Origin of the sequence: Streptomyces sp. NPDC060035, assembly GCF_042736635.1 — a bacterium.
Taxonomy (GTDB): domain Bacteria; phylum Actinomycetota; class Actinomycetes; order Streptomycetales; family Streptomycetaceae; genus Streptomyces.
The window spans coordinates 109533-165354 of sequence record NZ_JBHWVO010000006.1 but is presented as its reverse complement, the minus strand read 5'-3'; the positions used below and the strand labels follow the sequence as shown (position 1 = coordinate 165354).

General features: G+C 68.9%; 50 protein-coding genes and 7 pseudogenes (1 of these 57 running past the window's edge). 32 read left to right on the top strand and 25 right to left on the bottom strand.

Annotated elements, in window-relative coordinates; genetic code table 11:
• From ACFWBQ_RS12065 to bla, 3 genes are all read left to right on the top strand, one after another.
• Positions 1-2338 carry the 3' portion of a hypothetical protein gene (locus tag ACFWBQ_RS12065; protein WP_385486790.1) on the top strand. It extends 467 nt beyond the left edge of the window, so the window shows 2338 of its 2805 coding nt (coding positions 468-2805); its start codon lies off the left edge, out of view; the stop codon is at positions 2336-2338.
• A 74-nt stretch (positions 2339-2412) separates the two neighbouring features.
• Positions 2413-3603: an MFS transporter gene (locus tag ACFWBQ_RS12060; RefSeq protein WP_385486788.1), complete on the top strand. Its 1191-nt coding sequence runs from the start codon at positions 2413-2415 to the stop codon at positions 3601-3603.
• Positions 3604-3714: 111 nt separating this feature from the next.
• Entirely contained in the window at positions 3715-4656 is a 942-nt protein-coding gene (gene bla, locus ACFWBQ_RS12055; RefSeq protein WP_385486786.1) for a class A beta-lactamase, read from the top strand.
• Positions 4657-4709: 53 nt separating this feature from the next.
• On the opposite strand, the gene ACFWBQ_RS12050 is transcribed toward bla, so the two are convergent.
• The gene (locus tag ACFWBQ_RS12050; RefSeq protein ID WP_385486784.1) at positions 4710-7271 is read right to left on the bottom strand and encodes a polysaccharide lyase family 8 super-sandwich domain-containing protein; all 2562 of its coding nucleotides are present in this window, start codon (positions 7269-7271) and stop codon (positions 4710-4712) included.
• 140 nt (positions 7272-7411) lie between these two features.
• Between ACFWBQ_RS12050 and ACFWBQ_RS12045 the strand changes: the two genes are divergently transcribed.
• A complete protein-coding gene (locus tag ACFWBQ_RS12045) occupies positions 7412-7639 on the top strand; it encodes a hypothetical protein (protein WP_385486782.1) in 228 nt (75 codons plus the stop codon).
• A gap of 380 nt (positions 7640-8019) precedes the next feature.
• On the top strand, positions 8020-8847 hold the full coding sequence (locus ACFWBQ_RS12040) for an inositol monophosphatase family protein (RefSeq protein ID WP_385486780.1): 828 nt from the start codon (positions 8020-8022) through the stop codon (positions 8845-8847).
• 333 nt (positions 8848-9180) lie between these two features.
• Here ACFWBQ_RS12040 and ACFWBQ_RS12035 read toward each other — a convergent pair whose 3' ends face one another.
• Together ACFWBQ_RS12035 and ACFWBQ_RS12030 are read right to left on the bottom strand one after the other, a co-directional pair.
• The gene (locus tag ACFWBQ_RS12035; RefSeq protein WP_385486778.1) at positions 9181-10866 is read right to left on the bottom strand and encodes an alpha/beta fold hydrolase; all 1686 of its coding nucleotides are present in this window, start codon (positions 10864-10866) and stop codon (positions 9181-9183) included.
• Between the two features lie 71 nt (positions 10867-10937).
• Positions 10938-11495, bottom strand: a complete 558-nt coding sequence (locus tag ACFWBQ_RS12030) for a TetR/AcrR family transcriptional regulator (RefSeq protein ID WP_385486776.1) — start codon at positions 11493-11495, stop codon at positions 10938-10940.
• Positions 11496-11622: 127 nt separating this feature from the next.
• Here ACFWBQ_RS12030 and ACFWBQ_RS12025 point away from each other — a divergent pair, with 127 nt between their 5' ends.
• The 4 genes from ACFWBQ_RS12025 to ACFWBQ_RS12010 all read left to right on the top strand — a co-directional run bounded on the left by ACFWBQ_RS12025 (position 11623) and on the right by ACFWBQ_RS12010 (position 15618).
• Positions 11623-12216, top strand: a complete 594-nt coding sequence (locus ACFWBQ_RS12025; protein ID WP_385486774.1) for a DinB family protein — start codon at positions 11623-11625, stop codon at positions 12214-12216.
• 55 nt (positions 12217-12271) lie between these two features.
• On the top strand, positions 12272-12403 hold the full coding sequence (locus ACFWBQ_RS12020; RefSeq protein ID WP_385486772.1) for a hypothetical protein: 132 nt from the start codon (positions 12272-12274) through the stop codon (positions 12401-12403).
• A gap of 429 nt (positions 12404-12832) precedes the next feature.
• Positions 12833-13600: an NPP1 family protein gene (locus ACFWBQ_RS12015; RefSeq protein ID WP_385486770.1), complete on the top strand. Its 768-nt coding sequence runs from the start codon at positions 12833-12835 to the stop codon at positions 13598-13600.
• A gap of 335 nt (positions 13601-13935) precedes the next feature.
• Positions 13936-15618: a cellulase family glycosylhydrolase gene (locus ACFWBQ_RS12010; protein WP_385486768.1), complete on the top strand. Its 1683-nt coding sequence runs from the start codon at positions 13936-13938 to the stop codon at positions 15616-15618.
• Between the two features lie 141 nt (positions 15619-15759).
• On the opposite strand, the gene ACFWBQ_RS12005 is transcribed toward ACFWBQ_RS12010, so the two are convergent.
• Positions 15760-16692, bottom strand: coding sequence for an aminoglycoside phosphotransferase family protein (locus ACFWBQ_RS12005; protein ID WP_385486766.1), 933 nt, complete (start codon positions 16690-16692; stop codon positions 15760-15762).
• Positions 16693-17135: 443 nt separating this feature from the next.
• Here ACFWBQ_RS12005 and ACFWBQ_RS12000 point away from each other — a divergent pair, with 443 nt between their 5' ends.
• Complete coding sequence (locus ACFWBQ_RS12000; protein ID WP_385486764.1) at positions 17136-17765, top strand: alpha-ketoglutarate-dependent dioxygenase AlkB; 630 nt, start codon at positions 17136-17138, stop codon at positions 17763-17765.
• Between the two features lie 609 nt (positions 17766-18374).
• On the opposite strand, the gene ACFWBQ_RS11995 is transcribed toward ACFWBQ_RS12000, so the two are convergent.
• The 3 genes and pseudogenes from ACFWBQ_RS11995 to ACFWBQ_RS11985 form a co-directional block, all read right to left on the bottom strand.
• Positions 18375-22574: a glycosyl hydrolase family 18 protein gene (locus ACFWBQ_RS11995; protein ID WP_385486762.1), complete on the bottom strand. Its 4200-nt coding sequence runs from the start codon at positions 22572-22574 to the stop codon at positions 18375-18377.
• 353 nt (positions 22575-22927) lie between these two features.
• A pseudogene (locus ACFWBQ_RS11990) lies at positions 22928-23897 on the bottom strand (IS5 family transposase).
• Positions 23898-23986: 89 nt separating this feature from the next.
• A complete protein-coding gene (locus ACFWBQ_RS11985) occupies positions 23987-24499 on the bottom strand; it encodes an NUDIX hydrolase (RefSeq protein ID WP_385486761.1) in 513 nt (170 codons plus the stop codon).
• Here ACFWBQ_RS11985 and ACFWBQ_RS11980 point away from each other — a divergent pair.
• Positions 24493-24714, top strand: a pseudogene (locus ACFWBQ_RS11980) (hypothetical protein); the annotation flags it as partial. The gene ACFWBQ_RS11985 and the pseudogene ACFWBQ_RS11980 sit on opposite strands and share 7 nt — an antisense overlap.
• A gap of 50 nt (positions 24715-24764) precedes the next feature.
• Complete coding sequence (locus ACFWBQ_RS11975; protein ID WP_385487209.1) at positions 24765-24998, top strand: hypothetical protein; 234 nt, start codon at positions 24765-24767, stop codon at positions 24996-24998.
• Positions 24999-25138: 140 nt separating this feature from the next.
• On the opposite strand, the gene ACFWBQ_RS11970 is transcribed toward ACFWBQ_RS11975, so the two are convergent.
• Positions 25139-26011 carry an oxygenase MpaB family protein gene (locus ACFWBQ_RS11970; protein ID WP_385486760.1) on the bottom strand — a complete coding sequence of 291 codons (873 nt, stop codon included), beginning with the start codon at positions 26009-26011 and terminating at the stop codon, positions 25139-25141.
• Between the two features lie 260 nt (positions 26012-26271).
• Here ACFWBQ_RS11970 and ACFWBQ_RS11965 point away from each other — a divergent pair, with 260 nt between their 5' ends.
• Positions 26272-27021: an esterase/lipase family protein gene (locus ACFWBQ_RS11965; RefSeq protein WP_385486758.1), complete on the top strand. Its 750-nt coding sequence runs from the start codon at positions 26272-26274 to the stop codon at positions 27019-27021.
• 143 nt (positions 27022-27164) lie between these two features.
• On the opposite strand, the gene ACFWBQ_RS11960 is transcribed toward ACFWBQ_RS11965, so the two are convergent.
• The 3 genes and pseudogenes from ACFWBQ_RS11960 to ACFWBQ_RS11950 form a co-directional block, all read right to left on the bottom strand.
• A complete protein-coding gene (locus ACFWBQ_RS11960; RefSeq protein ID WP_385486756.1) occupies positions 27165-27467 on the bottom strand; it encodes a hypothetical protein in 303 nt (100 codons plus the stop codon).
• Between the two features lie 82 nt (positions 27468-27549).
• The gene (locus tag ACFWBQ_RS11955) at positions 27550-28425 is read right to left on the bottom strand and encodes a fructosamine kinase family protein (protein ID WP_385486754.1); all 876 of its coding nucleotides are present in this window, start codon (positions 28423-28425) and stop codon (positions 27550-27552) included.
• A gap of 99 nt (positions 28426-28524) precedes the next feature.
• Positions 28525-28697: pseudogene (locus ACFWBQ_RS11950) on the bottom strand (IS5/IS1182 family transposase); the annotation flags it as partial.
• A 314-nt stretch (positions 28698-29011) separates the two neighbouring features.
• On the opposite strand from ACFWBQ_RS11950, the gene ACFWBQ_RS11945 reads away from it, so the two are divergent.
• Positions 29012-29167, top strand: coding sequence for a hypothetical protein (locus ACFWBQ_RS11945; protein ID WP_385486752.1), 156 nt, complete (start codon positions 29012-29014; stop codon positions 29165-29167).
• A 27-nt stretch (positions 29168-29194) separates the two neighbouring features.
• On the opposite strand, the pseudogene ACFWBQ_RS11940 reads toward ACFWBQ_RS11945, so the two are convergent.
• The 3 genes and pseudogenes from ACFWBQ_RS11940 to ACFWBQ_RS11930 form a co-directional block, all read right to left on the bottom strand.
• Positions 29195-29464 (bottom strand): annotated as a pseudogene (locus ACFWBQ_RS11940) (alpha/beta hydrolase); the annotation flags it as partial.
• A gap of 15 nt (positions 29465-29479) precedes the next feature.
• Entirely contained in the window at positions 29480-30748 is a 1269-nt protein-coding gene (locus tag ACFWBQ_RS11935; RefSeq protein ID WP_385486750.1) for an alpha/beta fold hydrolase, read from the bottom strand.
• Positions 30749-30993: 245 nt separating this feature from the next.
• A complete protein-coding gene (locus ACFWBQ_RS11930; protein WP_385486748.1) occupies positions 30994-31185 on the bottom strand; it encodes a hypothetical protein in 192 nt (63 codons plus the stop codon).
• A gap of 465 nt (positions 31186-31650) precedes the next feature.
• Between ACFWBQ_RS11930 and ACFWBQ_RS11925 the strand changes: the two genes are divergently transcribed.
• The 4 genes from ACFWBQ_RS11925 to ACFWBQ_RS11910 all read left to right on the top strand — a co-directional run bounded on the left by ACFWBQ_RS11925 (position 31651) and on the right by ACFWBQ_RS11910 (position 34246).
• Positions 31651-31833, top strand: a complete 183-nt coding sequence (locus ACFWBQ_RS11925) for a hypothetical protein (protein ID WP_385486746.1) — start codon at positions 31651-31653, stop codon at positions 31831-31833.
• Between the two features lie 67 nt (positions 31834-31900).
• On the top strand, positions 31901-32359 hold the full coding sequence (locus tag ACFWBQ_RS11920; protein ID WP_229876805.1) for a MarR family winged helix-turn-helix transcriptional regulator: 459 nt from the start codon (positions 31901-31903) through the stop codon (positions 32357-32359).
• 26 nt (positions 32360-32385) lie between these two features.
• Entirely contained in the window at positions 32386-33840 is a 1455-nt protein-coding gene (locus tag ACFWBQ_RS11915) for an MFS transporter (RefSeq protein WP_385486744.1), read from the top strand.
• A 112-nt stretch (positions 33841-33952) separates the two neighbouring features.
• A complete protein-coding gene (locus ACFWBQ_RS11910) occupies positions 33953-34246 on the top strand; it encodes a DUF1330 domain-containing protein (RefSeq protein ID WP_030978521.1) in 294 nt (97 codons plus the stop codon).
• Here ACFWBQ_RS11910 and ACFWBQ_RS11905 read toward each other — a convergent pair.
• The 4 genes from ACFWBQ_RS11905 to ACFWBQ_RS11890 all read right to left on the bottom strand — a co-directional run bounded on the left by ACFWBQ_RS11905 (position 34174) and on the right by ACFWBQ_RS11890 (position 36961).
• On the bottom strand, positions 34174-34800 hold the full coding sequence (locus tag ACFWBQ_RS11905) for a hypothetical protein (RefSeq protein ID WP_385486741.1): 627 nt from the start codon (positions 34798-34800) through the stop codon (positions 34174-34176). The two genes, ACFWBQ_RS11910 and ACFWBQ_RS11905, sit on opposite strands and share 73 nt — an antisense overlap.
• Positions 34785-35207 carry a hypothetical protein gene (locus tag ACFWBQ_RS11900; RefSeq protein ID WP_385486739.1) on the bottom strand — a complete coding sequence of 141 codons (423 nt, stop codon included), beginning with the start codon at positions 35205-35207 and terminating at the stop codon, positions 34785-34787. The genes ACFWBQ_RS11905 and ACFWBQ_RS11900 overlap by 16 nt, the downstream gene beginning before the upstream one ends.
• Before the next feature lie 165 nt (positions 35208-35372).
• Positions 35373-35855, bottom strand: coding sequence for a site-specific integrase (locus ACFWBQ_RS11895; protein ID WP_385487181.1), 483 nt, complete (start codon positions 35853-35855; stop codon positions 35373-35375).
• Between the two features lie 374 nt (positions 35856-36229).
• The gene (locus ACFWBQ_RS11890) at positions 36230-36961 is read right to left on the bottom strand and encodes an alpha/beta fold hydrolase (protein WP_385486737.1); all 732 of its coding nucleotides are present in this window, start codon (positions 36959-36961) and stop codon (positions 36230-36232) included.
• Positions 36962-37119: 158 nt separating this feature from the next.
• Here ACFWBQ_RS11890 and ACFWBQ_RS11885 point away from each other — a divergent pair, with 158 nt between their 5' ends.
• Positions 37120-37515: a winged helix-turn-helix transcriptional regulator gene (locus tag ACFWBQ_RS11885; protein ID WP_385486735.1), complete on the top strand. Its 396-nt coding sequence runs from the start codon at positions 37120-37122 to the stop codon at positions 37513-37515.
• A gap of 202 nt (positions 37516-37717) precedes the next feature.
• Here the strand turns inward: ACFWBQ_RS11885 and mihF are convergent, their stop codons facing one another.
• Positions 37718-38653 (bottom strand): integration host factor, actinobacterial type, encoded by a 936-nt coding sequence (gene mihF / locus ACFWBQ_RS11880; protein ID WP_385486733.1) that lies wholly within the window; start codon positions 38651-38653, stop codon positions 37718-37720.
• Positions 38654-38815: 162 nt separating this feature from the next.
• Between mihF and ACFWBQ_RS11875 the strand changes: the two genes are divergently transcribed.
• Complete coding sequence (locus tag ACFWBQ_RS11875; RefSeq protein ID WP_385486731.1) at positions 38816-39778, top strand: zinc-binding dehydrogenase; 963 nt, start codon at positions 38816-38818, stop codon at positions 39776-39778.
• 171 nt (positions 39779-39949) lie between these two features.
• On the opposite strand, the gene ACFWBQ_RS11870 is transcribed toward ACFWBQ_RS11875, so the two are convergent.
• Positions 39950-40510, bottom strand: a complete 561-nt coding sequence (locus ACFWBQ_RS11870) for a TetR/AcrR family transcriptional regulator (RefSeq protein ID WP_385486729.1) — start codon at positions 40508-40510, stop codon at positions 39950-39952.
• A gap of 99 nt (positions 40511-40609) precedes the next feature.
• Between ACFWBQ_RS11870 and ACFWBQ_RS11865 the strand changes: the two genes are divergently transcribed.
• The 5 genes and pseudogenes from ACFWBQ_RS11865 to ACFWBQ_RS11845 all read left to right on the top strand — a co-directional run.
• Complete coding sequence (locus tag ACFWBQ_RS11865; RefSeq protein ID WP_385486727.1) at positions 40610-41527, top strand: NmrA family NAD(P)-binding protein; 918 nt, start codon at positions 40610-40612, stop codon at positions 41525-41527.
• 163 nt (positions 41528-41690) lie between these two features.
• On the top strand, positions 41691-42083 hold the full coding sequence (locus ACFWBQ_RS11860; RefSeq protein WP_385487179.1) for an ankyrin repeat domain-containing protein: 393 nt from the start codon (positions 41691-41693) through the stop codon (positions 42081-42083).
• Between the two features lie 150 nt (positions 42084-42233).
• Entirely contained in the window at positions 42234-42725 is a 492-nt protein-coding gene (locus ACFWBQ_RS11855) for a GNAT family N-acetyltransferase (protein ID WP_385486725.1), read from the top strand.
• 47 nt (positions 42726-42772) lie between these two features.
• Positions 42773-43316 (top strand): annotated as a pseudogene (locus ACFWBQ_RS11850) (transposase family protein); the annotation flags it as partial.
• A 184-nt stretch (positions 43317-43500) separates the two neighbouring features.
• Positions 43501-44140: pseudogene (locus tag ACFWBQ_RS11845) on the top strand (alpha/beta fold hydrolase); the annotation flags it as partial.
• A gap of 366 nt (positions 44141-44506) precedes the next feature.
• Here ACFWBQ_RS11845 and ACFWBQ_RS11840 read toward each other — a convergent pair.
• Positions 44507-44863: a MerR family transcriptional regulator gene (locus ACFWBQ_RS11840; RefSeq protein ID WP_097289521.1), complete on the bottom strand. Its 357-nt coding sequence runs from the start codon at positions 44861-44863 to the stop codon at positions 44507-44509.
• A gap of 426 nt (positions 44864-45289) precedes the next feature.
• Between ACFWBQ_RS11840 and ACFWBQ_RS11835 the strand changes: the two genes are divergently transcribed.
• Positions 45290-46195 (top strand): NADP-dependent oxidoreductase, encoded by a 906-nt coding sequence (locus ACFWBQ_RS11835; RefSeq protein WP_385486723.1) that lies wholly within the window; start codon positions 45290-45292, stop codon positions 46193-46195.
• A gap of 189 nt (positions 46196-46384) precedes the next feature.
• The gene (locus ACFWBQ_RS11830; protein WP_385486721.1) at positions 46385-46720 is read left to right on the top strand and encodes an alpha/beta fold hydrolase; all 336 of its coding nucleotides are present in this window, start codon (positions 46385-46387) and stop codon (positions 46718-46720) included.
• Here the strand turns inward: ACFWBQ_RS11830 and ACFWBQ_RS11825 are convergent.
• Positions 46663-47517 (bottom strand): class I SAM-dependent methyltransferase, encoded by an 855-nt coding sequence (locus tag ACFWBQ_RS11825; protein ID WP_385486719.1) that lies wholly within the window; start codon positions 47515-47517, stop codon positions 46663-46665. The genes ACFWBQ_RS11830 and ACFWBQ_RS11825 overlap by 58 nt on opposite strands.
• Positions 47518-47884: 367 nt before the next feature.
• A pseudogene (locus tag ACFWBQ_RS11820) lies at positions 47885-48773 on the bottom strand (hypothetical protein).
• A 265-nt stretch (positions 48774-49038) separates the two neighbouring features.
• Here ACFWBQ_RS11820 and ACFWBQ_RS11815 point away from each other — a divergent pair.
• The gene (locus tag ACFWBQ_RS11815) at positions 49039-49692 is read left to right on the top strand and encodes a hypothetical protein (RefSeq protein WP_385486717.1); all 654 of its coding nucleotides are present in this window, start codon (positions 49039-49041) and stop codon (positions 49690-49692) included.
• Between the two features lie 494 nt (positions 49693-50186).
• Positions 50187-50819 (top strand): LysE family transporter, encoded by a 633-nt coding sequence (locus ACFWBQ_RS11810; RefSeq protein WP_385486716.1) that lies wholly within the window; start codon positions 50187-50189, stop codon positions 50817-50819.
• A gap of 237 nt (positions 50820-51056) precedes the next feature.
• On the opposite strand, the gene ACFWBQ_RS11805 is transcribed toward ACFWBQ_RS11810, so the two are convergent.
• The gene (locus ACFWBQ_RS11805) at positions 51057-51416 is read right to left on the bottom strand and encodes a hypothetical protein (protein ID WP_385486714.1); all 360 of its coding nucleotides are present in this window, start codon (positions 51414-51416) and stop codon (positions 51057-51059) included.
• Positions 51417-51715: 299 nt separating this feature from the next.
• On the opposite strand from ACFWBQ_RS11805, the gene ACFWBQ_RS11800 reads away from it, so the two are divergent.
• The 3 genes from ACFWBQ_RS11800 (at position 51716) to ACFWBQ_RS11790 (ending at position 54225) form a co-directional block, all read left to right on the top strand.
• Complete coding sequence (locus tag ACFWBQ_RS11800) at positions 51716-52255, top strand: GNAT family N-acetyltransferase (protein ID WP_385486712.1); 540 nt, start codon at positions 51716-51718, stop codon at positions 52253-52255.
• Between the two features lie 296 nt (positions 52256-52551).
• Complete coding sequence (locus ACFWBQ_RS11795) at positions 52552-53439, top strand: GNAT family N-acetyltransferase (RefSeq protein ID WP_385486710.1); 888 nt, start codon at positions 52552-52554, stop codon at positions 53437-53439.
• A 123-nt stretch (positions 53440-53562) separates the two neighbouring features.
• A complete protein-coding gene (locus tag ACFWBQ_RS11790) occupies positions 53563-54225 on the top strand; it encodes an HAD family hydrolase (RefSeq protein WP_385486708.1) in 663 nt (220 codons plus the stop codon).
• An 804-nt stretch (positions 54226-55029) separates the two neighbouring features.
• Here the strand turns inward: ACFWBQ_RS11790 and ACFWBQ_RS11785 are convergent.
• Positions 55030-55662, bottom strand: coding sequence for a suppressor of fused domain protein (locus ACFWBQ_RS11785; RefSeq protein ID WP_385486706.1), 633 nt, complete (start codon positions 55660-55662; stop codon positions 55030-55032).
• Positions 55663-55822 lie beyond the last annotated feature (160 nt).

Genomic DNA, 55822 nt, shown 5'->3' with positions numbered 1-55822 from the left:
CCAATGGGATTCCCGTGGGGCGCAGTCCGCCGACCCGGCAGGTCCGGACGCGTCACCGGCCGAGGAGGAGGCCGCGCTGCACGGCGACGCGGTCGGTGTGGAGATCGGCGACCTGCGTCCGCGCTTCGCCGAACTGGAGGAGCACCTGCTGCGCCACGGCAGAGTGCGGCACTGGTCGGAATGGTGGCACCAGTACGTCGAACTGCCGCTCGGAGACAGCGACCACGACACCTATCGCCAGGTGATGCTCCTGATAGGCGGCCTCTTTCGGCGCCTGGCACCCGGCGACCCCCACCGGGTGCGCGTGGACGAGGACCGCGAGCGCCACATGTGGACCAGGATGCGTGAGCACCTGGCCGCGACGGGCACCGATCCCGCGGACTGCCTCTACGTCTGCGGCGCCTTCCACGCGGCCAGCCGCGTCCCGGAATTCGGCGTCCACGGCACGGACACCTTCGAGATCGGCCCGCGCAGTGCCACCAAGTGGCAGCACGGCCTGATTCCGTCCAGCCACGCGGCGATCGAGGCGCAGTTCGGCCTCGCCGGCGGCTCGGTGTCGATCGCCGCGACGGTCTGGGCGAAGAACGTCAAGCGCACGCGCGTGGAGCCGTACCGCCTGGCGGGACAGGCGGGCGCGAAGAAGTCGAGGGCCAGGAAGGCGACAGCAGCGGCGGCTGCTCCCGTACCGGCGGATCCGCCCGCGGACCAGTTGTCCGGCTTCCTCCGGCGGCCACCGGTCCTGGACCGGCTGGACGAGGCCGAACTCCTCGGCTGGTCCGTGGAGATCGTGCGTGCAGCACGCCGCAACGGCTATCTCGCCTCCACCGCGGATGCCATCGCCGTTTTCGAGACATCGATCCTGCTGGCAGGGATGCGCGACCGGGCGAGGCCCACGCCCTACGACTTCCAGGACGCGGCCGTCACCTGCATCGAGAAGGACGCGGTGCCCGGCCGGCGCGACGTGCGCCGCCTCGTGGAGATCATGATGGGCGGCGACCGGGTCGGTCAGGTCGGCTACGACGCGCTGCCGCCCCTGGCCCGCGATGTGCACGACCGGCTGCTGCCCCTGGCACTCAAGCTCGAGCAGCGCGGCGTGCAACGGGCGCTGCTGGACATGGCCTCCCAGCCGGAGCTGGATCGATGCTCCGACGTGCTGTGGATGCTGCGCTACCTGATGCCGCCGGGCGCTGCGCGGCCGATCATGGGCGAGCGGAGACTGGGGGAGAAGCCGATCCAGGAGTCGTGGGACCTGGCGCTGGGCACGCATCAGCGTGCGCTCATCGAGCTCGGCTACGAGGGCGTCAGCATCGAGCAGGTCCTGGAACAGCGCCTGCGCCGTACCGCCTACGGCCCGCACGCCACCACGGCGACCGTCCTGGAGACCGTCGAGGACGCGACGCTGTTTCTGCGAAGCCGCCGCCTCGCGGACGAGCTGGGTACACGTGCCCTGGAAGTGCTGTCGGCCGAACGCAGCGTCGACGGCGCGCCGGAGGTACTGCGCCGGGTGCGGCGGCTCCTGGCGTACTACCGCACCGGCGAGCCGGTGCTGCCGCCCTGGATCGAATCCTTCGTCAGGACCGGATACGCGCACTACTGCACCCTGCTGCCGACGGCGTTCACCGACGACGACGCCACCGTCCGCCAGGTGGCGGCGATGCTGGGCTTCCTGTTCAGCATGGAGAGCCTGGCACTGTCCCTGGGCTGTGACCGGTCCCAGCTGGAGCTGGCGGTCGCCCAGTCGCATCCGCAGGACCCGTCGAGGACCGCGCTGCTGTGGGCGGCTCAGGTACAGCTCGGGCACCTCTCCCGCGCGGACCTGCGGGAGAGGTGCGACGCACTGCTGGGCAACCCCTTGGTGGTGCCCGCTTACCCGCGCTACCTCAGCGGCTTCGTGCACGCCTTGGAGCCCGTCCCAGGTCTTACCGACTTCGTCGTGGAGGCGGTGTCGAACGCGTTCGGACGGCTGCCGGACCCGGTGCTCCTGCCATGGCTGCCGACCCTGATCACCACCCTGCGTGCCGGTGGCGCAGACCTGGCGCCGCTGCTGATCCGCGAGGCCGGCCGGATCTTCCCCGGCCGGCTCACAGCGCTGGACGCGTGGGTACCGCCGTGGCGGGCGCAGCCGGAGCCGGAAGCCGTGCATCCGGCGCTCGGTGCGGACACCGGCCGCGGTTGCGGGCTGCTCGCTGCCCACCCGGCGGCGTGCGACGCGGTGGCGGAACTGCTGGGCTGCGACGGGACATGGGAGACGGCCGCCCCCGGTCTTCCGGGGGCGGCCCTGACCGGTCGCTATCCGGATACGGGTGTGGCGCTGGAGGTGTTGCTGGCCGACGTATGAGGTCGCGGACCGGTGGTGGCGCGCCGGGCACGCCTGGCCGGTCCGGGGCGGCGTGTGGGGTTACGGTCGGCGGCATGGACGGTGATCGCCGAGGGTGGCGCCAGTGTTTCCTCAGCGGAGCGGTGTTCGCCGTGTGCATGGCGGGCACCACGCTGCCGACCCCCCTCTACGGCCTCTACCAGGACAAGTTCGGGTTCTCCGAGCTGACGGTGACCGTCGTGTACGCCGTGTACGCCTTCGGGGTCATCGGCGTGCTGCTGCTGACGGGTAACGTCTCGGACGTCGTGGGCAGGCGGCCCGTGCTCCTGGCGGGCTTGGGATTCGCGGCGGCGAGCGCCGTCTGCTTCCTGTGCGCCACCGGGCTGGGCTGGCTGTATGCGGGTCGCTTGCTGTCGGGCCTGTCCGCCGGCCTGTTCACCGGGGCCGCCACGGCGTACGTGATGGAGTTGGCACCGTACGGCGGCACCTCCCGGGCCACGTTTGTTGCGACGGCCGCCAACATGGGCGGGCTGGGCTGCGGTCCGTTGCTTGCCGGGGTGCTCGCCCAGTACGCCGCCTGGCCGCTGTACCTGCCGTTCGCCGTGCACCTCGCCCTGCTGGCAGCCTGTGCCGCGACCCTGGTGGGGCTCCGGGAGACCGTGAGGGAGCGGCGGCCGCTGAGTACCGTACGGCCGCAGCGACCCGGCCTGCCTCCGCAGGTGCGCTCGGTGTTCGGGCCGGCCGCGATCGCCTCGTTCGTCGGGTTCGCTCTCTTCGGGGTGTTCACGTCGGTCAGTCCGGCGTTCCTCTCGCAGTCCCTGGACGTGACCAACCACGCGGTCAGCGGACTGGTCGTCGCGCTGGCCTTCTTCGCCTCGACAGCCGGGCAGCTGGCAGTCGGCCGGGTCGGGGTGGCGCGATCGCTGCCGCTGGGCTGCGCGGGGCTCCTCGCCGGACTGGCGCTGCTCGCGGGAGCGCTCCGATGGGACCTGCTGTCGCTGGTGGTGCTGAGCGCGCTGGTCGGTGGGGTCGGGCAGGGGCTGGCGTTTCGCGGGGCGCTGTCCGCGGTGGCCGAGGCGTCTCCCGAGGACCGGCGCGCGGCGGTGATCTCGACTCTGTTCGTGGTGGCGTACGCGGGTATCTCGGTGCCGGTGATCGGGGTGGGAGTGCTGTCGGGTCCGATCGGTCTGGAGGGTGCGGGGCTGGTGTTCATCGCGTGTATGGCCCTCCTGGTGTCGACCGCAGCTGTCTACCTGCTCCGGCGGCCGGTGCGGGCGGGGATGTGAGGATGTCCGCAGGCGAGGGTGGTCTCGATGCTCGTGCCTGCGAACCGGGATGGACGGTGCCGCTCCATCCCCTACGCGCCCCGGGCACGGGGCGCCCGGGAGGTTTGGATCATGTGGGGCTCCGGTTCCCGACGCGCCGTCAGCGGTGTGCTTGCCGTACTCGTGGCCGTCCCTGTCGCGGCTTGCGGGCAAGACGCCCCCCAGGCTGCTTCGGTCACGCCCCCGGCCCCGTCAGCTGCGACAGGGCCGGGTCCGAGCGCGGCCGCGAAAGGGCCGGTCGGTGAATTCAGGGAGCTCGAGCGCAGGTTCGATGCCCGACTGGGTGTCTACGCCGTCGACACAGAAACCGGGCGGGAGGTGGCCTACAACGCCGGTGAGCGGTTTGCCTACGTCTCCACGTTCAAGGTGCTGGCCGCCGGTGCCGTGCTGCGGAAGTACTCCCTGGGCGGGATGGGGCAGACGGTCACGTACTCCCGGAACGATCTGGTTGCCCCCTCTCCCGTGACGGCACAGCATGTCGGGAACGGGATGACCCTGGGCACCCTGTGCGACGCCGCCGTGCGCTTCGGCGACAACACCGCGGCCAACCTGCTCTTCGACCAGGTGGGTGGACCGCAGGGCCTGGGTGCCGTACTCGAAGAGATCGGCGACGGCGTCACGCGGATGGAGCGCCGTGAGCCGCAGCTGAACGACTGGGAGCCAGGCGCCACGCGGGACACGAGCACGCCGCGGGCTCTGGCGTCCGACCTGCGCGCGTTCGTCCTCGGCGATGTCCTGGGCAAGGGCGAACGAGCACAGCTCACGGAGTGGCTGCGCACCAGCACCACCGGAGCCGGGCTCATCGAGGCCGGAGTGCCCGACGGGTGGGAGGTCGGCGACAAGTCGGGAGCCGGCAGCACGTACGGCACCCGCAATGACATTGCCGTGGTGTGGCCGCCGGACGCCGCCCCCATCGTCATGGCGATCATGTCGAACCGCACCAAGGACGGGGCGGACTACGACGACGGACTGATCGCACAGGCGGCATCCGTGGTCGCCGGCTCGCTGCCGTAGCGGGACGGACGCGCTGCAGGTGAGCCCGGCCGGTAAGGGTCCCGATGACGCCGTCAGCGTCGGCGCAGTGTGGCCGTGAAGCTGCGGCCATGGGCGTGGTGGGTCGTGACGTCGAGACGGGTGCCACCGAGGACGCGGCGGATACGGACGCCGGCATCGGCCGACAGAGGCCACAAGGCCGGGCCGAGGATCGTGACCGAGACGGTGCTCCGCCTCGTGGTGGGGTCGGACACCGCGATCGAGCATGTGCCGTCGGGAGCCCGGCGGAGCATCACCGATGCCGGGCCGTCGATGGAGAGGCGCTCCGCACGGTGCCTGCCGGGGGTGAAGGAGTTGGCGGCGACCAGGCCCAGGTGTGTGTGGGTGACGGCCTGCAGGCGGACGGTGTTGGCCAGCACGGAGAGCGGACCGTGCGCGTAGGCGGCCAACTGCCGGTCCGAGGCGTTCGGGACGAGGGCATGGGCCATGGAGGCCGGCCGCCCATCGGCGGCTTGCTCGTACGAGAGCGTGAAGACCTGCTTGGCGACCGGTGTGTCGGGGTTGGCCAGCCGGACGAGGCGCCTGCTGCGGGTGACCGTGTCGAGTGCGACAGCCGGCCGTGGGCCGGACAGGAAGACGTACCCGACCGCTGTCTTCTGTTCGGCGTCGGCGTAACGCAGCCATGCCAGTGGGGCGGTCCCGGTGCCATGCCAGTGCGTCCCGTCACGGAGGCTTCCGGTGAGGGTGACGGGGGCGGAGGGAGCGGCGATACGGCTGTCGACCGTGGTGGTCACCGCGCGTTCCGAAAGACCGGCCACTCCCGCCGCGAGGACAACTATCTCTTCGTCGAGCATGAACCACGACTTGGTGGCCCGGGCCCCCCGATAGGCGACGAAGCCGTCGGGGAGTTCGCCCGCCTGCCGGGCGGTGTACGCGGCATCGTCGGACTGTACGAGACCGGCCACGCCGTAGGGGCCGAGGCGGGCGCCGCCGGAGAAGGTGTTGCTGCCGCGGGGGAAGTAGACGTAGGTGTTCTGAGACTCGGACGACGCGGTGAAGCCGCGCTCGGGGTTGTCGTACCAGAGGGTGCCGTAGAGCTCGGGGACGGTGCGGCGTGTCTCCACGGGAGCGGTGACGCCCGCCAGTCGGTACGGCGAGACGGCCGTGAAGTAGTCGATGCCGAACGACTGCCGCTGATCCTGGCCGGAGAGATAGAGGTAGTGGGCGCCGTCACCCTGGAACCACGGCATCAGGTTCTCGCCGCTCATGTACTCGTACTTGCTGATGCGCGCGGAGCTGCGGGCCAGGGCGAACGCGTAGCCGGGCCGCCGGTGGACGGTTCTGTCCATCGCGTTGAACGCGGTGTGGGAGGCGGCGGGACCGAGATCCCTCTCGGGCGACGGGGAGTTCAGGATGTCGGTGTAGCGGGCGATGCTGACGGGGGAGACGAAGGAGGCCGCATCGAGGCCGGCCTTGGAGGTCTGCCGGACATACTTGACGTAGCCCCGGAGTGCCTCGGTGTCACTGCCGGTGGTGTACGCGGCGAGGTCGACGACGGCCTCGACGACGGCGGCGACGTCCGCGTACCCCGTGCCGGTCCGCGCGACCGCGCGGCCCTTGACGATCTCCATCATCCAGCCTTCGAAGATCAGCGGGGCGAAGGCGTCGGCCACCCAGCCCTGCACGACACCGACAAGGCTCTCGCCGGGCACGTAGCCGGTGCCGTCGAGTATTTTGATCGTCTGGACGATGCGGGTGAGCAGGCCCTTGCCGTAGGAGCCCGTGTACGCGACGGAGGCGTGCTGGACGAAGGAACCGTCGGCATGGAAGCCGTCGGTGACGCCGTGCTGCAGGTCGTACGGGTCGATCGTCGCGAAGACGGTCAGCTGGTCGGCGATGGCCTTCCCGATACGGACCTCGTCGCCGAGAACGGCACCTTGGAGGATCCGGTTCGACGTGATGTCGGCGAGATTGGCACCGGTGTGGAACCGCGAGTCGAGATCGACGTCGCCGTTCTTGCCGTTGCGGAGGTAGGCGTCCATGGAAGCCACGTAGGACGCGGCGAGTCCGGGCCGGTACGCCGCGAGCTCGTCCCCCAGCAGGACGAGGGTCTTGCTCACGTACGCGGAGATTCCGATCTCCCAGTGGAACCAGTTGCCGTAGTAGCCCTTCGACTGGTCGCCGTAGTACGCGTCGTGGAGCTGGACCAGGCCGTCGACGACCCGTCGCCGGACCGCGCTGTTGTCGCGGAGCCCGGAGGCGCCGGTGCCGGGAAGAGCGGTGGCGAGGGCGATCTCGTACAGGTACTGGAAGGACAGGCTCAGGTTGGTGTCGCTGGTGCCGAGCGGGACGCCTGCGAACAGCTCACCCGGTCCGGTGCCGTCCATCGCGGCAAGCCGGGCACGCGCCGTCGCCTGCATGGCAGCGAGTTTCGATGCGACCTCCGGGCGGGCGTTGGTCTCGGCGGTGCCGGCGAAGATCGCGACAGTGTTGCGGAGCAGCCCGTCTTGGTCGGCCACCCGGCCGGAGGCGCCCGGATCGCGCCGGACCGCCGCTCGGGCTTGTAGCGTCTGCGCCACGGCCAGCAGCGATATCGCCGGGATCATGGACAGTACGGAACGACGCGAGAACTCCACTGCACGCTCCAAAGTCCGACCGGAAAGCGCTTGTCCCCAGCCAAGCAACGGGTTCTCACCGATGTCAACGGGCCGGATGAAGGTTCGCCCGAAGAGTCGTGCGGGTAGCCATGGGCGCACACACGGCGCACGCTGGAGGTATGGCCGGAAACCCGCCGATCGTCGTCCACCGGATCTCCGCCTCCGGCGGTCGGCGTGTCACGGTGAGCGGGCGGATTCTGGGTCTCGCACACTCCGACGACGCCACCCTCGAGCTCCTCCACGGCGCCGGGATCACCGGCACCGCGGACCTCCTCGCGGATCCGACCATGGTGGACTGGGTCGGAGGGCGGCCGCACCAGTACCAGCTGCTCGAGCTGATGCCGTGAAGGCGGCTGTGTTCTCTGCCGGTCGTCCCGATCCGAGGCGAGGAGAAACCGGGCCCACTGCCGATGCCGGCGGCTGATCCTGGGGAGACGGGACCACCGGCGCGGGTCGCCGGCGCGATGTGGCTCGGCTCGACGCCCCTCAGGGACACGTGATGAGGCCGGGGCGGAAGCGGCCGGCGCCAAAGGTGCCAGCAAAAGCCGCGGGCCGCCCGCCGGTGACGGTTCGAACTCGTCCTCGTAGACCTCGATGACGGCGCCGTCGGTGCCGGGCGTCGGTCGGGCCGGGGGGTGATGCGTCAGAAGGCGATCCAGGCCGGGGCGGATTGCCGTATCCCCGGCACACTCGATCGTGCCGACAGGGTCGCGGATATCCTGCGCACATGCTGATCACGAACACGGAAAACGATGCGCAACTGGCCGTGGCGGCAGCACAGTCGGGAGCGGCAGTGGTCCGCGAATTGTACGGGGGATCCCCGGAGCGGTTCGAGAAGAATGCTGGCGACTTCGCGACAGCCGCAGACTTCGCGGCAGAGAAGGCCATCCTCCGGATCCTGAGAACCGCCCGGCCCCATGACGCTGTGACGGGAGAGGAGAGCGGACACAGCGGCCCGGACCGCGCGGAGCGCAGGTGGCTGGTCGATCCGTTGTGCGGCACGCTGAACTACGCCGTACACACCATGCTCGTCTCGGTGAACGTGGCTCTGCGGGTGGGATCCGACATCACCGCGGCCGCGGCGGCCGATCCGTTCAGCGGAGAGGTGTTCTGGACCGACGGCGCGTGTGCCCATGTCCGAAAAGACGGCGTCGACACAGACCTTGCGCCCTCGGCCGGATCCCGACTGGTGGACGTCAACCTCGACCCACCCTTCCCCAACGCACCGGATTTCCGGGCAGCACGCCTGCTTGCCGCCCCGGAGTTCACCGATCACTTCCGGCCACGCGTCGTTTCCACAACCCTTGCGGTGGCCTGGGTCGCCGCCGGCCGAAGAGCCGCTTACGTCACCGACGGCCATCTGCGCGACTGCGTGCACTTCGCCGCCGGGATCGCCTTGTGCAAAGCCGCCGGCTGCGTGGTGACCGGCATCCATGGCCAACCACTGCACACCGGTGCAGGTGGACTGGTTGCCGCGGCCGACCAGCGGACGCACACCACGTTGCTGGAGATGGTCCGGAACCAGGTCCCGGCTTCCCCGACCGCGACGGGCTGACGCTGCAGCAGCTGCCACCCGGAGCTCGGTGGCGCCGCTGCGACCGGCTGCCCAACAGTCCGCACCTCGGTCCGCGCCGTGCCCCGCCGAGGCGCGGCGCGGACCGAGGTGCTGACAGGTAGCAGATGAGCGAACCGATACGAGTGTTGCGGTTCCCTGCTGGTGGCAGCCGCTCGGGTATCGACGGGTGGACCCCCGCTGATGCGGCGGACCGGCTGTTGGGCCTGGCCGTGGCGGGGGGCCGGCCCAGGCGCGGCCCGGCTCCCCGCACGGGACCGATGACGGCGGAGGACGCTGTGCTCACCGGCAACGACGCAGTTGCCCGGCCCGGTGTCAGCCACCGACCGCGGCGGAGGCAGCGTCGAGATGGCCGGCGAGCTGCGCGGGATGGGTCAGCTGGGGGTAGTGACCTGCCCCGTCGATCTCGGCCACCGAGCAGTCGACGGCCGAGACCAGCGGGTCGGCCGAGCCCGCGATGATCTGGACCGGGACGCTCACCCGGTCCAGCAGAGCCCGCGACTGCCGGCGGTCGGCGATGTCCGTGCGCATGGCCACGGAGACCCGGCGGGCCACCCCGGGACGGCGCAGGTCCGCTGCGGCGCTCTCCACCTCTGCCCCCTCGGGTACGCCGAGCACCCGAGCGAGCCGGGCGGCGGACATACGGCGCATCGTCCGGACGGCCGGGCCCGAGCGTGTGAACCGCGGGGCTGGTGCCTGCAGGAAGGCCGGGGAGACGAGGACGAGCCTGCTGATGCGGTCCGGATGGTCGACGGCGAAGCGAAGCGCGGGTCCGCAGGCCAGTGAGTGCGCCACCAGGACCGGGCGGGTCCGCACCGGGCTCAGAAGGTCGGCCAGCCACGTATCCACCGGCTGGGATGTGGCCGCCGAGCGCCCCAGTCCTGGCAGGTCGGGAGCCAGGACCGGGCCGCGGAGGCGGGCGGCGAGAGGTGCCCAGAGGTCGGCGTTCATCGGCAGTCCGTGCAGCAGGACGTGGGCGGGGCGGTGCCGGTCTCCGATCACCCAGGTACGGCTGCCCGCCACGGAGCGGAAGCCGTACGGGCTTTGCCAGGGCGTCGCGGAACCGAAGCGGGCGGCCACCAGCTCGTCGGCCCACGTGCGCAACGCGTCGGCGGCCGGAGGCATTTCCAAGCCGGCGGACTCGGCGAAGGCTCGGGCCGAGGCCGTCGGGTAGCGGTCGGTCGACAGGAACGACAGCGTCTCGGGATCGGCACCGGTCAGCTTGCGCGGCAGACGCCGCAGCAGCCCGACGGGAACGGTCCTGCGAGGTGCCCGCACGCCCGTGTGGTCGGCGATCGCACCGATCAGCTCGGGGAGTGGGGGCGTGGTGTCGTCGAGCACCCAGTAGTGCTCACCCTGAGGCGATGTGGGGACCTCCGCCAGAAACCGTACGAGATGGTCGACCGTGGTGATCGGCACGAAGCAGTCGGGCCCGCCGGGCGACGCAGGGAGGCGCCCGTTCCACAGGTTTTCGACGAGGGTGGCGAGGCCGATGTACTGACCAGGCCCGATCACCGTGGCGGGATTGGCGATGGTCAGCGGAACCCCCAGTTCACCGGCCCGGGCGCGCACCGCGAGATCACCCTCGACCTTCGACGCCTCGTACGCTCCCAGCGCGGAGTAGTCGGGCGGACCGTCGGCAGCGCTCACCCGGTATCCGCTGATGTGCACCAGCCGCCGCAGCCGGGGCAGCGTGGCGGCCCACTCGAGCACGTTGAGCGCCCCGGTGACGTTGGTCGCCCGCGCCTCCGGCACACCGAGGCCGAAGGCGAAGCGACCTGCGGCGTTGTAGACGTCGTGTACCTCGGGCAGTCCCGAAAGCGGTCGCGTGATGTCGGCAGCGACGATTTCCAGCCCGCGGGTGTCGACGCCCTGTGTGGCCAGCCAGGACGTCAGGCTGTCGTTACGGACGGCTGCTGCCACCCGCTGCCCCCGGGTGAGCAGCTCGGCGACGAGGGAGCGGCCGATGAAGCCGGTTGCGCCGAAGACAATCGCATCCATGAATCCTCCTGAACAGATCGGTCTACATATTTTTTTGCCGCAAGAGAGCCCGCCGACCACGGCGGGCCTTGTCAGCTCAGCAGGACGCCGACCTGACGGGCAACGCGGTCCAGCGGCTCCCTGCTGCGGTGCGCCCGGGCGAGCAGGAGCGCCCCCTCCACAAGGGCGAGGATCGTGACCGCGAGGTCGTCGGCGTCCGGACGGCCCGTCAGTTGTGCGCGCAGGGCGGCCTCCCATGAGGTGTAGACCTCGGAGCATGCCTCCTGCAGTGGATCGTTGACGGCGGACGTCTCCAGCGCCACGGTGGCCACGGGGCATCCCCTGTGCCAGCCGGACTCCTCCAGTCGGCCACCCAAGTGCCGCAGCACCCCGTCGACGAGCTCGACCATCGACGTGCAGGAGTCGGCCAGGTCACCCAGGGCAACCTCGATCGACTGTCCGGCTCGCCGGACGGACTCGCCGACCAACTGGTCCTTGCCGCCTGGGAAGTGGAAGTAGAGCGAGCCGCGGGGCGCGCCACTGACGGCGATCACCTGGTTGAGCCCGGCGCCGTAGTAACCCCCGGTCTCGATCAGCTCCTGCGTCGCATCCAGCAGTCTGTCCCGTGTTTCGGCGCCCTTCTGTCCCATGACCATCAAACTAGACCGATCTACATATTAGTTCAACCGGTTGGCGCCTGAGCAGGCCGAGCGAGCCGGTCGCCGGCCGGGATCGCGCCCGGCGTGATTGTCAGTGGCGGATGGGAGACTCCCCGGCATGATCGAATCGGAGTCGAAAGCGGACCTGCTCCACTACTTGCAAGCAGCCCGTGAAGCCCTGCTGTGGAAGCTCGACGGCCTCGCCGAGTACGACATCCGTCGCCCGCTGACACCGACCGGCACGAATCTGCTGGGGCTTGTCAAACACGTCACCGGCGTGGAACTGGGGTATTTCGGGGACACGTTCGGGCGACCGTTCTTCGATGAGCCGCCATCCTGGTACGCGGAGGGCGCCGAACCGGGCGCGGATATGTGGGCCACCGCGGACGAGTCCCGCGAACTGATCGTCGGGCTGTACCGCCAGGCCTGGGGGCACGCGGACACCACGATCGCCACGCTCGATCTCGATGCGATCGGTCACGTCCCGTGGTGGCCGGAAGAGCGAAGCAGCGTGACGCTGCACCACGTCCTGGTACGCGTGATCGCGGATACCCACCGCCACGCCGGCCACGCCGATATCGTCCGGGAACTCATCGACGGGGCCGTTGGGATGGCGAAGGGGAACGACAGCATGCCGCCAGGCGATCAGTCGTGGTGGGAGAGCTACCGAAGTCGACTGGAGCGCGTCGCGCAGGACGTCGGTCGCGGCTGATCCCTCAGAGGATGCCGAAATGGAGGCGCCCGCTCGGTAAGGAGCGGGTCGAGAGGTGATGCTGACCTCGCTCGGCCTGATGCACGAGGGACGCCTGGACACGGTAAAAAAAGTTGTCGGTCCGTCAGTTCTCCAGGCTCACACCGGCATTGCTGACGACCCGATCACCGGAACGGCTGCTCCGTGAGGAGCCCGCGAACCACCCGTCCCGCTGCTGCGCGATGAACTGGAAGCGGCATGTGGGGAACGTGCCCAGGAGCGATCGTCCTGGCCGGCCACGACCTGGCTGGGGAGCGTCGGCAGGGCCGTGGGATCCGGTTGCCCCCGTCCGGGAATTCCGGGACGACGCCGGGTCGGAGGCTGACCCGCGCAGGTGGCCCCGGTCTGTTCGAAGGGGTCCTGAATGCGTTCCGGCGAAGCCCTGACTCCGATCCGACCGCGCACGATCGGAGCGAGCCGTGCCTCCGGGCCGGCTCGCTCCTTGTGTGTTGGCTGAGCCTTCATCACCTCGACATCAGGTGGTGCTCGGCGCGTGTGCCGCGGGATTCAACATGGTTGCGATGGGCATGTCAATCGTAGCCGCGTGCCCCCGCCACGCGTCGACCAGGAGGCAGCAGTGAAGAGCAGAGCACGAGTCCGCAGGGTGTCGCTCGTAGTCGGCAGCGCCCTGGCGGTGGTCATCGCGTCTTCGGGTAGCGCGTACGCTGCCCCGCCCGGTGCTTTGCCCCTGAATGCGGACGGGATGGAGCAGTCGTTCCAGCCCGCCTACGACTACGACACGGACGGCTGCTACCCCACTCCGGCCATCGGGCCGGACGGGGCCATCGCGCCCGGCCTCAACACCACCGGGGCCGTCAACGGCAGTTGCCGTGATGCCTGGGACCTGGACAACACCAACGGATACGCCCGCTACAAATGCAACAACGGCTGGTGCGCGATCATCTACGGGCTCTATTTCGAAAAGGACCAGGCCGTGGCCGGTAGTGGGCTCGGCGGGCACAGGCATGACTGGGAGCACGTCGTGGTGTGGGTGCAGAACAACGAGGCCCGCTACGTATCCACGTCCGCTCACGGCAACTTCAACGTCTACGGTCGCGATCAGATCCGGTGGGACGGGACGCACCCAAAGATCGTTTACCACAAGGACGGCGTGAGCACCCACTGCTTCCGCCCCGCGAGTTCCAACGACGAGCCGCCTGAGAACCACTACCACGGATGGCAGTTCCCCAAGCTGGTCGGCTGGAACGGCTACCCCGCGGGTCTGCGGGACAAGCTGACTCAGGCCGATTTCGGAAGCGCCGTCTTCGGTCTCAAGGACGGCAATTTCAACCGTCACCTCGAAAAGGCCAAGCCGGCCGACATCCCGTTCGACCCCAACGCCTGACGGTCCGGTTGGTGCCGGGAGGCGGGCGGGCGGCAGCGCGTCCGGGCGCCCGCCTCGCCGGCCCTCTGGCGCCGGCCCGCGCCGGTGGTTCCGACCCCGGCCCGCGCGCTTCGCGTACGCATCCGTGCTCAGGACTTCACTTGCCTGCCGGGCGGCAGGTTTGCCAGGTGATGTCCCTGTCATCCGTTTCGCGTACGCCGGGTTCGCCCCTGCGCGCAGGTCGTTCATGTGCCGGAGCGTGCGCGACGTCTTGACGTGCCCCTGGCATGATGGCTTTATGGGAGCGCTCCCACATTACTGCTGATGTTTCCTGGCGCTCATCCTCTGGAGTCGTAGTGAGATCAACAGGAAGTACGACATGTAAGAGCTCCGTCACCGTTCTACTGACCGCTCTGGCCGCTTTCCTCGGGCTCGTCGTTCTCGGGGTTCCGGGCCCGGCTGCCGCCCAGGCGCGGGCACAGACCCACGAAGCCGGCACTCTTGGCACCGGCCTCCATATCAGCGACGGCCGCCTGCTCGAGGCCAACGGCAACGACTTCGTCATGCGCGGCGTCAATCACGCCCACACCTGGTACCCGGGCGAGACGCAGTCGCTGGCCGACATCAAGGCCACGGGCGCCAACACGGTCCGCGTCGTTCTCTCCGACGGTCACCGCTGGAGCAAGAACAGTCCCGCGGACGTTGCGAGCATCGTCGACCAGTGCAAGGCGAACCGGCTCATCTGCGTACTGGAGGTGCACGACACCACCGGTTACGGCGAGGACGCCGCGGCCGGAACGCTCGATCACGCCGCCGACTACTGGCTCGGCCTGCAGGGCGTACTCACCGGTGAAGAGAACTACATCATCATCAACATCGGCAACGAGCCCTGGGGCAACACCAACCCCGAGGGCTGGACCGAGCCCACGACCGCCGCCGTCAAGAAGCTGCGCACCGCCGGGTTCGAGCACACGATCATGGTGGATGCACCGAACTGGGGCCAGGACTGGCAAGGCGTCATGCGCGCCAAAGCCCAGTCCGTCTACGACGCCGACCCCACAGGTAACCTGATCTTCTCGATCCACATGTACAGCGTCTACAACACCGCAGCGAAGGTCACCGACTACCTGAACGCGTTCGTGGACGCCGGCCTGCCGATCCTGATCGGTGAGTTCGGGGGCCCCGCCGACCAGTACGGCGACCCGGACGAGGACACCATGATGGCCACCGCCGAGCAGCTCAAGCTCGGCTACCTGGCCTGGTCCTGGAGCGGCAACACCGACCCGATCCTCGACCTGACGATCGGCTTCGACCCCACCCGGCTCAGCCCCTGGGGCGAGCGCATCTTCAACGGCGTCAACGGCATCGCCCAGACGTCCCGCGAGGCCACCGTCTTCGGCGGCGGCGAACCCGGCGACACCGAGGCCCCGGCAGCCCCCGGCACCCCGACCGCTTCGGCCGTGACGGCCACCTCGGCTACCCTCAACTGGACCGCCGCCACCGACAACGTCGGTGTCGCCGGCTACGACGTCGTCCGCGTCAGCGGCGGTTCCGAGACCACGGTCGCCGCCTCCGCCACCAACAGCGTCACGGTGAGCGGCCTCACCGCCGAGACGGCGTACACGTTTGCGGTCTACGCCCGCGATGCGGCCGGGAACCGCTCGGCCCGCTCGGCGACGGTGGCTGTCGTCACCGCCAAGGGCACCGGCACTCCCGGAACGGGCTGCTCCGTCGGCTACCGTGTCGTCGGCGACTGGCCCGGCGGCTTCCAGGGCGAGATCATCATCCGTAACACCGCCACCTCCGCGATCAGTGGCTGGACGCTGGCCTTCAACTTTGCCGACGGCCAGACCGTGAGTCACGCGTGGGGTGGGTCCTTCACGCAGAACGGTGGAAAGGTGAGCGTGGTCCCCGCTTCCTACACGTCCGCCATACCCGCCGGCGGTTCGGTCACCGTCGGCTTCAACGGCGCCCGGGGCGCGACCAACACGGCCGCGACCGGGTTCACTCTCAACGGGACCGCCTGCGCCACTGCTTGATCCGGCGTCCTGGCCATCGGCGACCGGCGTGGGCACCCTGCTCGCGCCGGTCGGTACGCCGTGGCAGAGAAGGTTGCGGACACATCCCGTTGCGGGGGCGTGCTTCCGCCGGGCGCCCTGACCTCAGCAGGACGGCAGGCTTCAGCCGCGCTCCGTGAGCAACGTCGCCAGGTGGTCCGCGAATTGGGTGAGCCAGTCCGGTCGCGGTCCATTGCGGGCCATGCGGAACCCGTGGCGTCGGGCCCAGAACGCGGCCTGGACGGCGAGGAGTTGGGCCCAACGCTGGGTGCGCTCGCGATCGAGCTCCGCGGCCTCGGTGAAGACGTCCAGAGCGCGGTGGGCAGCCTGGCGCAGGTCGTCCGCTTCGAGCAGTGTCAGCGCGCGGGATTTGAGCAGTGTGCCGCCGTCGTATGCGGGGTCTCCTGCGTACCCTTTGGGATCGACGGCCAGCCACGGCTCACGGTCGGCACGCAGGATGTTTCCGGCGTGCAGGTCGCCGTGGATGAGGGTGTCGGGCTGGACCCGGCCCAGCTCCCGGACGGTCGCTACCGCGGAGTCCACCACGTAAGGCGACAGCGGGTGCGTCAGCTCCTCGGCATCCTTGCGTAGCTGCTCCTCCCAGGATTCGGCCTGATCCCGTAGCCGGGGCAGGCCGGGGGGTGCGGGGACGGCCAGCCGGCGACTGATCCTTCCGGCGACCGTCACCACCTCATCGCTGTCCTCGACCTCCGCCAGGGGCGACGCCCGGACCCGCTCCAGCAGCATGGCGAAGGACTCGTCGTCCCGCTCGTGCAGCAGGACGGCTCCGCGTCCGCCCCACGCCGCGAATGCGTCCGGCTCGTGGACGTTGCCGGGGTGAGGGAAGGACACCTTCAACACGGCGGTCCCGTCGGTTCGCCGCAGCACGGGGACGATGATCCCGACGCCCCCGTGCATGACATCGCCGTCCGGCACGCAGTCCCAGCGTGTCAGCAACTGGTCGACGATGATGGGCAGGTCGGCCAGCCAAGCCGCTCCGGGCTCTCCCTCGCGCTCGATGGTGCTGCGCGAGAACGCCTCTGGTATCCCGATCATCCAGACACTTTACGCGTACGGTCGCCGCTCGGATCATCATCGAGACCGGCACCGACTCCTCCCGTCTCGTCCAGACCGAAGCCCAGGCCGAACGATCCATCGGATGACCATGCCCACCTGAACGATCGGAGTGATCCGCGCTCATCGAGGAACACGGTGGGCGCGGACAAGAACGGCCTCGGGTCCAGACGTGTCATCAGGACCGAAGGAATCGCGGGCACCACCAAGGAGGAGTGGCGGACGACAGCAGGCACGGAACGGCAGACCGCCGGAGGCAAGGTGCTCCGGCGTTGCACGATGTCGCTGGACGGGTTCGTGGCAGGGCCGAACCACGCGATGGACTGGATGGCGGGGACCTCGTTTCCTCCTGTCCGTACACGGCCGACAGGGTCATGCTGCCGATCGTAATGGCTCATATGTTCGAATGCGAGTACTCTGCAGGCATGGCACCCCACCAAATCCAGGGATCCCTGTTCGACCAGAGCGAGGATGTGCGTCTCAGCCCGTTGGACGGGCTGCACCGGACCGGCCTCGGCGACGGCGCATGGATCGACCTGCTGCCTGGCTGGCTGCGTGGCGCCGACCACCTGTTCGAACAGCTGGCCACGGACGTTCCCTGGAAGGCCGAGCGACGGCAGATGTACGAACGGGTCGTGGATGTCCCGCGCCTGCTCGCCTTCTACCGCTCCGGGGAACCGCTGCCGCACCCCGTCCTCGATGAAGCACGGCAGGCGCTGTCCACGCACTACGCCGCTGAGCTCGGTGAACCCTTCACCACAGCCGGATTGTGTCACTACCGCGACGGGCGCGACAGCGTGGCCTGGCACGGCGACCGAATCGGCCGGGGGGCAAGCGAGGACACGATGGTCGCCATCCTCTCCGTGGGAGCGCCCCGCGACCTGCTGCTGCGCCCGCGCCACGGTGGTGATGTCGTCCGGCGTCCGCTCGGGCACGGCGATCTGATCGTGATGGGCGGTTCCTGCCAGCGGACCTGGGAGCACGCCATCCCCAAGACCGCGCGGGCCGCCGGGGGACGCATCAGCATCCAGTTCCGGCCGCACGGAGTGCAGTGATCGGGTAGGCGCCGGGCGCCGTGGGTCCAGGACTGCCCGGATGGGGTGACCGGATCGGCTCCGGCTGGAAGGTCATCACAGCGTGTGCTGCCCCGGGAGCACCGTCCAGCGGCACGTGGTCCCTCCACCCCGACGAATCCGTCGACGACTGAATGCGCTGCGCACGGACCGCTAACCGCTGCCTCACCACTTCCGAGCCCGGCGCCGACAGGGCATGCCCAGGGCACCTGGGCGTCCTTACCGCCCGTGAGTGCGAGGTGACGGGTCGTCGACCAGCTGTTGATCCACGGCTGTGGACTGCTGCGGCTCGGTCGTTTCGGCTTCCCTGGGCTTGTTCACGCTGTCGCTCGTCATCGATGAGTTCTCCTTCCTGATCAGGAGTTGCACGGTTCGTATTGCAGCCTCGGCACTCGCACTGCCCGCCACACCTGCGTGATCAGAACGCCAGCTGCGATCTCAACACGCCCCCACCCCAACCATGCACGAGGTCGTAAGTGACGCGGCCCGCCCCCACGGGCAGTGGGGGCGGGCCGCCGCACAACGCGCCCGCCAGGGGCAGGTTGGTCGGGGTGGATCAGGACGTCGCCGGTCAGGAGACGTCAGGAGACGTCAGGGCGTTGGGCCCAAGCGCGTCCAGGGACTGTTGGGGTCGGTCGCGTTCGGGATGTTGGCCTTCGTCCAGTACTTGGCCTTCCAGTAGTAGCCGTCGCGGGAGACCACCGAACGGGTCGAGCCGTCGGGTGCGCCCGCTACCAGGGCGGTGGCGGACAGGACCCCGCTGTTCTTCGGCTCGGCCACGAAGCCGGATGCCGAGGCGAGGGAGTACGGGGTGCCGTCGGCGGGGATTGCGGTCAGCGGGTTGCCGTTCTGGTCCAGGAAGCGCCACTGCTGGGCCTTGCTGCCGGTGACGCAGTCCGTCACGCTCAGGTCTGCCAGTCGCGTATTGGCGCCCAGACACTGCTCGTGACCCGAGGTGTTGCTCTTGATACGGAGCCAGCCCGAAAGAAGTCCGCCGTCCGCCGCGATGGTCCACAGCTGGTTGGCGCCGCCGTTGCTGGCGTACAGGTGGGCACGCGTCCAGGTGCCGGGGTGGTCCAGGACGTTTCCGCCGGAGACATCCTGGATCTTCCACTGGGCGCCGGTCTTCCAGACCGAGAAGGGTGCCCAGAGCGGGTTGTAGGTGCGGGCGGTGTCCCAGGCCTCGGCCTGGCAGCCGGTGACGGCCGGTGTCGGGGGCGCCACGGTGGTGGTTCCCTTACGCCCGTCCTGGGTGAGGCCGTACTCCGTGCCACCCGTCTTGATCTTGAAGTTGGCGGGGCCGGTGATCGGCAGGAAGTACTTGATGCCGATGTCCCTGGCCTTGCCGGTCGGCAGGTCCTCGCAGTATCCGAGGGTGATCGTCACCCGGTGGAAGTCCGCTTTGAGGCCGCCCACGTTCGCCCCGGTGCGCCCTGGTGAGAGTTCTCTCTTCATTTCCTGCCAGGCCTCGTCCTTGAGCAGCGGAGAGGTGGAGGTGGGGATGTCGAAGGACACCTCGGTGCCCGCCGGCAGCGTCTTGCCGGTGTTGTTGGTGATCCTCAGCTTGGGCTGTAGCGGCCACAGGTCCTTGACGTCGGTCGGGTAGTCGACCAGCTCGGCCTTCACGTTCAGGACCTGGGCGGGCAGGACCGTGCTGCCGGCTCGTGTCGCCTTGTACGGTCCGGCAGCACGCAGGGCCGTATCGAGCCGGGTCGTGAGGTCGTAGCCCATGCCGTACTCGCCGTTGATGCGTTTGTGGTAGTCGCCGGCCATCTCCCAGAGCATCACGCCGCCGATGCCGTTGTCCTTGACGTATGCGGCCTTGGCATCGATGGAGCGTTCGTCCTCGGTGGAGAGGAACACCTTCTTCTGCGCGTTCCACAGCCAGGATGCCTTGAGCGTGTCGTTGTACTTGGCCGTGTACGTTCCTGCCAGCTGGTTCGCGGGCTGGGCGGGGTCCAGGCCGTACTTGGGGAGGTAACCGGGCGTGGTACCTGCCTGGAGGTTCTTGGTGTGCCAGAGCGGGTTGGTGCCCGCCTCGATGTTCTTGCCGTTCTCGATGTCGTGCCAGATATTGTCGATCCCGGTCGCGCCCTGGCCGCAGGCCGTTTTGCTGCCCACCCCGCCCGCGCCGGTCCCGGTGCCCGCCGGACAGGCGTTCTGGTCCGGCAGTGCGGCGGTGCCCCAGAGGCCGTCGGTGCCGCCCTCCACCCCGCGCCATCCGCGCGTGTAGTAGGGGAGGCCGAGGTTGATCCTGCCGGGCGGCAGTGCGCCGCGGTAATAGTGATAGGCCCAGTCGGCGTTGAAGTACCCGGTCTTCTGATAGGGGTTGGGGTCCCCGTTCTCGTCGACGTCCTTGTAGATGCCGACATCGGCCAGTTCGGCGTCCTTGCCGTCGTCGTACAAAGGTGCCTGCGGGCCGACGTGCTTGTTCCAGGAACCGTGCAGGTCATACGTCATGACATTGACGAAGTCCTGGTACTGGAGCGCCTGTCCGGCATCGAGGCCCCGGACGAGATAGCCGGAGCCGGAGCCCGCGGAGGTGAGGAGGTAGTAGCGGTTGCGGCCGGCGCCCGCTGAGTCGAGCTTCGCCCGTACCGTCTTCATCAGCGCGTTGTATCCGGCCCCGAGCCCCTTACGGCGGGGGTCGGCTGTCGGCCAGTCCTTGGGGTTGCCGGTCTGCGGGAGGGCGGAGGGATACTCGTAGTCGAGGTCCACACCGTCGAAGCCGTAGCGCTCCAGGAAGCCCGTCACGGAGTCCGCGAAGGTGTTGATGGCCGCCTGGTTGACCGAACCGTCGGCGTTGGTCGTCATCGTGTAGAAGCCGGCCGACTGTGCCCAGCCGCCCACGGAGATCAGCGTCTTCACCCGGGGGTGCTGCTTCTTGTAGCGGGTCAGGAGATTGAAGTGCCCCTGGTAGGGCAGCGACGGATCCATCTCCGCGCCGACCAATCCGGGCCAGGTCATACCGGTGGAGGGATTCTTGGCATCGGTCGTGTCACCGACGGAGATCTGGTTGCCGACGATGCCCGCGAAGGCGTAGTTGACGTGCGTGACCTTGTTCCAGGGGATGTTCTTGACGAGGTAGCGGGGGTCGCCCTTCTCCCCCGTACGCCAGCTGCTGAAGTATCCGACGACGCGGCGGTCGCGGTCCGCGCCGAGCCACTCCCTCCCGTCGCCCTGGTACGCGTCGCAAAAGCGCGCCGTCGTCGAGGCGGCCATCCCGTCGGGGCGGCACTGCGCCTGGTCGGACGGGCGCGCGGGGCGGGTTCCGCCGTCGTCCAGCGAGCCGTCCCCCTGGTCGTACGGGTCTCCGGCCGGCGTGCCCACGCCCTGTGCGGGGCCGGGCTCGGGGAACCAACCGCCGAAACCGGGGGTGTCACCGTGGTACGTGTACGTGTTGAGCTCATCGATGGCGGCCGTCAGGCCGCCATCCGTGTACTGGTTGACCGAGATGAAGTTCGGCTTCTTGCGGGCGGCGGGCGTACAGAAGCGCTGCGCCCGGTTGAGTACCTTCGAGTTGTCCGTATCCGGGGTCCCGCCGAGCGATGTCTTGCGGAAATGGTTCATGACGAACAGCCGCCGGAAGCCTGTCTCCTCGTCGCTGAGCGGAATCTCGTCCCAGCGGCTGTAGCAGGACCAGTTGGAATCGCCGGTCGCCTCGCCCATTTCCCAGTTGTTCTCGGCGGTCCACTCGTTGCCGTACATGAAGCCCAGCTCCGCCTTCGCGGCCCCGGAATTGTTCCGGGTGGAGTCCGTGAACAGGAGCAGGCGCTTGTTCTTGGCGACAAGCTCGGAGACCCTCGGCCAGCCCTTCGTCCGCACCTGCCAGGGATCGGCGTCCGGCCGGAAGAGCATACCGTCCAGTACCCCGCCGGCACCGAGGTCGTCGCCCACCTCCTCCCGCAGCGCATCCGTCGAGGCGTAGTCCTCGACGAAGACGGTCACGACTTCCCGGGGGTTCGCCTTGAGGAATGTGGCGATGTCCCCGAAGACGTCCGACATGGGCTGCGAGGTGGGCAAGCAAGCGGCGTGACACATGCGCACTCTGCCGTTGAACATATGCGCGTCGAGCATCAGTCCGCGCACGCCGTCCGACAGCTGGGTGGCGATGCTGTGCGGCTGCGTGGGGAAGGGGGCCGCACCCTCGGCGTCATCCTGGTTGTAGAACGCGTTGTGCGTCGTCAGGAACGTCTGCTGGTCGAACGTCGGGTCGGCCGGCATCGGCTGACGCGGCGGGTCGACCGGTGTGACGTACCACTTCTCGCTCGCATCGGTCTGCCCGGCGAACACCGCCTCGCCCGCACGGGAACCGCCGATGAGCCGTTCCTCGGAGCCGGGCGCGAAAAACATGTACTGCTCGCCGGCGTGCCGCTTGATCAGCCAGTCGGTTCCGGGGCCCGTGCAGTCCCTGAGCGCGACCCGGCCCTCGCCCTGCTCATTGACACCCTTGGTGAGGCAGAGGCCTTCCTTCGTCGGGTTCTTGACCTTGTAGTTCGCGGTGTCCGCGACCCGGTCGAACTCCCACTGCTGGTTGTCCTCGTCGCCCTTGGGGTCCTCGGTCTTCAGAATGGCCGAAGAACCGCTGAGGTTGTGGCCGTTCAGCTCGTTCTCGATGTAGAAGAGGCCCTCGACGGGCGGCCCTTCGGCGGCTGTGGCTGCGACGGTAGCCGCGGCCGTCACAGGAGCCGTCCGGGGCTCGGCCCCCGCCGGCAGCGCTGAGGCCAGTCCGACGAGCAGGACTACGGCCAGCGCCGCGATTCCTCCTCGGCCCACTGATGTGCGTAACATTGCGATCCCTCTCGGTCGGGCTGGGACGCGGATACGCCCACCACAGGATCAACCAAGAAGATCAACGGACGATCAACAGGTGAGAAACAACCACGTGGTTGCTCGCGCACGCCCCGGCTCTGGACTGCGCTCCGCTCACGGTGCCCGGTCCGCAATCCGCTCGCGGTCACGGGCTCCTGGGCGCGGTAACCGCAGCCGGCCCGCGCGAGTCGGACCGGCAAGAGGTCGCCGGGATGCTGGGTTCCCCGCCTCCGTCTGAGGTCGCCACCGACGAGCGGCGGTGGTACTCGTCGGGGCAGGGAAACGTGGAGGGCGGGTTGAACTTGTCGTTCAGGTCCTGTTCGGAGTTGAGATCATGTGGCGGGTCGGAGGCCGCGGAGCCAGAGGACTGCACCACGTAGGTGCAGTCCGGCGAGGTAGCTCTTGGGGGTCTTGTTGTCGCGAGTGGCCAGGCCCCGCCACTCCTTGATCCTTCCGATGCAGCGCTCGATGACGTTGCGCTCTTTGTAGAGATCGCTGTCGTGGCTGGCCGGGCGGCCTTCGCGTGAGCCCTTCTTCTTGCGGTTGGCCGCCTGGTCGGCCTTCTCGACGATCACGCCTGTGATCCGGCGTCGGCGCAGGTAGGCGCGGGTCGCGCGTGAGTAGTACGCCTTGTCGGCGGCGATCGCGTCCGGGCGGGTGCGGGGTCGGCCGACCGGTCCGCGCACCTTGATCTGCTCGACGACGAGTGAAGCGGGGACCGTCGGCGGCCTGTCCGGCGGTGAGGACGAAGGACAGCGGGCGGCAGCGACGGTCCGCCGCCAGGTGGGACTTGGTGGTCAGCCAGCCATGCGAGCGCCCCAAGACGGCCGTGCTCGGGCGTGCCTTGCAGAGCCGGGGTATCCGGCGCCGCTCCTCGCGCACCGCCTCCTCGACCGGTGCGCTACGGGATCGTCTTGTCCCTGGCGCGAACCCTCTTTTCGGCCGCGGCGGCCTTCTCCAGCTCGTCCAGCAGTTCGGCGTCGACGGCCATCCCGGCCGCGTGGTGATGGGCGCGAGCGACCGTGGAGTCCACGCTGACCAGCCTCAGATCCACCTGGTCACGGGCGGCAGCCTCGGCGATCATCGCCTCCATCAAGGACTGGAAGATCCCCGTGGTCGTCCACAGCCGGAACCGGTCGCAGAGGGTCGACCAGACCCGTGGCGCTCGGGACCATCGCGCCAGGGGCTCCCGGTCCGAAAAGGCCACCTCATCCCATCGAACTGCCGCCGCAGGTCCGGCATCGGCCCCCGCTCGCCCAATGGCAGGAACGACTCGATCAACTCCCACTCAGGATCGGTCAGATCACCATGCGCCGTGTCAGATCTCCACCAGCCCCGGCCGCACCACACGGGCGGATCAATTGATCCGTGATCTCAACTCCGAACAGGCCCTAAAGCGAGTCCGGGCGATCCTGTAGTTGTAGTGCTGCGGCGATCAGGTCGTGGACGAGGAACTCCCCGGAGGCACGGTCCTCTTTGAGCCGGGGCAGGTTGTCGGGGCCGAACCAGTCGTAGGCAGTGTGCTTGGACCATTCCAGGGCTGGGTGATCCAGGTCGCCGTCGACCTCGACGAGATAGTCGGCCTCGTGCCGTAGCCCGTCTCCGTCGTCGCCCGTCCAGGTGGTGACCCCGAGTAGTCGCCGGACCCGGCGCAGTTGCCATCCGGTCTCTTCTTCCACTTCCCGGGCAAGGGTGGCCAGCAAGGTCTCGCCGGGCTCGACGTGGCCGCCGACGATGTCCCAGTAGTCAGGGAAGAGCCGCCGGTGGGGGCTGCGTTTCTGGGCGAAGGCACGGCCCTGCTCGTTGAGGATCACCGCGCCGACGGTCCACAGCTCGCCGTCGGCGGGCATCGGCACCTCGACGCCGCTGTCGACGAGGACGTCCGGGTGCTGATCTGATGCCATGGCCCCCCACTGTAGGGCCGTATCCGATCCCCGCCCCGGCACTTGACCGAGACATGGCGGGGCAGGGAGAGCTGTCGGACGAGCAGTGGGAGAGGGTTGAGCTGCTGCTGCGTCCCGGTGAGCAACGGCCGCTGCTGCCGCTGGCGCGACCACCGGCAGGTGATCGCCGGGATACTGCACCGGGGGACCGGGGGACCGGGGTGCCGTGGCGGGACCTGCCGGAACGGTTCGGCCCTTGGGAAACTGCCTACGAGCGCCGTCGGCCGTGGCGTCGGCCGACGGCACCTGGGAACGCCTGTTCCGGCAGACCCTGGCAGCCGCCGACTCCGACGGCAGCATCGACTGGGACATTTCGGTGGGCTCCACCGTGGTGCGTGTCCACCAGGCCGGCGGCCGGCGGCGGCAGGGCACCCCCGGCCCCTGCCAGGGCGGGCCCGACGGGCCCAATGGACAACCCACGGCACCCATAGGACGTAGCAACCGCACCCTTCGCACCTGACTGCGCCAGCGCGGCATCCGGCACATCATTCCGGAGAAGAAGGACCACAAGAACGCGCGACTGCGCCACGCTTCCCGAGGCGGCAGGCCGCCGGGCTTTGACCGCGAACGGCACACAAAGCGCGCCGGCGGCGCCAGTGATCACAATGGCTGGCGTGGTGGAGCCATGGCCCAGCGAATCGCGGCGGTCAGTGCGCGCCCGGTCGGGGTCACGCAGGCTTCGGCCACGCCGGACAGCGGGGGCAGCTCCAGCGACGTACGGGCCCACCGGGGGAGGGCGGCGACGGAGTTCGCGGCGAGGACTGCATAGGGCGCACGGGCGGCCCAGGGCAGGGGCGGGTGGAACAGAATGAAGCGTGCTGCCTCGCGTGCTTCCTTTGTCGGGCGCAGTTCGCCACGGTAGGCGCCGAGGTGGGCGACGAGTTCCTTGCGATTGCGCGGAGGATCGGTGACGCCGAGTGCTTCCGCCACTCGTGCCATGTCGGCGATGTAGCCGTCGTACCCAGCGGCGTCGAGCGGTTCGGCTCCGTAGCGCTGGTGGGCGAGCAGGAAACTTTCGACCTCAGCCACATGCACCCAGCCGAGAAGGTGCGGGTCGGCGGCGTCGTAGGGCTCTCCGGACGGAGTTGTTCCGCGCACCCGGCTGTGTACGGCTCGCACCCGGTCGACCGCCTGCTGTGCGTGGTCCGCTGTTCCATATGTGGTGACGGCGAGGAAGGTACTGGTGCGCTGGAGGCGTCCCCAGGGATCGCCGCGGTAACCGGAATGGGCCTCTACGGCAGCCATCGCCAACGGGTGCAGGGACTGGAGCAGGAGCGCCCGGAGTCCACCGATGAACATGGACGCATCGCCGTGGACGGTACGAATCGGCCGGTGGGGACCGAACCAGCGTGGGCCAGGTGTTCCGTGGATGCGGGCGCGGTTCTCCGGCCCTGCGGGACCGGCGACCCGGACAAAGACGGCGCTGCCGAGCCGCTCCCGCAAGCCGGGTGCCGCACGTGTGGACGAGTCCATAAGACCAGTATGCGCTCACAGATGCCCAGGTGAGCGAAGCGGGCGCTGCCCAGTGGGCTGGCCCGGGGAACGAAATTCCGGGTGCGCGCAGGGGCGGGCCCATACCGCCGCGCAGCCGGCGCCCGGTGTTCGGAGTGCCCGGCGAATTCATCGGCGAACGCTGGTGAATTCGCCGATGGCGCCCGCGCCTGGCGCCCCGACTCTTGTCGGGTCAGGCACCCGCATCCCCGCAGCCCCCACATCCCCGTCAGGAGTGCTCCATGCGTCGTCGCTCACCCCGCCGGCTTTTCGGCGTTCTCGCGGCCGTCACGGTCGCGTTCACCCTGTTCTCCTCGGCATCGACGGCCGGCGCGGCCCAGACCGCGACCACCACTGCCGCCTCCACATCACGGGCCGCCGACGCTGCCGCTCAGCCGCTGTCGACCAGCACGCCGGTCGTCTTCGTCCATGGGTACACCGGCAGCGCCTCCAACTGGGTCACCGCCATGAGCGTCTTCCAGCTCAACGGCTGGTCCAGCTCCAAGCTCTTCGCATACGAGTACAACTCCTACGGCAACAACATCACCAACGCCCAGGGCCTGGCCTCCTTCGTCAACAACGTGAAGTCCCGGACCGGCGCGAGCAAGGTCGCGATCGTCAATCACTCGATGGGCGGTCTCGTCAGCCAGTACTACCTGAAGGTGCTGGGCGGCAACACCAGCGTCAGCCACCTCGCCTCGATCGCGGGCGCGAACCACGGAACCACGTACGCCGGCGCCTGCCTGATCTACGCGACCTGCCAGCAGATGTACCCGGGCTCGTCGTTCATCTCCCAGATCACCGCGGGCGACGAGACGCCGGGTGACACCAAGTACGCCACCTGGTACTCGGCGTGCGACGGCATCATCCTCCCGTACACCAGCACTCGGCTGAACGGCGCGACGAACAACAACGTGATCTGCCAGACCCACCTCGGGTACCTGGCGGACACGGTCGTGCTGGGCCAGATCGCGCGCTTCGTCGCCTCCTGACCCGCCGCGTGAGCCGGACACGCCTCGTCCCCGACCACAGATCCGGGGGACGAGGCGTGTCGTGCGCTCGGGTGAGGGGCCTATGAGTGGGTACTTACGCCCCGGTGCCGGAGCGATGCCCGCCGGGCAGGCGCGGCCCGTTCCTACCCGGCGGTAGACGGCCCGCGCCCGTACCGCTGAAGGTGGCCTTGCTCAAGGGCATCCGGGTCGATGGGGAGGAGCTGGACCAAGCCGACCCCGTTCTCCTCATCCGCCTCGTGCCGCCTCACCGCGATCCCGCCGACGCGGACCCTGACGGCACCGGACTCGGCCTGTCCGCACTCCGCGTAGAAGAGGGGGAGAGGCTGCGTCGGCTCTCCCGCCACGAAGGCGTGCACACCGCCCGCCGCTCCGGCTGTCGACTCCCACCACTGGCAGTTGCTGCGGTCCGTGCTGGGGGCCGACACATCCGTCCCGGACCAGGACGCGACCGAACGCTACGAGGTGCGCCCACGCCTGGGCGGTCTGCCGGAGGGCCGGACCAGGTGACTACGAACGGAACGGCCTGAGCGTGGCGCGGACCTGGTCCGCCGCACCCCAGTCGTGCTCGTACTGGGCGATGACGGCCAAGTGCTGCCGCAACTGGATGATCGGCATCCTGGCGGGCCAGTTGTCGTCGAGCCCGGTCAGCTCCGCGTACTGCGCGAAGAACCGCTTCGCTTCGGGCGGGTGCGGCGAACTCCACAGATGGGCCAGATCCACTTCGGGCCACATGTAGGAGACAGCCGGGTCGATCAGAGCGGGCTGCCCGTCCGGGGTCGCGAGGATGTTGTGCGCCCACAGGTCACCGTGGGTCAGGCAGGCCGGCCGGGAAGGCAGCAGTTCGGGCAGCCGCTCGCACAGCCGCTCCAGCGCCCGCCGGTCCCTTTCGTCGAGCGCCGCCCGTACCCGGGGCTCCGGCAGCCAGCGGAGCAGGCGGCTCCGGGCGAAGAAGGTGTGACCGTCGGTGTCCCAGGTGTTGTCCTGCCGGCAGCGCCCCAGCCAGTTGTCGCGGGACCAGCCGAAGCGGTCGTGCACGGTCGTGGTGTGCAGCCGCGCGAGGGTGTGGGCGAGCCGCTCCCAGAAGTCCTCTCGGGCCGGGCGCGTCTCCAGAACGGAGAGCACCAGCACGTCCCTGCCCGCGCACACCACCTCCGGGGTGGCGGCTCCGCCCAGCTCGCGTAGCGCCCGCAGGCCTTCGGCTTCCGCTGCGAACAGGCCGTCAGCAGGCGTCTCCCGGAAGGCTTTCACGAACACCGGCGGCCCCTCGCGGCGCGTCGCGATACCCGCGAGGGCAGCCACTCCCCCCTCGGCAGGGGTCACGGACACCGCATCGCTCAGCCCGGCCCGGTGCAGTCGGTCAAGAAGCAGGGACGGGATGGACATGACATGCACGCTACATCACGGCCCCGGTGGCTCAGTCAGCTCCAGCAGAAATGCATCTCGAAGTGGCACGAACAGACCTTGGATGTGCGTCCGAGCCATGGCTGAGGCAGTCAACTCCGAGGCGAGGATGGCCTTGGCCAGGTCGGTGATGCGGGTGGTGCTGCACCGCAGCTTGCGCAGCAGTCGCAGGTCTTGAGAGTCGCCAAGGCCTGCTCGCCGACCGCGCGGACCTTCGCGTGAGTGTGCCCAGGAACCGGTCGACGAACTGCCGGGGAGTGATGGTGGCCACCCTGAACTTCAGGCTCGCGAGGTTACGGGCGATCGGAAGGACCATCCCCACGATGCCGCCTTTGGAGTCATGTGCCGAACAATTCGGTGAGGAGTTCGGCACCGTCCGCAGGTCCGCGCACCTAGCACTGGACGTGAACATCGCGATAGTGCGCGTTGATGTCCGGTGCACGAGGGCAGGTGCGTCATGTCCGTTGTGCGGGACGTGGTCGGACCTTGTTCACGGCCGTGTCGCCGCGACGTGTCCTTTGCGGGCTCGCCCGTCCGGGACACGGAGGCGCCGGGGATTCACGTCGCTGTGGCCGAGGCCGTCCGGAGCGACCTCGCGGCCCGCCTGCGCATCGTCCGGCCGCTCTGCCCCGACCACCGCACCGGCACCCACCCGAAGGCGGTCTCGGACCGGGCGGTGTGGTGGCGCACGCCCGGGGCTCCGGCGAGCGAACCGGTGTGCTGACGGCCGCCCGGCGGATCCGTACGGGCCTCAGGACATGCTGCCCCGGCACACCGTCCCCGGGGCCGGGGTGCGGCCCGTGCGGAGGTATGTGTCGACCGCCTCCATGACGCAGCGGTTCTGCGGGTATGTGCCGTGGCCCTCCTCCTCGGCCGTTAGGAGCACGCCGACACCGTCGCCCAGGGCGCGGGCCATGTGGCGGGCGCCGGGGTATGGGGTAGTCGGGTCGCCGGTGCCGCCGACCACTAGGACGGGGGCCGCGCCGTCGGCGTTCACCTGGGGCGTGGCGCGCTCGCCATCGAACGGCCAGTCGTATCAGAGGTAGACGCCGGTGGACCAGGCCGCGCCGAAGACGGGTGAGGCGGCTTTGATGCGGGCCTCGTCGCTGCCGAGGCGTTCGAAGCCGGGGCGCAGGCTGGAATCCGCGCAGGTGATCGCGATCTGGGCGGCGCGGCTGCTGTCGCGCGGGGTCGCCGCGCGGTCGGCGGAGCCGATGTCGTCCGCGCCCTTGCTCAGCGGACGGCCGTCGTGGTGGTCGATCAGCGCGGTGAGGGCCTTGGCGAGCGGCGACCAGCCGTCTGTGCCGAGGTCGAGATGGTCGCTGACGGTGTGCGCGAGATCGTCGGCGTCGAGGTTCCTTCCGCCGCCGGCCGGGGCGGGCTTCTTCTCCAGGCGGTCGGCCAGGCGCGCCATGCGTCGCGCGGCCTCCTCGGGCCCGTCGCCGGTCGGGCAGTGGCGGATACGGGCCGCGCAGTGCGCAGCGAACCGGTCGAACGCCGCCTGGACCGCCTTGACCTGCGACACCTGCTCCTCGTCGAGGTCCTCGGTCGGATCGACGGACGCTTCGAGGACGAGCCGTCCGACGTGCGACGGGTACAGCTGGGCGTAGACCGCGCCGAGCGCCGTTCCGTACGAGACGCCGAAGTAGTGCAGCCGCTCGTCGCCGAGGAGGTAGCGCATCAGGTCGAGGTCGCGCGCGGTGTGCGAGGTGCCGACGTACGGGAGGAGCGCCCCGGAGTGCTGGGTGCAGGCGTCGGCCTCGTCGTAGCCGGTGTCGTCTGCGGTCTTCCCGCAGCGCACGGGGATGGTCGCGCCAACGCCGCGCGGGTCGAATGAGACCAGGTCGTAGCGGTCGAGGAGAGGCTTGTACTGGTTGAGGCGTTCGGGCAGTCCGCTCACGCCGGATACGCCGGGGCCGCCGAAGTTGAGGACGAGCGAGCCGATGCGTCGGGCGTTCGGGCCGGTGGCCTTGCGGCGGATCAGGGCGACGTCGATCGTCCTGCCGTCTGGTTTCCGATAGTCGAGGGGGGTCTTCATGGCGGCGCAGTCGTAGCCCGTGCGCGCGGTGGGCGGCGAGGTGCAGCGGGACCAGTGGAGGTGCTGGCCGGTGGTGAGCGCGGTGGGCAGACCGGCGGGGGGGTTGTTCGCGGTGAACTCCGTACGCGGCTCCGCACTCCGGCCGCGAGCGTCGTGCTGGAGCCAGGCGCCGACGGCCCCGATCGCGGCGAGGACGATCCCGGCGATGATGCGCGCACCGACCGAGAGGCCCGGTCTGCGGCTTCGTATCGGATGTGCGTTACTCATCGAAATCCCCGCGCTCCCGCCCCTGGACGCCCGCCCCGAGCCCGCATGCCCGTGATCGTCCGATCGTCGAATGAGTCAGAGTACAAGCCGCCTCCGAAGGCAGGCACGGCGACGGCGTACGGCCGGGTCGTGGACGTCGCCTACGAGCTCTCCACGCGCCGACGGGAAGCGAACGACGTCCCCGGCGCCCTATGGGCCGCCCGCCGCGGCCTTCTCGCGGCAGAGGAGAGCGAGATGCTGCACCGTCAACTCTCCTCGCCCGCCACGCCGCTGGTGATCTCGACGCCCTGCGTGAAGCCGCTACTCAACTGGCCCGCATCAACGAACAACTGCTCGGTGGTGTTGACATGGAGGCTGAGACTGCTGAGCTGCTGCGGAACTTGCTGCCGCGTCCCGCCGCTCGTGACCGCTGATGTAGGTTCCGCGTTTTTACGCACTCGTCCGCGGGACCTGCCCGTGGCCGGGCGGCGAACCGGTCAAGACGTTCACCGAGGAGCTGCCGTCGATCCCACCGCGGTCGCGGTTGACGTCGCGGCTGCGTACCTCGGGGGAAGCGGTCGCCGACCGCGGACGGACGGTGGTGCAGCCGCGCGCGACTTCGAGGTGTCGTGGCCGGTGGCGAACACCGCGTTCACGGCCGCGGCCGAGGCTGCGCTGCCGAAGGACACGCCGCCGGTGACGCACCTGGCGATCGACGAGACCCGACGCGGGAAGGCGAAGTTCCGCCTGGTCGAGGCGCCCGACGGCGGTGAGATCTGGGAAGTCGTCGCCGACCGGTGGCATGTCGGGCTGGTTGACCTGGTCGGCGGTGCCGGGCTGCTGGGGCAGGTCGAGGGCCGCACCGCGGCGAGTGTGTCGGCGTGGATGGGCGCCCAGACTCGCCAGGGGCGGGCCGGGGCCAGGTGGTCGCGATCGACATGTGCACCGTGTTCAAAGCCGCGGTGCGCGACGTGCTGCCGCACGTCAGCACGTGGTGGCCGCAGATCCTCGCCGCGATCACGACCGGCGTCACCAACGCCGCCTCCGAAGGGATCAACAGGGCGATCAAAACTGACGCCGTTCATCTTTACGCGAACCCGTTGTAAGTCAAGAATCGCCGAACCCTGAACCGAGATACATAAAGGATTCATATAAATCTGCTATGCTTCAGGCATGAGTCGCCGAGACGCCGCGCACGGCGCTTCCGATGCCATCGGGTCAGCCCTCTACGGTCTGGCCACCAGGGCCGTGAGACGCCTTCCCCGCGACATGAGCCTGACGTCCGCCGCCACCTTGGCCACCCTGGACAAGACCGGCCCGCGACGGATCACCGATCTGGCGGTGGCCGAGGGCGTCACCCAGCCCGCGATGACCGTCCTGGTCCGGGTGATGGAGGAATCCGGGCTGGTCGAGCGGAAGGGCGATCCGTCCGACAAGCGGGTCACGCTGGTGTGCCTGACCGAGGCCGGCGCGTCGTACGTCCGGACGCGACGCCAGGCGGGCGTCGATGCGTACGCGCGGTTGATCGACGAACTCACCGGTGACGAGGTCGAGGCCTTGGCAGCAGCCCTTCCGGCGCTGCTGCATCTGGCGGAGCTCGAAAGCCACGCCCGAGAGGAGTCGGACCGGTGACCGCGGCCCAGGCTCATGACCAGCCCATGAGCACTGCCCTGATACGTTCCGAGGCACGTCTGCTGGTCCCCGCCCTGATGTTCATCGCCCTGGTCGTGGCGGCGGTCGCCAGCCTCGGGACGCCGCTCATCACCAGCGTGGCGACCACGTTCCACGTCTCCCTCGACAGCGCGCAGTGGACGCTGACCATCGCCCTGCTCAGCGGCGCCGTCGCCACACCCGTCCTCGGCCGGCTCGGAGCCGGTCCGCACCGGCGGGCCACGATTCTCGCCACGCTGGCGATCGTCGTCGTCGGCAGCGCGCTCACCGTGCTGCCGCTGCCGTTCGCCTGGCTGCTCGTGGGCAGAGCGGCCCAAGGCGTCGGACTCGGTCTCACGGCGCTGATGATGGGCGTGGCCCGCGACCATCTTCCCGAGGAGCGCAGCGCGGCCACGATCGCCCTGATCTCAGTGGTCTCCATCATCGGAGCCGGCGTCGGCTACCCGCTGGCCGCGCTGCTCGCCGAGTTCGGCGGACTGCGGGCCGCCTACGGCCTCGGCCTGCTCGTCACCGCCATCGCCTTCGTGACCGCGTGGCGCTCCATGCCCGCAACTCCCGAAGGCCGCTCCGCTCACGTGAACGTGGCCGGTGCGCTCGTCCTGGCGGGTGGACTGCTCCTCGTCCTGTTCCTGGCCGGCGAGAGGAGCCTGTGGAGCCGACACCTCGCCGTGGCGGTGACCCTTGCCGTCGCCGCCGTACTCCTGCTCTGCGTCTGGACCGTTTCCGAACTGCGAACCAAGACGCCCCTGGTCGACGTCCGGGCGGTACGGCACCCGGCGGTCGCCGGGGCGAACATCGCCATGTTCGTCGGCGGGAGCGGCATGTACCTCCTGCTCACGCTCATCACCCGCTACGCGCAGACGCCGCACAGCGCCGGCTACGGCTTCGGACTGACCACCTTCGTGGCGGGGCTGGTCCTCATCCCGTTCTCCGTGCTGGGGTTCGTCGCCGGCAAGCTCACGCCGCGGGTCCGCGAACGGATCGACGGCCCCCTGCTCCTGGCCGGCAGCGCCGCCATCGTCGGTGGCGGGTTCGTCCTGTTCGCCACCGCCCGGTCCAACCTGGCCGAACTGCTCGCGGCCATGGGCGTGCTGGGCTTCGGCGTCGGCAGCTTCTCGGCCGCCATGCCCGGCGTCATCCTGGCCGTCACCCCCAAGAGCGAGACGTCGAGCGCCATGAGCTTCAACTACGTCGTCCGCAGCGTCGGGTACTCCCTGGGCAGCGCCATCGGCGGTCTGGTCCTGGCCGCCGGCACCGCCACGGGCCGCCTCTTCCCGAACGACGATGCCTACACGACCGCGGCGCTGGTCGGCGTCGCCGCGATGGCGATCACGACGATGGCCGGCCTCGCCCTCGCCCGCCGACGCCCACCCGAGACCGATCCGATCACAGCTCCAGTCGGTGTGCCGGGCCTGGGCCGGTCGAGTCGAACCGGAAGCTGAGGATCGAAGCCGTCCGACTTCGACGCCGTCTCCGTCGGCTCGCTGACCCACAGCGCGCCGGCCATGGATCTGAGCATGCTTCTGATCATCAATTCCGAACACAGGAGGTACCGTGGCCAAGGGCTACTGGGTCAGCGTCTACCGCACCATCGCAGACCCTGAGAGGCTTGCTGCCTACGACAAGCTGGCCGGTCCAGCCGTCAAGGCCGCGGGCGGGCGGCTGCTCTCCCGTGGCAGCCGGGTCGTCGCACACGACGCCGGAATCGCCGAGCGCACCGTCCTGATCGAGTTCGACAGCTTCGAACAGGCGGTCGCCGCACGCGCGAGTGCGGCCTACCAGGAGGCGCTGGCCGTACTTGCTGACGGCGTCGAGCGCGACTTCCGCATCATCGAAGGCCTCGACTGACGATCGAGGCTGCGTCGGCGACGAACACGAAGCCGACTGCGGGGATCACCCCGGCTCGTCAGCGCGCCGCACGGTCGCGGGTCGTCGATGTCCTGGATTCCCTCGGACTCCCGCGCGATGCGCGCGAACACGGCGTCCAGCTCGGGCATCGGAGCATCGACCGGGCTCTTGGCGTCGGCAAGCATCGCGCGCAACTGCAGGTCCGCAACCGGGGCCAGGTACCGGTCGACGGTCGTCTCGCGGGAGGCATGGCCCAGAAGGTTCTGCACCATGAACCACGGGTCCCCGTAGAGCAGTCGGAAGTCCCGACGCTCCTCGGGTGTCAGCCCGTAGCGCTGGTCCATCAAGTGATTGAGCACGACGAGCATGTAGAGGGCGAAGGAATTGCGGGCGGAGTGCGGCGTGGCATACGGAGCGTAAATCTTGTGCGGATCCAATCCCTGGTGCTTCGGCGGGGTCAGCACTCGCTCACAGCGCTGGTTCGCCGTGCGGAAGACGCCCTCCCACGAGTGCGGCTGGAACGGCAGGCCCTGTTCGTTCAGCCACAGCCACAACGGCTCCGGACCTGTCGGCCCTCGGTGAACAGAAGCATGCGCTCCCACACCGTCAGCAGGTCCAGCGCGCGTTCTCCGATGACGCCGTTCTGGTCGCACCAGCGCACCACCGGCTTCAGCCCCCGGGTGACCTCGACGACCAGCCGCATCTCCGGCAGGCGGTCATAGCGGCCCGCCTTCTGGGCCCGCCGTACGGCCCACGCCCGCGTGGAATCCGCGTACGATTCGATGGCCCCGACCGCGTCCGACGCGACGTGGTACGTGCGGGGTTTCTTCGACCGCGTTACCTGCGCAGCGACCTTCCCTCGGTAGTAACGGCCGCCGTCCAGCCGCCGCTTGGGGAGCTCGAACATCAGCAGCGACCCGCTCTCGGCCCTCCGCAGCCCCGACGATGTGAGCAGCCGCACGAACGCGACGTTCCGGTCTTCCGAGCCGCCCCACCCATCCCGGCTCCGGCATGCTCTCGCGGGTGTGGCCCCGCAGCCCAACGTCAATCCACCGCCGCCAGGTCCGTGGCGTCAGCCAGTGAACGTTGCTCGGCCGGGCATCCTTCGCTTTCGCCGCGGCAACTGTCATAACCTCGCCGTACCGGCCCAGCACCTCTTCATGACGACCGGATTCCGGGTCAAGTGACGCTCTCTGACGGCCCATCCGTACAAACTCGTGAACGCAGCCAGCTCCCGGTTCCACTTTGAGCCCCCGATCCGCTTTGGATTCGTCTCCGCGAAGCGCCGCCAGTGCTCGTAGCCGTCCAGATCCCTCTGTGTCGCTTCCGTCCACCCCCGGCCGCGATTCCACAGGGAGGTCAAAAGCAACGCGATAGCGGTCGCGTAATTTCGCCGCGTCTCCACGGTGTAAGCGCGAAAGACATTCGACTGTCCGTAACGACTCAGGAGCGGATCCACCCGGTGGTCCGGCGACAGGAAAATGGGGTCGCCAGCTCGCACCCCTACCGCTTGCTCCCGAGCTGGCAGGTCCTCCCACTGCCCAAGCAGCGACCTCCGCACTCCACCCCGCACCGCGTCACGCGGCACCCAGAACACCGCCCAACTCATCGCGCCAGCACCCCTCTTGATCGGCTTCACACGCCGATTCAACAGGGAAGTGAGCAATTCCGTGTGATTTTTTGTGAGCGCCGATCGAGCATTTCCGCGTGATCATGAGCAAACGGTTACGTGCAGTAGCTTTCAGTTGTCGGTTCATCGTGCCCTTCCCGCGCGGGCGGTGGTGAGGGACAGCAACTGATCGACGAGGCCCAGCGACTGCTGCAACTCCTGGACGCACTGTCCAGCTCCCGGGAAGTAACCAGTCGGAGGGTGGATCGGTGAGGCCGGATGCCTGGGGCGACCCGGCGAGCGGCGCTGGTGGAGGTGCGCTGTCTGACGGTGGCGGGTCTTCTCGGCTCGCTGCCGCAGTCACGGTCCGGATGCTAGCGAAGGACCGATTCAAGCAGCAGTTCGCTCAGGGCCGCCGGCATGGTGATCATGCAGTCGTGTCCGGTCGGCAGTTCTCGTATGCGTGCCGGGGAGCCGTTGGGCTGTGTCGCGGGGACGGGCCGCCGCACGATGCCTTCCGGTTCTGCGCCGACGCAGTGGATGTGCGTGCGCGGAACCGTGTCGGCGGCTGGGTTGTCCAGTCGGACCGGTTGCCGCAGGCAGCGCACTGGCTGGTCGGAGAGTGTCGCGCGCAGCCATGCGACGTCCGCCGGGTCGGTGACCCCGAACAGGCCGAGGGGCGGGAGCATCTCGGGCAGTGGCGGGATGCGCCAGCCGGTGTCGGACTGGGCGGCCAGGTCGATCAGGTTCTGGGTCATGGGCTGTACGTCGACGGCGCTCTCGCCGTGCTCCGGGACCATCGCGTCCAGGTACACCAGGTGCGCGATCCGTTCCGGCACGTCGTTGGCCACGGACGAGACGACCAGCCCCGCGTAGCTGTGGCCCACGAGCACCACCTCGGTCAGGTCCTCCTCGTGGATCAGCTTCACGATGTCCTCGACGTGCGTGTCGAGCCCCACCTCGGGTCCGAGCAGGTGTGCCTTGTCGCCGTAGCCGGTCAGCGAGGGCGCGAACACGCGGTGTCCGGCCGATTCCAGCAGCGGGACCACCCGTTCCCAGCACCGGCCGCTGTGCCAGGCACCGTGTACCAGCAGAAACGTTGACATGAGGGGAATCTCCTTCTCTTCGGGGTGTGGAAGCGCGAGAACGTTGGCGGTTCTGTTCCATGCCTCGGTACTCTTTGGGAACCGACATCATCGTGCTGCACCTGCCGCACCTTGATCAATACGGCACATTGAGGTGCCCCGGTTCTGTGGAGGTAACCATGAGCGGCACCGCGGGCGGCCAGTCGCGGCCGACTCGGCCGGAGGACCCGTGCCAGGCCCGTGAAGTGCTCGGCATCGTCGGCGACAAGTGGTCGCTGCTGATCGTGCGTAACCTCAGCCAGGGGCCGCGCCGCTTCACCGAACTCAAGCGGGCCGTCGACGGGATCAGCCAGCGGATGCTCACTGTCACCCTGCGCGGCCTGGAACGCGATGGGATCCTCACACGGACTGTCCGCAATGTCATGCCGCCGCACGTCAGTTACGAACTCACTCCGATGGGCAGGACCCTCCGCGAAGCCACCGCACCCCTGTTGGAGTGGAGCATCACGCACCTGACGCACATCGACGCTGCCCGCGCCGTGTACGACGCCCGCCCCGGCACACCGCCCGCCTGACCCCCGCCCGGCCGGACTCGCCGATCAGCAGGGACGGCTCCATCGGCTTCCTCTGGTCAGCGGTGAGCTGCCGCCAGGTCGCCCCCTGCGTTCTACCGCGATCAGCCTCACCCAAGCCGCGACATCCACATCCTTGTCACGGCGGCACCCCAGGGCCTACCGGGCAGGCACCGCCCTGGCGGTGCCTGCCCGGCGCGCTCGGTCAGTGCCCGGAGGGGAACAGCGCAAGGAGCCGAGCACGCTGCCCGGAGCCGAGGCCCTGGACGCGGCGGCCCTCGGAGATCCGCAGGTCGGCAAGTAGTTGGCCGGCGCGGACGGCACCGATGCCGGGAAGCGATTCAAGGACGCGGCGCACCCGGATCTTGCCGACCACCGCGTCCTTACGGGCGAGCAGGTCCATCAGCTGCAGGGTTCCCGCCTTGAGCTGGGCCATCAGGTCGGCGCGCTCCTTGCGGACGGCCTTCGCCTTCTCCAGCGCTTCGGCTCGCTGGGACGGGGTCAAAGCCGGTAGATCCATCAGCTGTTCTCCTTGTTCGCGTGACGGTCGCGTGGGCGCTCCCGTCTGCGGTGCGGCGCGAAACGCCTCGATGACGTAAGCGGCGAAGCGGCGGGAGGCCGTGAGCCGGGCCGGGCGGGGCGCGTGCTGGAGGCCCTGGTGAGCTGTGAGCATCAGGATCAGGTCGTCGACGACGAAGCCGGGACGGAGCTGGCCGGTCTCCTGGGCACGGCGGGCCAGTTCGGTGACCGCCCGCGCGGTCCGCTCGCGGTCGGCGGCGAAGTCCATGGACTGGGGGAAGGCCGTCATGAAAGCGTCGGCGAATCCGCGGCTGTGGGCGTGGAGTTCGCAGATCCGCTCGATCAGGCTCTGGAATCCGTGCCAGGGGTCCGCGTCCATGAGGGCGTCGCGGACGGCGGCGTGACAGGCTCGGTGCTGCTCGGCGAAGGTCTGCGCGATCAGTTCCTGCTTCGTCGGGAAGTGCCGGTACAGCGTGGCGGGGGCCAGGTCTGCCCGCCGGGCGACGTCGCGCATGGGTGCGCTCAGACCCTCCTCGCCGAACACCAAGCGGGCAGCGTCCAGGATGCGGGCCCGGTTGTCGCGGGCGTCGGAACGCACGGTCCGAGGCAAGTGGCCGGTCATCGTCTCTCACTTCAGCCAGACGGACGCAGGAGCCCGTTACGGTCCGATGGCGGTGCCGCCACCCCACCCCGGCAATCCGCCGGTGGCCCCGGCGGTGGGGCCGATTCGATACCCACGGTCGCAGCAGTGATGGCGGTCCGTCCACCGACCCGAGGAGCAGAGATGAAAGCCGTCGTCATCAGGACGTTCGGAAACCCCGAGGGCTTGGAGGTCATCGACGTGCCCGTGCCCGTTCCTGCTCCGGGGCAGGTGCGGATCGCCACGGAGGCGATCGGCGTGGGCGGCGTGGACGCCGTGATCCGCCGGGGAACGCTCGCCGCCTACGGGATCCGGGCGGGGCATGTCCTCGGCAGCGAAGTCGCAGGATGCGTCAGCGCGGTGGGACAGGGCGTGGACGCCTCGTGGATCGGGCGGAGCGTATGGGCGTTCACCGGCCTGTCCGGTGGGTATGCCGAGCAAGCCGTCGCCGCGGTCGATGATGTGCTCCCGCTGCACCACGGCCTGACCGGCACCGACGCGGTTGCCCTCGGCGGCTCCGGTGTGGTCGCCCACTTCGCCCTGGAGCGGGCCCGTCTCGCACCCGGGGCGACGGTGCTCGTGCGCGGTGCGGCCGGCAGCATCGGGATCACGGCGGTCCAGCTCGCAGCCAAGGGCGGCGCGGGCGCGGTGGCGGTCACCACCTCATCGCCCGAGCGCGGTACCCGCCTGAAAGAGCTGGGCGCCACGCACGTCCTGAACCGCTCCGGTGAGGGCGACGGAGATGCCCCGGCGGGCTTCGACGTGGTGATCGATGTCGTGGGGGGCCCTCAGCTTCCCCTCTTCCTGGACAGGTTGAACTCCAACGGGCGGTACGTGGCCGTCGGCGTGGTCGGTGGGCGGCCGCCGGCGGACTTCGGCATGCGGCTGATGGATGCCTTCCGCAGATCGCTGTCGTTCGCCACCTTCAGCTCCGACACCGTGCCCGGCCCCGACCGGCAGGCCGTGCGCTCTTCCCAGTTCGCCGATGCCGGGCTCGGGAACCTGCGCACGGTCGTGCACGAGGTACTGCCGCTGGAGCAGGCGGCGCTGGCCCACCGCAAGATGGACGCGGGAGAGGTGTTCGGGAGGGTCGTGCTGGTGCCCTGAGCTGGGTAGAGACGGCATTCGCCGCGCCGGGCAGCGGAAAATGAGGCCGCTCGGGCGTACGGGGTGTTTCGCCGCATCGTCTGGAGCCCGCCCCGCGACCCTGCGTGGGTTGTCCGGCGGACCGCTGCAGCATTCGCCAGGGAGTGCCGCAACCGCAGGCACGCCGGCCTTTTACCCTTGCGGGCTGATCCCCCGTACCGTCAGGGCGAGCAGTCGGTGCGCTCCGGCGGCAGGGTCCGGGTGATGCTCCGTGGCGAGTGCGAGACCCGTGACCAGCGAGACCAGGTCGGCGGTGGTCACCTCTAGTGCCACCGCGCCCGCCTGTGCGGCGCGGTGCAGCAGTGGATCGACCGCGCCGCCCAGGCGCACCGCGCAGGCATTGACGTGGCCCGCGTCGTCCGTCCCGTCCTGGACCAGCGCATCGGCCATGCCGCGCGCGGTAGTTGCATACGTGGTGAGCGCACTCAGCCAGTCCAGCAGCGCGGCCCGTGGGTCGTCCGCCTCGGCGAGATCGACGGCACGGGCGCAGAGGGCGTCAATCCGGTGGCTGAACACGGCCTCCAGCAGGGCCCGGCGGTTGGGGAAGTGGCGGCGCACGGTGGCCGATCCGACTCCGGCGGTGCGGGCGATCTGCTCCAGGGAGGCGTCGGCGCCGTGCGCGGCGACCTCCTCCTCCGCCACGGCGAGGATCCGCGCGTAGTTGCGCCGGGCATCCGCGCGCTGGACCGTCATGGCATCTCCGTGCTTGCTAAGTGGCGGGGCCCTCCGTATCGTACCCGAGGCAAATGGCGGACACCGCCGTTTACGTCCGGATGCGATCCGAGGAGCAGCATGAGCACACCCTCCGCCCCCGTCCTGGTCGTCGGCGCCACCGGTCAGCAAGGTGGCGCCACCGCTCGCGCCCTGCTCACCGCGGGGATTCCCGTTCGGGCACTGGTCCGCGACCCCTCGACCGCCCGAGCCAAGGCCGTCGAGGCGCTGGGCGCCGAGCTGGTCACCGGCGACCTCGACGACCTCGGCTCCGTCAACCGGGCTGCCATGGGCGTGCGCGCCGTCTTCTCCGTCCAGATGCCCGACGTGGACGGCCGCGGGTTCGAAGGCGAGGTCGCGCAGGCCAACAACCTGATCGATGGTGCGCGGGCCGCCGGGGTCCCGCAGTTCGTGCACACCTCGGTCTCCGGTGCGGGGCAGCACGTCAGCTGGGTCAAGGGCCGGTGGGCCTGGATGGAGCCGTATTACAGCGCCAAGGCCGGGATCCAGGACCGGGTCCGTGATGCGGGCTTCACCCACTGGACGCTCATCAAGCCTGGGTTCTTCATGGAGAACTTCCGCCCCTGCGCGCAGATCATGTTCCCCCGCGGGGTCGCGGGCGGGTTGGTGAGCCTGCTGAAGCCCGCGACCCGGCTGTCCCTGATCGCCGTCGACGACATCGGCACGGTGGCCGCCGCGGCCATCGCCGCACCGGAGCGGTTCGACAGGATCGAGCTCGAACTGGCCGGCGACTTCCTGACCATGACGGACATCGCCGCGGTCCTCTCCCGGACCCTGGGCACCGAGCTGACCGCGCCCGACATGACCGCAGACGAGGCGACCGCCGCCGGGATGCCCGGCATGGGCTTCGCACAGGCTCGCATCAACGAAGAATCTCAGCCCGCCCGCCCCGCGTTCGCACGGGATCTGGGTCTGTCCCTCACCGCTTTCGAGACCTGGGCACGAGAGCATCTCCGGAATCCGGCATTCGTCTGTTGAGTACGCGGAAGCTCCGACCGTGCACTGACGGACTGTTGGCCGCTGGGCGCGGGCACCGAAGTCGGCCCAGTCTTCCGGCTGCTCCGGTCTGGTGGGGGCCCCTATCTCTTTCGTCAAGCTCGGAGGGGATGGGAGTCATGGCGGATGGGGATGAGGGTCGGGACTGGATGGGTCGCACTTTGGTGCACTACGGCGCCTTGCATGGAGGCGTCGCTGGCTTGAGCGCGGCCCTGGCGGGCGGGCGGATCCGGGCCTTGCGGACAAGGCGGGGATGACGCCCTTGCATTTCGCCGCGCAGTCGCAGGCTGCGTCGGCCGCAGAGATCCTCCCGGTAGCGGGTGCGCCCGTGGATGTCAGCGACAGCAACGGCAACACCGCTCTGTTCAACGCGGTGTTCAACTACCGAGGTGATCCGGCAATGTTCCAGGTACTGCTGGAAGCTGGAGCAGGTCCCGAGCAGCAGAACGTGAAGGGCGTGAGCCCGCGCGGTCTTGCCGATCTGATCGGCAACTACGACGTGGCCGTTCACGTGCCCGACGCCGGGCAGAACCGGTAGGCGCTGGTCAAGCATCTGCGCAAGAGAGGGGGCGGGCTGCCACTGGGGTCGGTAAGGGCTGTCCCGTAACGATCTCCGTGGTGTGGGCTGGATGGAAACCTGTCGGTAGGACCGTGGACGGCGACGGGTGAGTCCGGGACCATGGCCTGCATGTCAACCTGGACTATCAAGGCGGAGCCTGTCATTGACAGGGATGTCGACGAGGTGACGCGTCAGTACTTCACCGAGATGGGGCGGCGGGTTCTGGGGCGTTCAGCCACAGAGGCAGAGCTTCGAGCGGTGCTTGTTGAAGACCCTCACCATGCCCTCAGCCCGCCTGACGGCGAGTTTCTCGTAGCACGCAACGGTGAGGGTGAGTTCCTGGGCTGCGCAGGGTTGCGACTGCTGAGGGGCGATCCTGAGTCTGCGGAGCTCAAGCGGATGTACGTGCGCCCCGCTGGGCGGGGAGCAGGATTGGGCCGCGGCCTCCTCCTCGCCGTCGAGGAATCTGCTACGAGGCTCGGTGCCGCCAGGATTGTGTGTGAGACCAACACACAACTTACTGAGGCACGAGCCTTGTACATCAGACACGGCTACAAGGAGACCTCGCCATACGAAGGGCATGGCAAGGCGGATCATTGGTACGCCAAGGTACTCAGCTGAAGGCCAGGAGATCGAGATCGAGTCGGCCGCACTGAGATGATCTTGCCGTGGCTGGTGTGATCACGGCGTCTGAGCCGACTTGGATAGCCCCGTTCACCGGGCTGAGTTCGCGGGTCTTCGGGAAATTGGTGAAGCAGCTGCGCCAAGAGGATGCCGACACCCCGGCCCGGGGGCGGCCATGGAAGCTGCCGCTGGAGGATCGCGTGCTGCTGTTTGCCGCGTACTGGCGCACCAACCTCACTCTGCGACATTGGCCCCACTGTTCGGGGTGTCAAAGTCCTCCGCCAACCGGGTCATCGAGCACCTCGGCCGAAGATCGCCCTGCGGCAGCGCAGGCGGTTCGCCAAGGACACCGTCCCCATCGTGGACGGCACCCTGGTTCCCACCCGCGACCACGCGGTCGCCGAGCAGTCCAAGAACTACCGATACTCCACCAACCACCAGGTCGTCATCGACGCTGACACCCGCCTGATCGTCGTGGTCGGCCGCCCGCTGCCCGGCAACCGCAACGACTGCAAGGCGTGGGAGGAGTCCGGCGCGAAGTCCGCCGTGGGCAAGTCCCTGACGATGGCCGACGGCGGCTATCCGGGGTGTCGGTGCCAACGGTGGTGCTGGCGGCGGCGGGAATGCGCAAACCAGGCACCCCGGCTCGCTGAGGTCCCGCACCTGAAAGAACAAGCTGTGCTTGTCCTTCAACTTCCGGCCATGGGGCGAAGGCTGAAGAGCAGACCTGGTTCGCAGGTACGGCGTTCGGTTTCCGCATTCGACGATCTCGATGGAGGAGAGCCAGACATGGCCGCCCCTTACCCGCCGCCGATCGAACCCGTACGACCACGGAAGGTTCGACGCCGGCGACGGAAACCTCGTCTACTGGGAGGCCTGCGGAAACGCTGACGGCAAGCCCGCTCTCGTCGTCCATGGCGGCCCCGGTTCGGGCTGCTCGACAGGGCCGGGCCGCGCAAGTCGTTCGACCCGGAGCGCTATCGGATTGTCCTCTTCGACCAGCGCGGATGTGGCCGCAGCACACCCCACGCGAGCGACCCTGCCGCTGACATGACACTCCATACCACGAGCATCCGATTGCCGACATGGAGTAACTGCGCGAGCATCTCGGTGTCGATCAGTGGCTGCTTTTCGGCGGCTCGTGGGGCTCCACGCTCAGCCTCGTGTACGCCGAACGTTACCCGGTGCGGGTATCAGTGATCGTCCTCGTCGCTGTCACCGGCACCCGTCGCTACGAGATCGACTTGCTTTACCGGGGCGTGGGCCGGTTCTTCCCGGAAGCGTGGGAGCCATTCCGCGACGGTGTCCCCGAAGCCGACCGTGACGGCGACCTCGTAGAGGCGTACGCGCGTCTCATGGAGAACCTCGAGACAGGCGTGCGGGCCAAGGCTGCGATCGATTGGTGCGCTTGGTGAGAGGGGCCATGGCGAAGTCCAGGTAAGCGGCCATACGAATCCAGGCTGATGGCCACAGGAAGTCACATGTCCACCTCTCCGGTATCGATGGCGTGGTCGATCCAGCCGCAGGCCGCCCGGACCCTTGCTATCCGCTCGTGGACGTTGTCCGGTCGGAGAGGTTGCGGCTGACCGGTCCTGCGGTGTGCCGGCACCGTGGTCAGCCGCGGCCTGCCCTGCCCACCGCTGCCCGGCGTGTGTCCGGGGCAGCGAGAGCGACGAACGCTGTTGCGACGGCCTCCGATACGCCTGGGGCTTCCCGTGACCGGCCAGTGCCCGGTAGATGCCGGATAGGTCGGGGCCCCACCCCTCGCAACGGGTTGATCAGTCCTGCGCCACGTTCGCCGCGGTCACATTCTCGATCACGCGGCCGAGTTTGGTCTTGGCCCGGGTCAGGTCCTGGATGCGTGCGGCGATGCGGTCGCGTTCGATGATGAGCTGGTCGAGCATGGCGGGGGTCGCGACGCCGGTGCTCACGCACGGCAGGAGTTCGACGACGGTACGGCTGGAGAGGCCGGCCGCGAAGAGGTCCTGGATGAGCTGGACCCGCTCCAGGGCTTCGTCGGGATAGTCACGCTGCCCACCGGGCGTCCGCGCCGATTCCAGGAGCCGCTGTTCCTCGTAGTAGCGCAGGGCCCGCACGCTGACCCCTGACCGCCTGGCAAGCTGTCCGATGCGCATGACGCAGGTCACTCCCTTCCCGCTCGTACCTCACGTTGACGTCAGGTTTAGGCTAGCGGTACCGGCTCCGGGGGCAGCCCTGGGGGCCGATGGAACCGTTGCGGGCGCCGAGATTGATCATGGCCAGGTGGCGGACCCGAGGGCGTTCACGCGGTTCACGTACGCACGGCAGTCCTCGCATCGTGCCGGGATCGCCGAGCCCGCCCGAGGGCACACGGGTGTCGACCGTGACGGGCGGCGTGATCCCTCGTAGTGGCGCAGGCCCCCACGCTCACCCCCGCCCGCTCGGCAACCTCCCCCATCCGCGCCTGCCCTCCTCCGGCCGGGCGGCAGTTGCGGCTTGCACCTCACGTCAACGTCAGGTTCTAGAGTGACGAGCGTCGGATGAACACGTCATTCCGGCCCGTCAAAGTAAGGCAGACCACTATGCGCGCAGCCCGGTTCCACGAATACGGCGGAGCGGAGAGCCTGGTGATCGAGCAGGCCCCCGACCCGCACCCCGGAGTTGGCGAGATCCGTGTCCGCGTCGCGGCGGCCAGTGTCAATCCCATCGACTGGAAGCTGCGCGCCGGCGCCCTGCAGCAGCTGATTCCCCTGGAGCTACCCGCCATTCCCGGGCGCGACGCCGCCGGGGTGGTCGACGAGATCGGTGACGGAGTGCAGGGGGTGAGCATCGGCGACCGCGTCTTCGGGCTGGGCGGTGTCACCGGCGCAACCGCGGAGCTGGTCATCCTCTCGGCCTGGGCCCACGCCCCCGACACGTGGAACGACGAGCAGGCCGCGGGCGCCGGTCTCGCGTCCGTGACCGCGATGCGCGGCCTGAACGCGCTCGGCTCCCTCGCGGGGCGCACCCTTCTCGTCGAGGGCGCCGCCGGTGGCGTGGGCAGCGCGGCGGTCGAGATCGCGGTGGCGCAAGGTGCCACTGTGATCGGGACAGCCAGTGAACGCAACCACGAGTTCCTCACCGTACTCGGCGCCGTTCCCACCACCTACGGCCCCGGCCTCGCGCAGCGTCTGTCCGCTCTCGCCCCGCGCGGAGTCGACACAGCGCTCGACACCGCGGCCTCCGGATCGCTGGACGACCTCGTCGCGATCACGGGTGACCCGACGCGCGTCGCGACGGTCGCCGACCATGCGGGCGGGCAGCGCCTGGGCACGCATGTGGTCAACGCGGAGAACGATTCCACCCTCCTGTCCGCGGCCGCGGAACTGGGCCGGCAAGGCCGCTACACACCCCGTATCGAACAGGCCTACCCCCTGGAGCGGATCGCCGACGCCCACGCGCACGCCGAGCGCGGACGCACCCGAGGAAAGATCGTGATCTGCATCTGAACAGGCCGATCTGTATCTGAACAGGCCCACGAGGTAGGTAACTCGCAACGTGCGGGCCTGCGTGGCGAGCGTGCCCTCGATCGGTACCGGCGAGCGGGCGGTCCGGAGCGGGCCGATCTCCATGGCGCGGTCCTCTCCGCAGAGCCGAACGGCAGGCCCAACGGTTACGGCGAAATGCCGTCCCAGGCCATGCTGGCGTTCGTGCGTATCTGCTCGCACTACTTCGCGCGAGGGGCTTGGCTGGAGGAAGGTCAGTTGATCCGCGACGCGGGACGGCCGGCAGGCATCCCCGGAATCCTGATCCATGGCCGCCTCGACATGAGCGGACCGCTCGACACGGCTCGGGAACGCGCCCGAGGCTGGCCCGGTGCGGAGCTGGTGACCATCGAAGACGCGGGGCGCAAGGGCAGCGCTGCCATGAGCGAGGCCCCGTACGGCGTGTTCGAGCGGTTCGCGCGGCGTCGAGCTCAACCGGAACGAACGATCGGGCCTTTCCGCCAGACAAAGACCTCGGTACTCGGCTGACGTTCGGAGAAGAGGCCCGACGGGGAGACCTGCCGCAGTAGTCGACGCACGTCTGCCTCGAAGTCGTCGCGGCGCGTGCCGAACAAGTGCGGAGCCGAGAACGACATCGAGAACACCCCGGCGACGACGTCGTCACACGTGCGTTCCAGCGCCTGTCCGCCGGGAACGACATGGCGTTGAGGGCCGGAGAATCCCGCCCGCGCGAGCACCGCAGACTCACCGCTGGGTGTCCCTTGCGGCAGCAACCCTCGGCCGGCTCGTCGGACCGGCCCGAGGTAGTGCCTGACCAGCTCCTCCACGGCCGAATAGGGCACCGCCGGATATGGAAGACCATCGACGGTTCGGATCTCGGCCTTCAGGTCGGAGATGTGCACCAGCGCGCCGCCGGGCCGGAGTACATCCTTGATGGTTGCCGCTACCAGGTCGCGGTCCATCCAGTGGAAGGACTGGCCGAAGGTCGCGACGGTGAACGTTCCCAGACCTGTAGGCAGTTCTTCGGCCCGGTCCTGTACCCACAGCGCCTTCCCGGTCACTCCTCGTTCGGCAGCTTCGCGAGTGGCTTCGGCAATCATCCCGCTGTCCGGGTCCACGCCGACGATCTCGCCGAACAGGTCCGCCAGACTCAGGGCAAGGGTGCCCGGTCCGCACCCCACGTCGATGAGGCGCCCTTGCCCGTCGAGCTGCAGAACCTCGGTGAGCACGTCAACCAGCCCGGGGGCATAAGGAAGCCTCCCGCGCCGGTAGTAGGTGGCCGCACCCGAGAACAACGTGTCGTCCCACTCCCAGCCTGCCGCCATGCCCACCCACCACCTTCACAGAGATCCGTGCCCGCCCGGTGGCACGATGATTCCACGGCGCGACGACCGACTGGGAATCCGCCAACCGGAATGCGGAGGGACTGCATTCCGGAGCCGAGGATGAATTGTGTGACGCGGTGGACGCGTTGCTCTAGGGAGAGCTGTAGTTGCCGTCTCCGGGGGAGACTGTGCCGTCCACCTGTCCGACGGGCCGAGCCCACTGGATATCATGCGCGCTGCCGAACGCCGCGATGTCGATCGGCATCCTCTGGAGACCCGGCAACCACTGTGCGCTCGCTCGGCGAGCAGCGGCGAGGATCGCCCGACGAGGCGGAGTGGCCTCCTCCGGCAGGCAGGCCAACGACAGCTAGGGCAACAGATCCGTGATCACGCCGAGCGGCAACGACGGATTGGCGGCCGCCGCTTCGACCACCTGCGAGTCGGTGTCGGTGAGCAGCTCCGAGACGATCAGCGGCGGGAGTGCGGGATGACCGGCAGCTATGGGCCTCGCCTGACTGACCGCCAAGCAGGCGAGCAGCGCTGGGGCCGTCGCGTTGGGGTGCCGGGCGACCTCGCGGAATGCTTTCTGTACCGGTGGTTCGTGCCGGGTCAAGTGTTCCAGCAGTTCCGGAGTTGCGTCCGGGTTTGCCGCCACCTTGGCGATGACCCGGACTCCGTGCCGGTCGGCGATGGCGCGCAACTGTGAATCGGAGAGGCCGGGGTGCGGAGCAACGGACTTGACCACTTTCGCGTCGGGATCGGAGGCCAGGGCATCGCGGATCTCGTCCGGCAGATCACGTCGTTGGGCCAGGAGCAGAAAGCCGGGCGGCCACGTCCGGTGCGGCCCACAACGCCACCTCCGCGACGACGCGTATGTCCGAGTCAGCGGCAAGCATCTCCACCACTTCGAGCGGGAGGCCGGAACAGGCGGCCAGCCTTTCCCGATGCTCGACAAGGGGATCTACCGCAAAGGAACGAGCCCACTCCGGGCTGCCGGCACCTTCGTCGAGCAGGGCGAGAGCGGCGTGAGGCTGTGCCATGGGATCAACGTCGGCGGCAGTCAGCCCGCCCTGGTACGCGAGCCGCACAGCACTCTCTTCAACGCGCGAGACCAACGCAATTGCCTGCGCATGACTGAGGTCCGCGCGACCAGCGAGATGCGCAGCGATATCGGCGTCCGCGACAGTGATCAGCCGGTCGACCAACTCGGACGGCAGAGCCGCATTGGCAGCGAGCCCGCACAGGACATGGTTCACAGAGGGCATCCTGCCTGGACCTTGGCCGAATGGCTCGTGCTTTTCGACGTCAACAGGTTGCCGGCGGCATCCGGACACTGCCTTACGATGCGTCCCGGAAGGACCGCTCCCTGGCACTGTCCACCCTTGCCGCCGAATTGCCCGCCGCCATCCTCGCCCGGGTGCTCGGCGTCCACCTCCAAGCCGCCGTCCATTGGCAGAAGGAACCAGCCGGTGAGTGGGCCACTCACGCCGCCAATGCCGGCCGCCGTGTCCCGGAGAACCAATGAAGCTACCGATCACCATCCATCAAGCACGTCTCGGATCCAAGGAGTTCAAGGTCATCCGACCAGCTCGGCCTCTGGTCGACGCAGTGCTCGTCGACCACGATCGGCACCTGGACGCCTACCTCGATCAGGATGCCGCGCAGCGAATCGGCGGACTATGGACGCTTGCCGCCTCGTCACCGCGCTCCCTGGTCCACCTGCCGATGCGAGCCAACCGGTCCCCCTCCCGTGAGCTGCCAGAAGACGGAACGCGGCAGCTTGATCTTGTGCTGCTGCACCACTCGCTCCAGTTCGCACCCTCACGCTGGAAGGACATACGCGCACGGCTCGGCCCAGGACGCCCGCAGGCCGTGACCCTGCCGGCCCTGGACACACCCGGCGAAGCCGTGATCGGCCACGAGGCACGGCACCACCGGGAGAACAGGGATCTGTTTCACCAGCATCTCCACGCCGAAACCCTGTTCATGACCGGCAGCGCCAAGGTGTTCAGGGACACCGCCCGGCACTTCCTCGACGTCGCCCGAAACGGTCCCGGATACGTCCCCGTCCATCCGAGCTATCCGCACTCCTGCACCGAACTCCATTCCAACGACGGCATTCTCGGCAATGCGCGCGAAATCCACGTCGAGTACTGCGACCGGTGGGACTCATAACTCGGGCCGACAGGACCCCGTGGGCCATGACGTTCCCTGATCACCTTCACGACCTCGCTGAGAGCACCCGCGCCTACATTCCAGCCGCAGATGCCGACGTAGTCCACGCTGTCGCCTTCATCATCGACAGCGAGGACACGACCCGCGTCAGCCGACCCTGACGATCTGTTCCAATGCCGAAACTCAGGGCCGACACAGCGTCCAGGACGCCTTCGATCAGGTGGAAGCCCGCTGGAACCACCCCTCCAGGGTCCAGAACCAGCTGACTGTGGTCGGCGACCTGACCAGCCCCCACCGGAGTCACGCCTCGCCCATGTTCGCCGTGGGCGTGACCCGAGCCGCACCGTCGAAAATCATTTGCAGGAGCGCCCGCACTACCGACAACATCCGCCCATGACCACGACCATCACCTTCATACCGCTGACCTCCACCGCTCGATCGGTGCGGGTCCAGCAGCAGCCGGGCCGACTGCGAAGGCCTACGTTCCCTCGCTCGTGATCGCCGTCCTGGTCGCGGGACTCCTCGCGGGCTATGGCATTGCCATGCCAGTGGGAGCGGTCGCGGCATACCTGGTGGCCCTGACGGCCCGCACGTCTCTGAGGATCGGCGTGTTCGCCGCTCTGGGTGTCGCCACCGCTGACGGCCTCTATGCGTTGATCGCCGTGATCGGGGGCTCCACGATCACTCCCCTCATCGAGCCGGTCATGCTTCCCCTGCGGTGGGCCTCTGCCTCGGTTCTCATCATGCTGGCTCTCTGGAGTGGCACCACGGCCATCCGCGAGTACCGCATTCGGCAAAGGGTGACTCGAACAGATATGACGCCCCTCACGCCCGGGAGGGCCTATGCGGGGTTGCTGGCGATCACGATGATGAACCCCATGACCGTGATCTACTTCGCGGCGCTCGTCCTCGGCAGCAATGTCGCAGCGGCTGCAACCCACCTGGAACAGGTCGTCTTCGTCTTCGCCGCATTCGCGGCATCCACCAGCTGGCAGCTGTTGCTCGCCGGCGGCGGAGCACTGCTGGGCCGGACGTTGACGGGCAGCCGTGGGCGGCTCATTACCACCGCGATCTCCAGCAGTCTGATTACCGCACTCGCTATTCACCTCATCATCTCGGCGTCCTGACGCAACACGACTTGAAAATCTTCGACGTCGTGGCACGTGGCGCTTGCGCGGCTTTTGGACGGTCACGTTGTTCTCCGGGCTGACGTCACGTATTCCCCAGGTCGTGCCTGTCGTCCGGCATCGCATCAGGCGGCACCTTGCCCGGGCGCGAACTGGAGCGAGTGCTGCAGCAGCACAAGGGACCCAGCCGCCTGGCAGGAGACGGCCGAATCGGGCCCGGCTGCCTCGAGGGCTTCGTCAGGCACGGTGCTTCAGCTTCGCCGCCATGCCGCGCAGGCGTTGTGGGAGCAGCAGGACACTGAGACCAAGCAGCCCCGCACCGAGCGGACGGGTGCCCGTGGCAACGCTCCTGCGCGCGGCACGTTGGACGTCGCGCTGCTCCTCATACGTCCTGTACTCATCGTTGGACTCCAGGTGGCACCGGTCCTCGGGTCCCATCGGCGAGGGGGTCTCCTCCCCGTCCCAGCCGAGGTTCGTCCCGGCGCACTCGACCTCGCGTGCGAGGCCGCCGTCGCCGATTCCCAGGAGCGTCTGTCCCAGGCCCCAGCACGCCAGGACCAGAAACAGCAACACCAGCCAGGTGCGCACAGGCTTCATACCCCTCCCGCCTGCCCCCGTTGGCGGGAGCATCGCCCAGTCTTGTGGGCAGGCGGCCATCCTGGCACGGCCACGCTGAAGCGGTGGTTGCGGCGGGCGCTGAGGATCTGCGGGTGCATCCGGACACCGTCGAAGTGTGTTCGGGCGTTTCGTCGCGAAGCCGAGAACGGGAGGCATCCCGTCCCTGCCAGGCGTGGCTTGTGGGGCCCGGCCCCGTTGGTGAGAGTAGAACTCGGGCCGGTGGGTTGATCGGTCCGCGAGTCTTGATCGCTGCCGAGCCTGCTGATTAGCTGGCCGGCATGACTGAGCTCGGACCCGTCGCCTGGCCACCTGCCCCGATCAGGACCGAGAGGCTCGTGCTCCGTGAGCCCGAGGCCAGGGACCGTGCGGCGTTCATCGAGCTGCTCGCCTCGCCGGAGGTGCACACCTACCTCGGCGGCCCTCGGCCGCGTGACGAGCTTGAGCGCGAGATGTCCGGGGCGCCCGAGCGGTGGCCCGGGAGCTTCGTCGTTGATCTCGACGGGTCGATGATCGGCCAGATCCTGCTCAGGAGAGCAACGGGGCACCGTCGCCCGGCTGCCACGGGGAAGGCCGATCTCGGCTACCTGTTCCTGCCGCGGGCGTGGGGATTCGGGTACGCCGCCGAGGCGTGCGCGGCGGCACTCGGCTGGCTCGCCGGCGTGCTTCCCGGCGAGCCCGTGGTGCTCACCACCCAGACCGCCAACGTCGGCTCGATGCGTCTCGCGGCGAAGCTGGGGTTCACTGAGGTGGAGCGGTTCGAGGCCTGGGGCGCCGAGCAGTGGCTCGGCATGTGGTCCCCGGTCACGCCGTCCGATTGAGCTCGTGCTCCTCAGCGGTGCCCCTTGCGCGCGCGGAGGAACGGAGCCCATCTGTCGTCAGACCCTGTCATCAATCGCCATCGGATCTGATGGGATCGACGTCGCCCCCGTGCCCCGGAATGTCTGGGTTCATTGGATGCGCCCACCGCTTGAGCTCGCCATTGTTTGCCGACAAGACGCCTGCGGCTGATCAGGAGCAGTTACGTCATGTGGCTGAAGGTGTTGGACCAGTCGTGGCAACGGTGCATCTCTGAGCAAGTGTTCCCCCGAGTCGAGGACATCCGGGATCATGAAGCATGCTCCTGGATGACTGGCAACTCACCGAAGACGTCGACGACTTTTTCGCCCGAGCCGGAGGCTTCCTGCGCTCGCGTCCCGCCCTGCATAACACGCCGCTGACGGACATCGAGAAACTGCGAACACGCGGACCGGACGCACACGGCGCCGGAGCCACCCTCTTCGGCCGACTGGAGTCCGGAGGGGAGGTCCGTGCCATCCTTTATCGCACTCCGCGCGGCTTCCTGAGCGTCACCCCTCTCTCTGGCGAGCAGGCCGGCGCCCTCGCCGCTCATCTGGCTGGCCTCGGCCACTCCCTCTCCGGTGTCATCGCGGACCACGACACCGCCACAGCTTTCGCCAAGGCGTGGCAGCGGCACACGGGCGCGGCGCCGGCACCCTTCTGGCGGACGCATCTTTACCGTCTCGGCACGCTCACCCCACCGCAGCCGCGCCCAGAAGGCGGGGGTCGCATCACGGGCGTGAAGGACCGTGAGCAAGTCGTGCGCTGGTGCCGTGAGTTTTGCGTCGACGTCGGGGAGCAGTCCTCCCTCGACTTGATCGACGCCGGATCGTGGCCCGACTCGCGTTTCGGCGACAGGCACTTCACGTTCTGGGAGACCCCGGACGGTACCCCCGTCTCGATGGCGGCCGCGACCTCGATGGTCGGTGGCATGATCCGGGTGGACCCCGTCTACACCCCGGCCCATCTCCGGGGCCGCGGCTACGCGGGCGCCGTGACGGTCGAGGTGAGTCGTGCCGCGCTGGCCGCGGGCGCGACGGACGTCGTCCTGTTCGCGGATCCGGCCAACCCCACCAGCAACGCCCTCTACCAGCGCATCGGGTACGTCCACGTCGCCGACTTCACCGGCTACAAGTTCGCCTACGGCGCACCGGAAGCCGGTTAGGAACATGGTCGAAGAGAACACACCTGGCGTGTGCCCCTGTTTCCGGCAGGTCGTCCAAGAGCCGGCTCTGTGTGCGCTCTAGGAAGGACGGTCAGGCCGCGGCGGTGGGCGGGCGCTGGGGGAATGTGCCGTCTCCTGGCAAGATCTCTGCCCATGAGCTCCCTGCCTTTCGACGCTGTGCTGTGTGACCTCGATGGAGTCCTTCGGCTGTGGGATCCAGACGGGATGTCCGGCCTGGATCGTGAGTACGGGGTTCCGGCCGGAACGCTTGCGGCGGCAGCCTTTCGGCCCGAGCGTCTCGTGCCGGCGGTCACGGGAGTGGTCACGGACGAAGAGTGGCGTTCGGCCGTGGCAGAGGACCTTGCCGAGGTGTGCGGATCAGCGGAGAGGGCGAAGGCCCTCTCCGCCGCGTGGGGGGTACTGATCGGCCAGGTCGACGGGGACGTCCTGGCCCTGCTGGCAGCAGCGCGCCAGCGGGTTCCTGTCGTGCTCGTATCCAACGCCACCACGCGGCTGGAAGCCGACCTCGCCCAGTTGAAGCTGACCGACGCGGTGGATGCCGTCGTGAACACCGCGCGGATCGGCATGGCCAAACCCGACCCGCGCGTCTACCAGATCGCCGCCCAACGGGCCGGTGTTCCTGCGTCGCGGTGTCTGTTCATCGACGACACCCTCACCAATGTTGCCGCGGCGACCGCGGTCGGCATGACCGGGCTGCACTTTCAACGGATCCAGCAGCTGCGTGACGTGCTCGCGCCGGTCGCCGGCGCCGACCGGACACGGTAGGCAGGCAAACACAGGGGCCAAGAACTCCTCCCGGCGAACATCCACCGAGCGCTCGCCGAATACGAAAAGGGGGAGGCGTATCCCGAAGCCGTCGACCAGGCCCACGCCGACTTCGCCGCCCCGACCTCGACGCCTGGCACACCGAGAAGTTGGCCACCCGGCACCTGGCTCAGACGTTCCTGCGCTGGTGCTTGAAGACGAGCCGGATGCCCCCGTCTCACCCTGCCACCCAGGTCATCATCCAGGACCAAGCGCCGCTGTACCAGCACCGCCGCCTCGCCATTCTCAGGGGCCCCTCAACGACGACTCTCTGCCGCTGCGGGCCAGGGTCGCCGCCACGCTCGTTCCCCTCCACGCGCAACCCGTCACCCGCATCGTCCGCCTCACCGTCGACGACGTCACCGACGACGGGACCACCGTCACCGTCCAGCGGGGAGACCCGCCGTCCCCGCTGCCGGAGCCCGTCGCCGACCTGATGCGGGCCTACATCCAGTCCCGCCAACACCCGCCCTACGCCAGCAGCAGAAGCTCACCATGGCTCTTCCCCGGCCACCAGCCCGGGCAGCCGATGCGTCCGGTCAGCCTCCAAGTCCATCTGCGTAAGATCGGCGTCCCTCCGCACCGCGGCAGGACCTCCGCAATCCGTCAGCTCGTCTCCAAGCCTCGGCCCCCGTCATCGCGAAGGCACTCGGCTATCACGACAAGACTGCCACCCGCCTGGCGACCGAAGCCGGCAAAACATGGAGCCGATACGCCCTTGGCGATCACAAGCGGTGACCGCCGAGCGGTTCGGCGCCCAAAACCTCACACGACCGATGCCCGAAAAGGATCAGTGGGAATGATCTCCGCCTCGTCGAAGAGTTGCTCCAACGCCTCATGACCCTGGTGCCTGCGGAACTCGATTTCGGCGGCCGTCACTGGCAGGGCCCACAGGATGCGGGCGTGTCCCCCGGGTAGCGGACAGCCCTCAAGGCCAGGTCCGTGGATATAGGGCAGGCTGATCAGCAGGTGATCGCAGTTTGAACCCGGCACCCACGGTTCACCGATCGGCATGCTGTGCTCCAGGTCGAGCTGATGCCCTCCGCAGTGGTAGTAGGCGAGCATGGCCGTGAGGTCGATGAACCGCTGGTCGCGGACGTGGGCGGTCATAACGAACTCAAGCCCGTGACCGTCCTTCTCCATTGCGGCCCAGCACCCGGCGGTCACATAGGCCCAACTGTCGCTGCGCGGTCCGGGGCCTACAACGAGAACCCGCAGTTCGGGCACGGCCTCGCGTCGTTCCGGCCCCAGGTCGCAGACGACGACCTCCAAGGAATGCCCCTCGAAGAACGCCCGGACATGTGACTCAACGGCCTCCGCGGCCGGCAGCCTCGCATCATTCACCGCGCGATCATGCCAGACCACACCCAACCGGTCTGACTGCCTACCCAGCGTCATGGCTCGTGGGCATCAGCCGCGAATGCGTGACACCTCAACATGCGGACCTATCGGTCCCGAGGCCGTCACAGTGACAGGACCGCAGCCACGTCCTGGAACTCCGGCGTCAGCGTCGCGAGGCCAGGAGCGCAGCACCGCGGAACGGGCGATCAACAGCTCA

Coding starts and splice junctions, on each gene's coding strand:
- ACFWBQ_RS11890 (WP_385486737.1), bottom strand. CDS start 36,961: ATGTCAACGTTTCTGCTGGTACACGGTGCCTGGCACAGCGGCCGGTGC.
- ACFWBQ_RS11800 (WP_385486712.1), top strand. CDS start 51,716: ATGACTGAGCTCGGACCCGTCGCCTGGCCACCTGCCCCGATCAGGACC.
- ACFWBQ_RS11920 (WP_229876805.1), top strand. CDS start 31,901: ATGAGTCGCCGAGACGCCGCGCACGGCGCTTCCGATGCCATCGGGTCA.
- ACFWBQ_RS11895 (WP_385487181.1), bottom strand. CDS start 35,855: ATGAGTTGGGCGGTGTTCTGGGTGCCGCGTGACGCGGTGCGGGGTGGA.
- ACFWBQ_RS11970 (WP_385486760.1), bottom strand. CDS start 26,011: ATGGACTCGTCCACACGTGCGGCACCCGGCTTGCGGGAGCGGCTCGGC.
- ACFWBQ_RS12040 (WP_385486780.1), top strand. CDS start 8,020: ATGCTGATCACGAACACGGAAAACGATGCGCAACTGGCCGTGGCGGCA.
- mihF (WP_385486733.1), bottom strand. CDS start 38,653: ATGACCGGCCACTTGCCTCGGACCGTGCGTTCCGACGCCCGCGACAAC.
- ACFWBQ_RS11985 (WP_385486761.1), bottom strand. CDS start 24,499: ATGGCATCAGATCAGCACCCGGACGTCCTCGTCGACAGCGGCGTCGAG.
- ACFWBQ_RS11885 (WP_385486735.1), top strand. CDS start 37,120: ATGAGCGGCACCGCGGGCGGCCAGTCGCGGCCGACTCGGCCGGAGGAC.
- ACFWBQ_RS11935 (WP_385486750.1), bottom strand. CDS start 30,748: ATGAGTAACGCACATCCGATACGAAGCCGCAGACCGGGCCTCTCGGTC.
- ACFWBQ_RS11965 (WP_385486758.1), top strand. CDS start 26,272: ATGCGTCGTCGCTCACCCCGCCGGCTTTTCGGCGTTCTCGCGGCCGTC.
- ACFWBQ_RS12000 (WP_385486764.1), top strand. CDS start 17,136: ATGGCACCCCACCAAATCCAGGGATCCCTGTTCGACCAGAGCGAGGAT.
- ACFWBQ_RS11855 (WP_385486725.1), top strand. CDS start 42,234: ATGTCAACCTGGACTATCAAGGCGGAGCCTGTCATTGACAGGGATGTC.
- ACFWBQ_RS11795 (WP_385486710.1), top strand. CDS start 52,552: ATGCTCCTGGATGACTGGCAACTCACCGAAGACGTCGACGACTTTTTC.
- ACFWBQ_RS11830 (WP_385486721.1), top strand. CDS start 46,385: ATGCTGGCGTTCGTGCGTATCTGCTCGCACTACTTCGCGCGAGGGGCT.
- ACFWBQ_RS11840 (WP_097289521.1), bottom strand. CDS start 44,863: ATGCGCATCGGACAGCTTGCCAGGCGGTCAGGGGTCAGCGTGCGGGCC.
- ACFWBQ_RS12025 (WP_385486774.1), top strand. CDS start 11,623: ATGATCGAATCGGAGTCGAAAGCGGACCTGCTCCACTACTTGCAAGCA.
- ACFWBQ_RS11865 (WP_385486727.1), top strand. CDS start 40,610: ATGAGCACACCCTCCGCCCCCGTCCTGGTCGTCGGCGCCACCGGTCAG.
- ACFWBQ_RS11805 (WP_385486714.1), bottom strand. CDS start 51,416: ATGAAGCCTGTGCGCACCTGGCTGGTGTTGCTGTTTCTGGTCCTGGCG.
- ACFWBQ_RS11815 (WP_385486717.1), top strand. CDS start 49,039: ATGAAGCTACCGATCACCATCCATCAAGCACGTCTCGGATCCAAGGAG.
- ACFWBQ_RS11955 (WP_385486754.1), bottom strand. CDS start 28,425: ATGTCCATCCCGTCCCTGCTTCTTGACCGACTGCACCGGGCCGGGCTG.
- ACFWBQ_RS11790 (WP_385486708.1), top strand. CDS start 53,563: ATGTGCCGTCTCCTGGCAAGATCTCTGCCCATGAGCTCCCTGCCTTTC.
- bla (WP_385486786.1), top strand. CDS start 3,715: ATGTGGGGCTCCGGTTCCCGACGCGCCGTCAGCGGTGTGCTTGCCGTA.
- ACFWBQ_RS11825 (WP_385486719.1), bottom strand. CDS start 47,517: ATGGCGGCAGGCTGGGAGTGGGACGACACGTTGTTCTCGGGTGCGGCC.
- ACFWBQ_RS11995 (WP_385486762.1), bottom strand. CDS start 22,574: ATGTTACGCACATCAGTGGGCCGAGGAGGAATCGCGGCGCTGGCCGTA.
- ACFWBQ_RS11785 (WP_385486706.1), bottom strand. CDS start 55,662: ATGACGCTGGGTAGGCAGTCAGACCGGTTGGGTGTGGTCTGGCATGAT.
- ACFWBQ_RS12045 (WP_385486782.1), top strand. CDS start 7,412: ATGGCCGGAAACCCGCCGATCGTCGTCCACCGGATCTCCGCCTCCGGC.
- ACFWBQ_RS11915 (WP_385486744.1), top strand. CDS start 32,386: ATGAGCACTGCCCTGATACGTTCCGAGGCACGTCTGCTGGTCCCCGCC.
- ACFWBQ_RS12060 (WP_385486788.1), top strand. CDS start 2,413: ATGGACGGTGATCGCCGAGGGTGGCGCCAGTGTTTCCTCAGCGGAGCG.
- ACFWBQ_RS11870 (WP_385486729.1), bottom strand. CDS start 40,510: ATGACGGTCCAGCGCGCGGATGCCCGGCGCAACTACGCGCGGATCCTC.
- ACFWBQ_RS12035 (WP_385486778.1), bottom strand. CDS start 10,866: ATGGATGCGATTGTCTTCGGCGCAACCGGCTTCATCGGCCGCTCCCTC.
- ACFWBQ_RS11835 (WP_385486723.1), top strand. CDS start 45,290: ATGCGCGCAGCCCGGTTCCACGAATACGGCGGAGCGGAGAGCCTGGTG.
- ACFWBQ_RS12030 (WP_385486776.1), bottom strand. CDS start 11,495: ATGGGACAGAAGGGCGCCGAAACACGGGACAGACTGCTGGATGCGACG.
- ACFWBQ_RS12005 (WP_385486766.1), bottom strand. CDS start 16,692: ATGATCGGGATACCAGAGGCGTTCTCGCGCAGCACCATCGAGCGCGAG.
- ACFWBQ_RS11875 (WP_385486731.1), top strand. CDS start 38,816: ATGAAAGCCGTCGTCATCAGGACGTTCGGAAACCCCGAGGGCTTGGAG.